Origin of the sequence: Pseudomonas sp. FH1 (genome assembly GCF_000510895.2) — a bacterium.
In the GTDB taxonomy this organism is placed as follows: Bacteria; Pseudomonadota; Gammaproteobacteria; order Pseudomonadales; family Pseudomonadaceae; genus Aquipseudomonas; species Aquipseudomonas azotoformans_A.
Genome location: NZ_AOHM01000020.1, coordinates 112996 through 161010 on the forward strand (window position 1 = coordinate 112996; position 48015 = coordinate 161010).

At 59.8% G+C, this 48015-nt stretch carries 48 protein-coding genes (1 of these 48 only partly in view); 36 read left to right on the forward strand and 12 right to left on the reverse strand.

All coding sequences use genetic code 11. The features are described 5' to 3' along the window. The 5 genes in view from H096_RS07810 to H096_RS07830 are tightly spaced (at most 28 nt apart) and all read left to right on the forward strand, a layout consistent with a single transcriptional unit that may run on beyond the window. On the forward strand, positions 1-428 hold the 3' end of the coding sequence (locus H096_RS07810) for a sulfonate ABC transporter substrate-binding protein (RefSeq protein ID WP_016978990.1). Its footprint begins 541 nt before the window's first position; only the last 428 of its 969 coding nucleotides appear in the window; its start codon lies off the left edge, out of view; it ends in the stop codon at positions 426-428. Positions 429-453: 25 nt separating this feature from the next. Further along, the gene (ssuD, locus tag H096_RS07815; RefSeq protein WP_033897561.1) at positions 454-1602 is read left to right on the forward strand and encodes an FMNH2-dependent alkanesulfonate monooxygenase; all 1149 of its coding nucleotides are present in this window, start codon (positions 454-456) and stop codon (positions 1600-1602) included. 8 nt (positions 1603-1610) lie between these two features. Then, positions 1611-2399 (forward strand): aliphatic sulfonate ABC transporter permease SsuC, encoded by a 789-nt coding sequence (gene ssuC, locus H096_RS07820; protein WP_016978992.1) that lies wholly within the window; start codon positions 1611-1613, stop codon positions 2397-2399. Continuing rightward, positions 2396-3202: an aliphatic sulfonates ABC transporter ATP-binding protein gene (ssuB, locus tag H096_RS07825; protein WP_016978995.1), complete on the forward strand. Its 807-nt coding sequence runs from the start codon at positions 2396-2398 to the stop codon at positions 3200-3202. Before ssuC ends, ssuB begins: the two co-directional genes overlap by 4 nt. A 28-nt stretch (positions 3203-3230) precedes the next feature. Beyond that, positions 3231-3446 carry a TOBE domain-containing protein gene (locus H096_RS07830; RefSeq protein WP_003213899.1) on the forward strand — a complete coding sequence of 72 codons (216 nt, stop codon included), beginning with the start codon at positions 3231-3233 and terminating at the stop codon, positions 3444-3446. Between the two features lie 36 nt (positions 3447-3482). Here H096_RS07830 and H096_RS07835 read toward each other — a convergent pair whose 3' ends face one another. Together H096_RS07835 and H096_RS07840 are read right to left on the reverse strand one after the other, a co-directional pair. Next, positions 3483-4121: a TetR/AcrR family transcriptional regulator gene (locus H096_RS07835; protein ID WP_033897562.1), complete on the reverse strand. Its 639-nt coding sequence runs from the start codon at positions 4119-4121 to the stop codon at positions 3483-3485. A 98-nt stretch (positions 4122-4219) separates the two neighbouring features. Beyond that, a complete protein-coding gene (locus H096_RS07840) occupies positions 4220-5596 on the reverse strand; it encodes a glutamine synthetase family protein (protein ID WP_003213894.1) in 1377 nt (458 codons plus the stop codon). 278 nt (positions 5597-5874) lie between these two features. Between H096_RS07840 and H096_RS07845 the strand changes: the two genes are divergently transcribed. From H096_RS07845 to H096_RS07880, 8 genes are all read left to right on the forward strand, one after another. Next, positions 5875-6114 carry a hypothetical protein gene (locus H096_RS07845; protein ID WP_033897563.1) on the forward strand — a complete coding sequence of 80 codons (240 nt, stop codon included), beginning with the start codon at positions 5875-5877 and terminating at the stop codon, positions 6112-6114. 79 nt (positions 6115-6193) lie between these two features. Next, positions 6194-7552 carry a glutamine synthetase family protein gene (locus tag H096_RS07850; RefSeq protein WP_028618371.1) on the forward strand — a complete coding sequence of 453 codons (1359 nt, stop codon included), beginning with the start codon at positions 6194-6196 and terminating at the stop codon, positions 7550-7552. A gap of 58 nt (positions 7553-7610) precedes the next feature. Further along, entirely contained in the window at positions 7611-8975 is a 1365-nt protein-coding gene (locus tag H096_RS07855) for an aspartate aminotransferase family protein (protein ID WP_016978998.1), read from the forward strand. 197 nt (positions 8976-9172) lie between these two features. Then, positions 9173-10267, forward strand: coding sequence for a polyamine ABC transporter substrate-binding protein (locus H096_RS07860; protein WP_033897598.1), 1095 nt, complete (start codon positions 9173-9175; stop codon positions 10265-10267). Positions 10268-10421: 154 nt separating this feature from the next. Next, a complete protein-coding gene (locus H096_RS07865) occupies positions 10422-11516 on the forward strand; it encodes a polyamine ABC transporter substrate-binding protein (protein ID WP_010207338.1) in 1095 nt (364 codons plus the stop codon). 71 nt (positions 11517-11587) lie between these two features. Then, positions 11588-12730 carry a polyamine ABC transporter ATP-binding protein gene (potA, locus tag H096_RS07870; protein WP_033897564.1) on the forward strand — a complete coding sequence of 381 codons (1143 nt, stop codon included), beginning with the start codon at positions 11588-11590 and terminating at the stop codon, positions 12728-12730. Then, on the forward strand, positions 12727-13647 hold the full coding sequence (locus H096_RS07875; protein WP_016979002.1) for an ABC transporter permease subunit: 921 nt from the start codon (positions 12727-12729) through the stop codon (positions 13645-13647). Before potA ends, H096_RS07875 begins: the two co-directional genes overlap by 4 nt. Then, complete coding sequence (locus tag H096_RS07880) at positions 13644-14528, forward strand: ABC transporter permease subunit (protein ID WP_033897565.1); 885 nt, start codon at positions 13644-13646, stop codon at positions 14526-14528. Before H096_RS07875 ends, H096_RS07880 begins: the two co-directional genes overlap by 4 nt. Positions 14529-14609: 81 nt before the next feature. Here the strand turns inward: H096_RS07880 and H096_RS07885 are convergent, their stop codons facing one another. After that, complete coding sequence (locus H096_RS07885; protein ID WP_033897566.1) at positions 14610-15251, reverse strand: HD domain-containing protein; 642 nt, start codon at positions 15249-15251, stop codon at positions 14610-14612. A gap of 197 nt (positions 15252-15448) precedes the next feature. Here H096_RS07885 and H096_RS07890 point away from each other — a divergent pair, with 197 nt between their 5' ends. Beyond that, complete coding sequence (locus H096_RS07890; RefSeq protein ID WP_033897567.1) at positions 15449-16414, forward strand: GlxA family transcriptional regulator; 966 nt, start codon at positions 15449-15451, stop codon at positions 16412-16414. On the opposite strand, the gene H096_RS07895 is transcribed toward H096_RS07890, so the two are convergent. After that, the gene (locus H096_RS07895) at positions 16392-16745 is read right to left on the reverse strand and encodes a carboxymuconolactone decarboxylase family protein (RefSeq protein ID WP_016973032.1); all 354 of its coding nucleotides are present in this window, start codon (positions 16743-16745) and stop codon (positions 16392-16394) included. The two genes, H096_RS07890 and H096_RS07895, sit on opposite strands and share 23 nt — an antisense overlap. Before the next feature lie 103 nt (positions 16746-16848). On the opposite strand from H096_RS07895, the gene H096_RS07900 reads away from it, so the two are divergent. Beyond that, a complete protein-coding gene (locus tag H096_RS07900) occupies positions 16849-17757 on the forward strand; it encodes an AraC family transcriptional regulator (RefSeq protein ID WP_033897568.1) in 909 nt (302 codons plus the stop codon). Here H096_RS07900 and H096_RS07905 read toward each other — a convergent pair. Both H096_RS07905 and H096_RS07910 read right to left on the reverse strand, forming a co-directional pair. Further along, on the reverse strand, positions 17743-20097 hold the full coding sequence (locus H096_RS07905; RefSeq protein ID WP_033897569.1) for a penicillin acylase family protein: 2355 nt from the start codon (positions 20095-20097) through the stop codon (positions 17743-17745). The two genes, H096_RS07900 and H096_RS07905, sit on opposite strands and share 15 nt — an antisense overlap. 31 nt (positions 20098-20128) lie before the next feature. Continuing rightward, positions 20129-20704 carry a DUF6436 domain-containing protein gene (locus H096_RS07910; RefSeq protein ID WP_033897570.1) on the reverse strand — a complete coding sequence of 192 codons (576 nt, stop codon included), beginning with the start codon at positions 20702-20704 and terminating at the stop codon, positions 20129-20131. Between the two features lie 99 nt (positions 20705-20803). Between H096_RS07910 and H096_RS07915 the strand changes: the two genes are divergently transcribed. Beyond that, positions 20804-21724 carry an alpha/beta hydrolase gene (locus H096_RS07915; RefSeq protein ID WP_033897571.1) on the forward strand — a complete coding sequence of 307 codons (921 nt, stop codon included), beginning with the start codon at positions 20804-20806 and terminating at the stop codon, positions 21722-21724. Positions 21725-21730: 6 nt separating this feature from the next. Here the strand turns inward: H096_RS07915 and H096_RS07920 are convergent, their stop codons facing one another. Beyond that, positions 21731-22483, reverse strand: a complete 753-nt coding sequence (locus H096_RS07920) for a DUF2059 domain-containing protein (protein ID WP_033897572.1) — start codon at positions 22481-22483, stop codon at positions 21731-21733. A gap of 131 nt (positions 22484-22614) precedes the next feature. On the opposite strand from H096_RS07920, the gene H096_RS07925 reads away from it, so the two are divergent. Together H096_RS07925 and H096_RS07930 are read left to right on the forward strand one after the other, a co-directional pair. Then, the gene (locus H096_RS07925; protein WP_033897573.1) at positions 22615-23247 is read left to right on the forward strand and encodes a 2OG-Fe(II) oxygenase; all 633 of its coding nucleotides are present in this window, start codon (positions 22615-22617) and stop codon (positions 23245-23247) included. 2 nt (positions 23248-23249) lie between these two features. Then, positions 23250-23738 carry a DUF523 domain-containing protein gene (locus H096_RS07930; RefSeq protein WP_033897574.1) on the forward strand — a complete coding sequence of 163 codons (489 nt, stop codon included), beginning with the start codon at positions 23250-23252 and terminating at the stop codon, positions 23736-23738. On the opposite strand, the gene H096_RS07935 is transcribed toward H096_RS07930, so the two are convergent. Beyond that, entirely contained in the window at positions 23732-24256 is a 525-nt protein-coding gene (locus tag H096_RS07935) for a transporter substrate-binding domain-containing protein (RefSeq protein ID WP_033897575.1), read from the reverse strand. The genes H096_RS07930 and H096_RS07935 overlap by 7 nt on opposite strands. A 134-nt stretch (positions 24257-24390) precedes the next feature. Between H096_RS07935 and H096_RS07940 the strand changes: the two genes are divergently transcribed. Then, complete coding sequence (locus tag H096_RS07940) at positions 24391-24831, forward strand: DUF4399 domain-containing protein (RefSeq protein WP_033897576.1); 441 nt, start codon at positions 24391-24393, stop codon at positions 24829-24831. Between the two features lie 63 nt (positions 24832-24894). Here H096_RS07940 and serA read toward each other — a convergent pair whose 3' ends face one another. Beyond that, positions 24895-26124, reverse strand: coding sequence for a phosphoglycerate dehydrogenase (gene serA, locus H096_RS07945; protein WP_003195214.1), 1230 nt, complete (start codon positions 26122-26124; stop codon positions 24895-24897). A gap of 204 nt (positions 26125-26328) precedes the next feature. Between serA and H096_RS07950 the strand changes: the two genes are divergently transcribed. From H096_RS07950 to H096_RS07965, 4 genes are all read left to right on the forward strand, one after another. Then, positions 26329-27723 (forward strand): FAD-binding oxidoreductase, encoded by a 1395-nt coding sequence (locus H096_RS07950; RefSeq protein WP_016979015.1) that lies wholly within the window; start codon positions 26329-26331, stop codon positions 27721-27723. A gap of 21 nt (positions 27724-27744) precedes the next feature. Continuing rightward, positions 27745-28410 carry a fumarylacetoacetate hydrolase family protein gene (locus H096_RS07955; protein ID WP_033897577.1) on the forward strand — a complete coding sequence of 222 codons (666 nt, stop codon included), beginning with the start codon at positions 27745-27747 and terminating at the stop codon, positions 28408-28410. A 138-nt stretch (positions 28411-28548) separates the two neighbouring features. Beyond that, a complete protein-coding gene (locus H096_RS07960; protein ID WP_033897578.1) occupies positions 28549-29475 on the forward strand; it encodes an SdiA-regulated domain-containing protein in 927 nt (308 codons plus the stop codon). A gap of 120 nt (positions 29476-29595) precedes the next feature. Next, complete coding sequence (locus H096_RS07965) at positions 29596-30504, forward strand: SdiA-regulated domain-containing protein (RefSeq protein ID WP_033897579.1); 909 nt, start codon at positions 29596-29598, stop codon at positions 30502-30504. On the opposite strand, the gene rpiA is transcribed toward H096_RS07965, so the two are convergent. Continuing rightward, a complete protein-coding gene (gene rpiA / locus H096_RS07970; protein WP_033897580.1) occupies positions 30491-31165 on the reverse strand; it encodes a ribose-5-phosphate isomerase RpiA in 675 nt (224 codons plus the stop codon). The genes H096_RS07965 and rpiA overlap by 14 nt on opposite strands. A 138-nt stretch (positions 31166-31303) precedes the next feature. Here rpiA and ilvA point away from each other — a divergent pair, with 138 nt between their 5' ends. From ilvA to H096_RS07985, 3 genes are read left to right on the forward strand one after another with little or no spacing between them, the layout of a single operon-like run. Continuing rightward, positions 31304-32818, forward strand: coding sequence for a threonine ammonia-lyase, biosynthetic (gene ilvA, locus H096_RS07975; protein ID WP_033897581.1), 1515 nt, complete (start codon positions 31304-31306; stop codon positions 32816-32818). 41 nt (positions 32819-32859) lie between these two features. Then, positions 32860-33273 (forward strand): DUF2269 family protein, encoded by a 414-nt coding sequence (locus H096_RS07980; RefSeq protein WP_016979021.1) that lies wholly within the window; start codon positions 32860-32862, stop codon positions 33271-33273. Further along, positions 33274-33741, forward strand: a complete 468-nt coding sequence (locus H096_RS07985; RefSeq protein WP_033897582.1) for a DUF2269 domain-containing protein — start codon at positions 33274-33276, stop codon at positions 33739-33741. A 20-nt stretch (positions 33742-33761) separates the two neighbouring features. On the opposite strand, the gene H096_RS07990 is transcribed toward H096_RS07985, so the two are convergent. Then, on the reverse strand, positions 33762-34418 hold the full coding sequence (locus H096_RS07990; protein WP_033897583.1) for an HAD family hydrolase: 657 nt from the start codon (positions 34416-34418) through the stop codon (positions 33762-33764). 143 nt (positions 34419-34561) lie between these two features. Here H096_RS07990 and H096_RS07995 point away from each other — a divergent pair, with 143 nt between their 5' ends. Then, positions 34562-35041 (forward strand): RNA pyrophosphohydrolase, encoded by a 480-nt coding sequence (locus H096_RS07995; protein ID WP_003176750.1) that lies wholly within the window; start codon positions 34562-34564, stop codon positions 35039-35041. Positions 35042-35063: 22 nt separating this feature from the next. Next, entirely contained in the window at positions 35064-37343 is a 2280-nt protein-coding gene (ptsP, locus tag H096_RS08000; RefSeq protein ID WP_010207299.1) for a phosphoenolpyruvate--protein phosphotransferase, read from the forward strand. A gap of 60 nt (positions 37344-37403) precedes the next feature. Here the strand turns inward: ptsP and H096_RS08005 are convergent, their stop codons facing one another. Continuing rightward, on the reverse strand, positions 37404-38150 hold the full coding sequence (locus tag H096_RS08005) for an NRDE family protein (RefSeq protein ID WP_033897584.1): 747 nt from the start codon (positions 38148-38150) through the stop codon (positions 37404-37406). A 120-nt stretch (positions 38151-38270) separates the two neighbouring features. Here H096_RS08005 and H096_RS08010 point away from each other — a divergent pair, with 120 nt between their 5' ends. The 8 genes from H096_RS08010 (at position 38271) to H096_RS08045 (ending at position 47665) form a co-directional block, all read left to right on the forward strand. Beyond that, positions 38271-39053 carry a sulfite exporter TauE/SafE family protein gene (locus H096_RS08010; protein ID WP_033897585.1) on the forward strand — a complete coding sequence of 261 codons (783 nt, stop codon included), beginning with the start codon at positions 38271-38273 and terminating at the stop codon, positions 39051-39053. A gap of 64 nt (positions 39054-39117) precedes the next feature. After that, the gene (gene lgt / locus H096_RS08015) at positions 39118-39930 is read left to right on the forward strand and encodes a prolipoprotein diacylglyceryl transferase (RefSeq protein WP_010207296.1); all 813 of its coding nucleotides are present in this window, start codon (positions 39118-39120) and stop codon (positions 39928-39930) included. Between the two features lie 54 nt (positions 39931-39984). Next, on the forward strand, positions 39985-40584 hold the full coding sequence (gene thyA / locus H096_RS08020) for a thymidylate synthase (protein ID WP_082461465.1): 600 nt from the start codon (positions 39985-39987) through the stop codon (positions 40582-40584). An 89-nt stretch (positions 40585-40673) separates the two neighbouring features. Further along, a complete protein-coding gene (locus tag H096_RS08025) occupies positions 40674-41921 on the forward strand; it encodes a tyrosine-type recombinase/integrase (RefSeq protein WP_033897586.1) in 1248 nt (415 codons plus the stop codon). Further along, the gene (locus H096_RS08030; RefSeq protein WP_033897587.1) at positions 41918-44266 is read left to right on the forward strand and encodes a site-specific integrase; all 2349 of its coding nucleotides are present in this window, start codon (positions 41918-41920) and stop codon (positions 44264-44266) included. The genes H096_RS08025 and H096_RS08030 overlap by 4 nt, the downstream gene beginning before the upstream one ends. Further along, a complete protein-coding gene (locus H096_RS08035; protein ID WP_033897588.1) occupies positions 44263-46332 on the forward strand; it encodes a tyrosine-type recombinase/integrase in 2070 nt (689 codons plus the stop codon). Before H096_RS08030 ends, H096_RS08035 begins: the two co-directional genes overlap by 4 nt. After that, the gene (locus H096_RS08040) at positions 46329-46835 is read left to right on the forward strand and encodes a hypothetical protein (RefSeq protein WP_033897589.1); all 507 of its coding nucleotides are present in this window, start codon (positions 46329-46331) and stop codon (positions 46833-46835) included. Before H096_RS08035 ends, H096_RS08040 begins: the two co-directional genes overlap by 4 nt. After that, positions 46832-47665 (forward strand): thymidylate synthase, encoded by an 834-nt coding sequence (locus H096_RS08045; RefSeq protein WP_033897590.1) that lies wholly within the window; start codon positions 46832-46834, stop codon positions 47663-47665. Before H096_RS08040 ends, H096_RS08045 begins: the two co-directional genes overlap by 4 nt. Positions 47666-48015 lie beyond the last annotated feature (350 nt).

Consider the following 48015-nt stretch of genomic DNA (forward strand, 5'->3'; position numbering starts at 1 on the left):
TGGACGCGTGGGTCATCTGGGACCCGTACCAGGCCGCCGCCGAGAAACAACTGCAAGCGCGCACCCTGCGTGACGGCACCGGTATCGCGGACAACCACCAGTTTTACCTGGCGACCAAGCCTTACGCTGAAAAACACCCTGAAGTGGTCAAGGCGCTGATCGAAGAAGTGCGCGCCGTGGGCGAATGGTCCAAGGCCAACCCGCAGGAAGTGACTGAACAAGTCGCACCTCTGCTCGGTTTGCCAGCCGACATCACCCTGACTTCGGTGAAACGCCAAGGCTACGGCGCGCTGTTCCTGACCCCAGAAGTGGTGGCCGCCCAGCAGAAAATTGCCGACAGCTTCTACCAGCTCAAATTGATCCCCAAGCCCTTGAACATCAAGGACGTGATCTGGACACCCCCCGCCGCCGTGGCCAAAGCGCCGTAATCCGATTTCTTCAGGAGACAACTCCATGAGCCTCAATATTTTCTGGTTCCTGCCTACCCACGGCGACGGCCATTACCTTGGCACCGCCGAAGGCGCTCGCGCCGTCGACCACGGTTACCTGCAGCAAGTGGCCCAGGCCGCTGACCGTCTGGGTTTCGGCGGGGTGCTGATCCCTACCGGCCGCTCCTGCGAAGACTCGTGGTTGGTGGCGGCCTCGCTGATCCCGGTGACCCAGCGTCTGAAATTCCTGGTTGCCCTGCGCCCCGGGATCATTTCCCCGACGGTGGCCGCGCGTCAGGCCGCGACCCTGGACCGACTGTCCGGCGGGCGTGCCTTGTTCAATCTGGTCACTGGGGGTGACCCGGAAGAATTGGCCGGCGACGGCTTGTTCCTCAGCCACGAAGAGCGCTATCAGGCCTCGGTGGAATTCACGCGCATCTGGCGCCGTGTGCTGGAAGGCGAAACCGTGGATTACGACGGTGAGCACATCAGCGTCAAAGGCGCCAAGCTGCTGTATCCGCCGATCCAGCAACCGCGTCCGCCGCTGTACTTCGGTGGTTCTTCCGAGGCGGCCCAGGACCTGGCGGCCGAGCAAGTGGAAATGGTGCTGACCTGGGGTGAGCCGCCTGCCGCCGTTGCGGAAAAGATCGCACAGGTGCGGGCCAAGGCCGAGAACCTCGGCCGTACCCTGCGCTTCGGCATTCGCTTGCATGTGATCGTTCGTGAAACCAACGAAGAGGCATGGAAAGCCGCCGACAAATTGATCTCCCATGTGGACGACGACACCATCGCCCGCGCCCAGGCCTCGTTGTCGCGCTTTGACTCGGTAGGCCAGCAACGCATGGCCGCGTTGCACGGCGGCAGCCGCGACAACCTGGAAGTCAGCCCCAACCTGTGGGCCGGCGTCGGCCTGGTGCGTGGCGGTGCAGGCACCGCGCTGGTGGGTGATGGCCCAACCGTGGCGGCACGCGTGAAGGAATACGCCGCCCTGGGCATCGACACCTTTATTTTCTCCGGTTATCCACACCTGGAAGAGTCGTATCGCGTCGCGGAGCTGCTGTTCCCACACCTGGATATCGAACGTCCCGAGCTGCCGAAAAGCGCCGGTTACGTCAGCCCGTTCGGCGAAATGGTCGCCAACGACATCCTTCCCAAAGCTGCGTCGGCGAGCTGAGGCAGCCCATGAACTATGAAAAATTGAGTCATCGCGTGGCGCCTTGGGTGCTGCCGATTTTGTTACTCGCGGTGTGGCAGCTGTCGGTGTCGGCGGGTTGGTTGTCGACCCGCATTCTGCCGGCACCCAGTGCCGTGATCGCCGCCGGTGTCCACTTGGTTGCCAGCGGCGAAATCTGGACTCACCTGGCCATCAGTGGCTGGCGCGCGGGCCTGGGTTTCGTGATTGGTGGCAGTATCGGCCTGGCCCTGGGCTTTATCACCGGCCTGTCGAAGTGGGGCGAACGCCTGCTGGACAGTTCGGTGCAGATGATCCGCAACGTGCCGCATTTGGCGCTGATTCCGCTGGTGATCCTGTGGTTTGGCATTGATGAGACGGCGAAGATTTTCCTGGTCGCCCTCGGCACGCTGTTCCCGATTTACCTCAACACCTACCACGGCATCCGCAACGTCGACCCGGCGCTGGTGGAAATGTCGCGCAGCTACGGCTTGTCCGGGTTCAGCCTGTTCCGGCAGGTGATCCTGCCGGGCGCGCTGCCATCGATTTTGGTGGGCGTGCGCTTTGCCCTGGGTTTCATGTGGCTGACGCTGATCGTGGCGGAAACCATCTCCGCCAGTTCCGGTATCGGTTACCTGGCGATGAACGCCCGCGAATTCCTGCAAACCGACGTGGTGGTACTGGCCATTGTCATGTACGCGATCCTCGGCAAGCTGGCCGATCTGGCGGCGCGTGGTCTGGAGCGTGTGTGGCTGCGCTGGCATCCGGCGTATCAAGTGAATAAAGGAGGTGCGGCATGACAGCTCAACAACCCCCGCGCCTGCTCAAGGGCATTCCCCTCGCGGTTCGCAAGCTGCGCAAGGCCTTTGGTGCGCGCGAAGTGCTCAAGGACATCGACCTGCATATTCCGGCCGGGCAATTCGTAGCAGTGGTCGGGCGCAGTGGTTGCGGCAAAAGTACTTTGCTGCGCCTGCTGGCCGGCCTGGATAAGGCCAGCGGCGGCGAACTGCTGGCCGGTTCCGCGCCGTTGAGCGAAGCGATTGAAGACACGCGGTTGATGTTCCAGGAGGCGCGCCTGCTGCCCTGGAAAAAGATCATCGACAACGTCGGCCTGGGCCTTAAAGGCAACTGGCGCCCCAAAGCGTTGGAAGCCCTGGAAGCGGTCGGCCTGGCCGAGCGCGCCAATGAATGGCCAGCGGCGCTGTCCGGCGGGCAGAAGCAACGCGTGGCCTTGGCCCGTGCGCTGATCCACCAGCCGCGCTTGCTGCTGCTGGATGAGCCGTTGGGTGCGCTGGATGCCTTGACCCGTATCGAGATGCAGCAACTGATCGAAAACCTCTGGCAAAAGCACGGCTTCACAGTGTTGCTGGTCACCCACGACGTCAGCGAAGCCGTGGCGATTGCCGACCGGGTGATCCTGATCGAAGACGGCGAAATCGGTTTGGACCTGATCGTCGACCTGCCACGCCCACGCGCCCGCGGCTCACATCGCCTGGCCGCACTGGAAGCTGAAGTGCTCAACCGTGTGTTGTCCCTGCCGGGCTCACCGCCGGAACCTGAACCTGTTTCACCGCTGCCTACGCAATTGCGCTGGGCTCAATAACTCACTTGTCCTACGAAGAGAGAACGACATGACTATTAAAGCGATCAACGTGCGTAACCAGTTCAAAGGCACCATCAAGGAAATCGTCGAAGGCGACGTGCTGTCGGAAATCGACGTGCAGACTGCGTCCGGCATCGTGACATCCGTGATCACTACCCGCTCGGTCAAAGAGCTGGAACTGGTGATTGGCAGTGAAGTGATTGCCTTTGTGAAATCCACCGAGGTGTCGATCGCCAAGTTGTGATCTCGCTACCTCCTGTAGGGGCCGGCAAACCGGCACCTACAGTTGTGTGCGTTTGGACAGGTAGGGCGGCAGGTACAGCCCCACATACGCATCAAACACCCGCATCCCTTCCTCCGCCATACGCGGCGTGATCAACCCATGCTGATGCACCGAGCGTGCATACACGCGGTCGCTCAACTCCAGGGCCAACGCAAACACGTCCACATCATTCGGTAGCGTCGGCACTTCAAAGTGACGGTTGAACACCGTGAGCATCAAATCGCCCAATTCCAGATCGTGCTGACGATCCGCCTGGGTCACTTCCGTCAGCCCATGCTGGGCCAGGATCAACTGGCGAGCAGCGGCATCTTGATCGTAGACCGTGAGCATGCGCTGCTCGACGATGCAGGACAGGTCGCGCCAATGCTTGAGTGAGTCATGGTCGATGGGCGCCTGGATAGCGGCCCGAAATGCGCCGTGAACGTCAGCGGTCAAGGCTTCCAACAAAGCCGGCACACTGGCGAAAAAGTGATACACCGACGACGGCGGGATCTGCGCCCGCTCGGCCACGCTATAGATCGACAAACTCGCCACGCCTTCGGCGGCCAGCAAAGTGCGGGCGGCGTCGAGGATCGCGTCGATCCGGGCCTGGCTGCGGGCGCGGGGTTTGCGAGGGGCGGCGGGGCGGGTGGTCATGGAAGTCTCCTACAAGGCAGCGGGCATTGTATTAGAGAACACCATAAAAAATGCCGCAGGCCATTCAGCCTGCGGCATTCTTTTATTGCAGCCGCCGTTTAGACGGTATGCAGGTACCAGTTGTACTCAAGGTCGGAGATGGAGTGTTCGAACTCCTCCAGCTCACTTTCCTTACAGGCGACGAAGATATCGATGTATTTAGGATCGATGTACTTGGCCATCACCTCGCTGTCATCCAACTCACGCAGGGCATCGCGCAGGTTGTTCGGCAGGCTCTGTTCGTTCTGCTCGTAGCTGTTGCCTTCCACGGGTGCGCCAGGCTCGATCTTGTTGGTCAGGCCGTGGTGCACGCCTGCCAGGACCGAAGCCATCAGCAGGTAAGGGTTGGCGTCGGCGCCGGCCACGCGGTGTTCGATACGTACGGCATCGGACGAGCCGGTCGGTACGCGGATCGCCACGGTGCGGTTATCCAGGCCCCAGCACGGCGAGTTCGGCACGTAAAACTGTGCGCCGAAACGACGGTAGGAGTTGACGTTGGGGCACAGGAACGCCATTTGGGCGGGCAGGGTCTCGAGCACACCGCCGATCGCGTGACGCAATGCGGCGTTCTGCTCGGGATCCTCGCTGGCAAAGATGTTCTTGCCGTCCTTGTCCAGAATGGAGATGTGTACGTGCAAACCGTTGCCTGCCTGGCCTGGGTAAGGCTTGGCCATGAAGGTGGTGTCCATCTCATGGTCGTAGGCGATGTTCTTGATCAGGCGCTTGAGCAGTACCGCGTAGTCGCAGGCCTTGATCGGGTCGGCGACGTGGTGCAGGTTCACTTCGAACTGCGCCGGGGCACTTTCCTTGACGATGGCGTCGGCCGGGATGCCTTGCTCTTTGGCACCTTCCAGGATGTCCTGGAGGCAGTCGACGTATTCGTCGAGGTCGTCGATCAGGTAGACCTGTGTCGAGTGCGGGCGTTTGCCGGAGATCGGCGAGCGGGGCGGTTGTGGGCGGCCGTTCACGTTCTCCTGGTCGATCAGGTAGAACTCAAGCTCGAAGGCTGCGCAGATGGTCAGACCGAGGTCGTCAAATTTGCTTACAACTTGGCGGAGCACTTCGCGCGGATCGGCGAAGAAAGGTTCACCTTCAAGTTCGTGCATGGTCATCAGCAGTTGCGCGGTAGGGCGCTTTTGCCACGGCTCATTGCACAGGGTGTCGGGGATCGGATAACAGATTCGGTCAGCATCACCGATGTCCAGGCCCAGACCGGTGCTTTCCACCGTAGAGCCGTTGATATCCAGGGCAAATAAAGAGGCAGGCAGGTTAATGCCCTTCTCGTAAACCTTGTGGAGGCTGGTGCGTTCGATGCGCTTGCCGCGCACCACACCATTCATATCCGCAATTAGAAGGTCTACGTACAGAACCTCAGGATGATCCTTAAGGAACGCGTTCGCTTCGTTAAGCTGAACGGCACGCGGGGGTACCGACATGATGCAACACCTTTGTTGTTAAAAATATCAATCATTGATCTTTTCTGGTTTCAGTCAACCCGAACGGCATGCCGAAGTCAAGCGAGGCCTTTTTTGCCCTAAAAAAGCGCTGCGATGGCTTTTTTGGGGCTTTTTGGGGCGGTTTTTCGGGTTTGAGGGACTTGGGACTAGCAGGCTTGAGCGGCCCGTGTTGTATTTTTTACGGGGGTGTTGTGTAAAAAAATGAACAAGGCTAAGCTCGATTCAAACCCATAACAGCAATAATACCGGGGTGCTTCATGTTTCACCTGCCGCCCAACGGCGTCTTGGCCTGCTTCAGCCAGGCTGTGTCATCCGTACTTTCCTCCCGCGTGAATGCCCGCGCACCGGCCAATATTCTTGACGCACGGGCCGACCTCTTTTTTGCCTCCTCATTTGCCACCGAACGGCCTGCGCCTCGCATGCTGCTCAAGATTGCGCACAACTTTGGCGTGAGGAATGCAACGCTGCAGCAAATGGCAGGTAAGCTCCTACCCTGAACGAAAAAACGACGCGGATGCTGCGTCAACCAACGCCTGGCCTTTAACGGACGCCAGGAAACCCAGCCCAGAGGCATTTATGAGTAACAACCTCGACCAGCTCACCGATTGGTTGAAAGACCACAAGATCACAGAAGTCGAATGCATGATTGGCGACCTCACCGGCATCACCCGGGGCAAGATCTCGCCGACCAACAAGTTCATCGCCGAGAAAGGCATGCGCCTGCCCGAGAGCGTTCTGTTGCAGACCGTGACCGGCGACTATGTCGAAGACGACATCTACTACGAATTGCTCGACCCTGCCGACATCGACATGATCTGCCGCCCCGACCAGAACGCGGTGTACCTGGTGCCCTGGGCCATCGAGCCTACCGCCCAGGTGATCCACGACACCTACGACAAGCAAGGCAACCCGATCGAGCTGTCGCCGCGCAACGTGCTCAAGAAAGTCCTCAAGCTCTATGCCGACCGCGGCTGGCAGCCCATCGTGGCGCCGGAGATGGAGTTCTACCTGACCAAACGCTGCGAAGACCCGGACTTCCCGCTGCAACCGCCGATTGGCCGTTCCGGTCGCCCGGAAACCGGTCGCCAGTCCTTCTCTATAGAAGCCGCCAACGAATTCGACCCATTGTTCGAAGACGTCTACGACTGGTGCGAACTGCAGGAGCTGGACCTCGACACCCTGATCCACGAAGACGGCACCGCGCAGATGGAAATCAACTTCCGTCACGGCGATGCACTGTCCCTGGCCGACCAGATCCTGGTGTTCAAGCGCACCATGCGTGAGGCCGCGCTCAAGCACAACGTGGCCGCCACCTTCATGGCCAAGCCCATGACCGGCGAGCCTGGCAGCGCGATGCACCTGCACCAGAGCATCATCGACATCGCCACCGGCAAGAACGTCTTTTCCAATGAAGACGGGACCATGAGCCAGCTGTTCCTCAACCACATTGGTGGCCTGCAGAAATTCATCCCTGAATTGCTGCCGCTGTTTGCCCCCAACGTGAACTCGTTCCGCCGCTTCCTGCCCGACACCTCGGCGCCGGTCAACGTGGAATGGGGCGAAGAAAACCGCACCGTCGGCCTGCGTGTACCGGATGCCGGCCCGCAGAACCGCCGTGTGGAAAACCGCCTGCCGGGCGCCGACGCCAACCCATACCTGGCGATTGCCGCCAGCTTGTTGTGCGGCTACATCGGCATGGTCGAAGGCCATAACCCGAGCGCGCCAGTGGTGGGTCGTGGTTACGAGCGACGCAACCTGCGCCTGCCGTTGACCATCGAAGACGCCCTGGAACGCATGGAAAACAGCAAGACCATCGAGAAATACCTGGGTCAGAAATTCATCACAGGCTACGTCGCGGTCAAGCGGGCCGAGCATGAAAACTTCAAGCGCGTGATCAGTTCGTGGGAGCGGGAATTCCTGCTCTTCGCCGTCTGATGCGCCGGGCGCGCCCTTTAAACGGCGCGCCCTTCACTGAAAAGTCTAGGAGATTGGTATGTCCAGCAACAACCCGCAAACCCGTGAATGGCAAGCCTTGAGCAGCGATCATCACCTGGCGCCGTTCAGCGACTTCAAGCAATTGAAAGAGAAAGGCCCACGGATCATCACCAAAGCCCACGGCGTCTACCTGTGGGACAGCGAAGGCAACAAGATCCTCGACGGCATGGCCGGCCTGTGGTGCGTGGCGATCGGTTACGGTCGCGATGAACTGGCTGACGCCGCCGCCAAGCAAATGAAAGAACTGCCGTACTACAACCTGTTCTTCCAGACCGCTCACCCGCCGGTGCTGGAACTGGCCAAGGCCATTTCCGACATCGCACCCGCCGGCATGAACCACGTGTTCTTCACCGGTTCCGGCTCCGAAGGCAACGACACCATGTTGCGCATGGTCCGCCACTACTGGGCGATCAAGGGCCAGCCAAACAAAAAAACCATCATCAGCCGCAAGAATGGCTACCACGGTTCCACCGTGGCCGGCGCCAGCCTGGGCGGCATGACGTATATGCATGAGCAGGGCGACTTGCCGATCCCTGGCATCACTCACATCGCCCAGCCTTACTGGTTTGGCGAAGGCGGCGACATGAGCCCCGAAGAATTCGGCGTGTGGGCTGCCAACCAGTTGGAAGAAAAGATTCTGGAACTGGGCGTGGACAACGTCGGTGCCTTCATTGCCGAGCCGATCCAGGGCGCCGGTGGCGTGATCGTACCGCCGGCCACCTACTGGCCGCGCATCAAGGAAATCCTCGCCAAGTACGACATCCTGTTCATCGCCGACGAAGTGATCTGCGGTTTCGGTCGTACCGGTGAGTGGTTCGGTAGCGACTTCTACGACCTCAAGCCGCACATGATGACCATCGCCAAGGGCCTGACCTCGGGCTACATCCCCATGGGCGGCCTGATCGTGCGCGATGAAGTGGTGGACGTGCTTAATGAAGGCGGTGATTTCAACCACGGTTTCACCTATTCCGGTCACCCGGTTGCCGCCGCGGTGGCGCTGGAAAACATCCGCATCATGCGCGATGAAAAAATCGTTAACCGTGTCCACGACGAAACGGCACCGTATTTGCAGAAACGTCTGAGGGAATTGGCGGATCATCCGCTGGTGGGCGAAGTGCGCGGTGTGGGTATGCTCGGTGCCATTGAACTGGTGCAGGACAAAGCCACCCGCAAGCGTTACGAAGGCAAGGGCGTCGGCATGATCTGCCGTACGTTCTGCTTCGAAAATGGCCTGATCATGCGCGCCGTGGGCGACACCATGATCATTTCGCCACCGCTGGTGATCAGCAAGGCAGAAATCGACGAGCTGGTGACCAAGGCTCGCCAGTGCCTGGACCTGACTTTGGCGGCATTGCAGGGCTAAGTGCTAGGCTCAGAACGCAGCGGCTTCGGGCGCTGCGTCTGAGTGGTTATAAAAATGGGGGCATTGGTTGAAAGCCGGCCCTCGAACTTGCCAGACTGTCGCCCTGTTTTGTTGCCCTTTGGCTGGGCCTCGAAACATATGAAGCTTGTGGCCCAAAAAAGAAAAAATTGGAGCATCACCAAATGAAGGCATTAGGTTTGAAGAACGCTGGCAAGACCCTCCTCGCCTTGTCCCTGATGGGCGCAATGGCGGGCGCGGCCCAGGCTGACGATAAAGTGCTGCACGTCTACAACTGGTCCGACTACATTGCACCGGACACCATCGCCAACTTTGAAAAAGAGTCCGGCATCAAAGTGGTGTACGACGTTTTTGACAGCAACGAGACCCTGGAAGCCAAGTTGCTGGCAGGCAAGTCCGGTTACGACATCGTCGTACCGTCGAACAACTTCCTCGCCAAGCAGATCAAGGCCGGTGTCTACCAGGAGCTGGACAAGTCCAAGCTGTCCAACTACGACAACCTGAACAAATCCCTGCTCAAAGCCGTGTCGGTCAGCGACCCGGACAACAAGCACGCTTTCCCGTACATGTGGGGTTCGATCGGTATCGGTTACAACCCGGAGAAGGTCAAGGCCGCGCTGGGCGTGGACAAGATCGATTCGTGGGACGTGCTGCTCAAGCCAGAGAACATCGCCAAGCTGAAAAGCTGCGGCGTGAGCTTCCTCGATTCGCCAACCGAAATGCTGCCGGTAGCGCTGCATTACCTGGGCCTGCCGACCGACACCCAGAAGAAGGCCGACCTGAAGCAGGCTGAAGACCTGTTCCTGAAAATCCGTCCTTCGATCGGCTACTTCCACTCGTCCAAGTACATCTCCGACCTGGCCAACGGCAACATCTGCGTGGCCGTGGGGTACTCGGGTGACATCGAACAGGCCAAGTCCCGCGCGGCTGAAGCCGGTGGCAAGGTCAAGGTGGCCTACGACATTCCGAAAGAAGGCGCTGGCAGCTTCTTCGACATGGTCGCCATCCCTAAAGATGCCGAGAACGTCGACGCCGCCTACAAGTTCATGAACTACCTGCTCAAACCGGAAGTCATGGCGGCGATCACCAACAGCGTGCACTTCCCGAACGGTAACGAGAAGGCCACCGCACTGGTCGACAAAGAAATCACCAGCGACCCGGGCATCTACCCGCCAGCGGACGTACAGGCCAAGCTCTATGCCATTGCTGACCTGCCGGCTGCCACCCAGCGTGAAATGACACGCAGCTGGACCAAGATCAAGTCCGGGAAATAACCGGTCTTTGTTAACCACCGCGCCTGGCGCGGTGGTTATCGAAACAATTAAATGACAGAAAGTTTTGCCGGATCGGTTTATCGAGGGTAAGTTGCGCGCCGGTTTTGTTGCCGGGCAACAACTTTAAGGCCCAACTATTTAAGAGGACCTCCACTTGCCAATTTCTTTATTTCGCAAAGCCATGCTGGTGGGTGCAGGTATCACGCTGACGTTGAGCGTGCAGGCCGCACCGACGGTGCATATTTATAACTGGTCGGATTACATCGGCACCGACACCCTGGCCAACTTTGAAAAGGCCAGCGGCATCAAGCCCGTGTATGACGTGTTTGATTCCAACGAAACCCTGGAAGGCAAGCTGCTGGCCGGGCGTACCGGCTACGACGTGGTGGTGCCGTCCAACCACTTCCTGGGCAAGCAGATCAAGGCCGGGGCGTTCCAGAAGCTCGACAAGTCATTGCTGACGAATTACGCCAACCTCGACCCGGCGCTGCTCAAGCGCCTGGAAAAGAATGACCCTGGCAACCAGTACGCCGTGCCGTACCTGTGGGGCACCAATGGCATCGGCTACAACGTCGATAAAGTGAAGGAAGTGCTGGGCGTCGACCATATCGACTCCTGGGCGGTGCTGTTCGAGCCGGAGAACATGAAGAAGCTGGCGACCTGCGGCGTGTCGTTCATGGACTCGGCGGACGAAATGCTGCCAGCGGTGCTCAACTACATGGGCCTGAACCCCAACAGCACGAACCCGGATGACTACAAGAAGGCCGAAGAGAAGCTGCTGAAAGTGCGGCCGTACGTGACCTACTTCCATTCTTCCAAATACATCTCGGACCTGGCCAACGGCAACATCTGCGTGGCGGCGGGTTTCTCCGGCGATGTGTTCCAGGCCAAGGCCCGTGCGGCCGAGGCTGGCAAAGGCGTGAACATCGCCTACACGATTCCCAAAGAAGGCGGCAACCTGTGGTTCGACGTGCTGGCCATCCCCAAGGATGCCACCAACGTCAAAGAGGCCCATGCCTTCATCAACTATTTGCTGCAACCTGAGGTGATCGCCCAGGTCAGTGATTACGTCGGTTATGCCAACCCTAACCCAGGGGCGGACAAACTGATGGAGCAATCGATACGCACGGACGAAGCGGTTTACCCACCGCAGGCGGTACTCGACAGGACCTTTGTCAACTTCGAGCTACCCCCGAAAGTGCAACGTTTGATGACCCGTAGCTGGACCAAGGTCAAAACGGGCAAATAAAGCTTTAAAGCTCAAACTATCCTGGGTTCGCCTGCATCGGGCGAACAGCAATTTTGTTGGGAGTTTCGTAAATGGCAGTTGCCTCCGGCGCCTATAAGAAAGCCCTCGAAGGGGACCAGACACCGAAGAAGGTGCTGGTCAAAATCGACCGGGTCACGAAGAAGTTCGACGAGACGATTGCCGTGGACGATGTGTCCCTGGAAATCAAGAAAGGCGAGATCTTCGCCTTGCTCGGCGGTTCGGGTTCGGGCAAGTCCACCTTGCTGCGCATGCTCGCAGGTTTCGAGCGCCCGACCGAGGGCCGCATCTACCTCGACGGCGAAGACATCACTGACATGCCGCCCTACGAGCGGCCGATCAACATGATGTTCCAGTCCTACGCCTTGTTCCCGCACATGACCGTGGCGCAGAACATCGCCTTCGGCTTGCAACAGGACAAGATCCCCAAGGCTGAAGTCGACGCCCGCGTGGCCGAGATGCTCAAGCTGGTGCAGATGAGCCAGTACGCCAAGCGCAAGCCGCACCAGTTGTCCGGTGGCCAGCGTCAGCGTGTGGCCCTGGCCCGTTCCCTGGCCAAGCGTCCGAAACTGCTGCTGCTCGATGAGCCCATGGGCGCCCTCGACAAGAAACTGCGTTCGCAGATGCAGCTGGAACTGGTGGAAATCATCGAGCGCGTCGGCGTGACCTGCGTGATGGTGACCCACGACCAGGAAGAGGCCATGACCATGGCCGAGCGCATCGCGATCATGCACCTGGGCTGGATCGCCCAGATCGGCAGCCCGATCGACATCTACGAAACGCCTACCAGCCGCCTGGTGTGCGAGTTCATCGGCAACGTCAACATCTTTGACACTCAAGTGGTGGACGACGCCGAAGGCCACGCGGTGCTCAAGTGCGCTGACCTGGACCGTGACATCTACGTGGGCTACGGCATCGCCACGTCGGTGGAAGACAAGTCGGTGACCTACGCGATCCGCCCGGAAAAACTGCTGGTCACCACCGAAATGCCGACCTGCGAACACAACTGGTCCAGCGGCAAGGTGCACGACATCGCCTACCTGGGCGGCCACTCGGTGTTCTACGTGGAGCTGCCGAGCGGCAAGCTGGTGCAGTCCTTCGTCGCCAACGCCGAGCGCCGTGGCCAGCGGCCAACCTGGGGTGACCAGGTCTACGTGTGGTGGGAAGACGACAGCGGCGTGGTACTTCGCTCATGAACATGAAGAAGCTCAAGCGCCGCCTGCAACGAATAACGCCCAGTGGTCGTCATGCGGTCATTGGCATTCCCTTCCTGTGGCTGTTCCTGTTCTTCATGCTGCCGTTCTTCATCGTCCTGAAGATCAGTTTTGCCGAAGCCGACGTTGCGATCCCGCCGTACACCGAGATCTACACCTTCGTTGAGCAGAAACTGCAGTTGGTGCTCAACCTGGGCAACTACGCGATGCTCGGCGACGACGAGTTGTACATCGCCGCGTACCTGGGCTCGCTGAAAATGGCGTTCTTCAGCACGCTGCTGTGCCTGCTGATCGGCTATCCGATGGCCTACGCCATCGCCAGCGCGCGCAAAGAGATGCAGACCGTGCTGGTGCTGCTGATCATGATGCCGACCTGGACCGCGATCCTGATCCGCGTGTATGCGTGGATGGGCATTCTCAGCAACAACGGCTTGCTCAACGGCTTCCTGATGTCCATCGGGTTGATCAACGAACCGCTGCAGATCCTCAACACCAATATTGCGGTGTATATCGGCGTGGTCTATTCGTACCTGCCGTTCATGATCCTGCCGCTGTACGCCAACCTGGTGAAACACGACCAGAGCCTGCTGGAGGCCGCATCCGACCTGGGTTCGAGCACCTTCAACAGCTTCTGGAAGATCACCGTGCCGCTGTCCAAGAACGGCATCATCGCCGGCTGCATGCTGGTGTTCATCCCTGTGGTGGGCGAGTTCGTGATCCCGGAACTGCTGGGCGGCCCGGAAACCCTGATGATCGGTAAAGTATTGTGGCAAGAATTCTTCAACAACCGTGACTGGCCGGTGGCGTCTGCCCTGGCGGTGGTGATGCTGGCGATCCTGATCGTGCCGATCATCCTGTTCAACCGCAGCCAAGCCAAAGAGATGGAGGGCAAGATATGAAGCGCTTCAGATTCTCCAGCTTTATGCTGGTGGCGGGGTTGTTGTTCATCTACCTGCCGATGCTGATCCTGGTGATCTACTCGTTCAACGAATCCAAACTGGTGACGGTATGGGGCGGTTGGTCGATCAAGTGGTACGTGGGCCTGCTGGACAACACCCAGTTGATGGGCTCGGTGGCACGCTCCCTGGAAATCGCCTGCTACACGGCGGTGGCCGCGGTGGCGCTGGGTACGCTCGCGGCCTTCGTGCTGACGCGCATCAGCCAGTTCAAGGGTCGCACGCTGTTCGGCGGCCTGGTGACTGCGCCGTTGGTGATGCCGGAAGTGATCACCGGTCTGTCGCTGTTGCTGCTGTTTGTGGCCATGGCGCAGATGATCGGCTGGCCCCAGGAGCGTGGCATCGTCACCATCTGGATCGCCCACACGACATTCTGTGCGGCGTACGTGGCGGTGGTGGTGTCGGCGCGCTTGCGTGAGCTGGACCTGTCGATCGAAGAGGCGGCAATGGATTTGGGTGCGCGGCCGTGGAAGGTGTTCTTCCTGATCACCATCCCGATGATCGCGCCGTCGTTGGCGGCGGGCGGCATGATGTCGTTCGCGCTGTCGCTGGATGACCTGGTATTGGCCAGCTTCGTGTCGGGGCCGGGTTCCACCACCTTGCCGATGGAAGTGTTCTCGGCAGTGCGCCTTGGGGTTAAACCCGAGATCAACGCCGTGGCCAGCCTGATCCTGTTGGCGGTGTCGCTGGTGACCTTCCTGGTGTGGTTCTTCAGCCGTCGTGCCGAAGAAATGCGCAAGAAGGCGATCCAGCAAGCCATCGAAGAAGCGGCGGCGGATGGCTGGCAACAGCCGGACAAGCGCCGGGCGGCTGCACCGGTCTAACACCCGTCGCCGTCGAGCGGTGCGGGCTTTTGTGGCGAGGGGGCTTGCCCCTCGCCACAGTGTTCGATTCACCTTGGGGGGTTATGCCACCCAAGGGGATTTACGAATCACCTCCACAAAATTCATCGGCTTGAACCCCGGCTCCTGATCCACCAGCACATCCGTCTTCACGTTGCCAAACGTGGTCTGCGGACGATGGCGCAAGCCGTCGGCAAACGCGCAGATGATGCACTCCTTGAACCCTTCGCCGCGTGGATGCGCATGCACCACGGCTTCGCGCTGCACGGTAGAAAACGCGGCGTAGTCCATGCCCAGCACGTCCATTTCCACACCGGCCGTCACCAGCGCCACGGTCGGACGCAGATGCTGCGGCACGCCCGGTGTGGTGTGCAGGGCGATGGACAGCCACACCTGTTCAATATCGTCATCGCTCAGCCCGTAAGGCTTGAGAAAGGCCGCCGCCGCGTTGGCGCCGTCGACTTCGAAGCGCTCGTTGTCACTGCGATGGCCTTCCACCAGGCCCAGGTCATGGAACATCGCGCCGACGTAGAGCAGCTCCGGGTTGTAGGCGAGCTGCTTGCGTTCGCCGCTCAATGCGCCGAACAGGAAGACCCGGCGGGAGTGGTGGTAGAGCAGGTCGGATTCGACGTCGCGGATGTATTCGGTGGTGGCCTTGGCCAGGGCGCTGTCCGGGATCTGGATGCCGGCGATGGTGGTGCTCATGGTCGTTCTCCTCAACAAAGCGCCGGGGGCGGCGCCGATGAGTCCAGTCTGGTCGCGTGCCCGCGAAGGGGCTATGGCGGCGAGGATGCGATCCCGGCCAATGTGCCGCTACATCGTGCCAAGTGGCATGTTGGTGGGTGATTCGCTAGGGTGAGGCGGTCGTCTACCGTCGATTCATCACAAGGTTATTTCCGACCATGGGCAAAACCGTCGCCATCCTGATCTTCCCCGGCGTCCAATCACTGGACGTGACCGGCCCCATGGACGTGTTCTGCGAAGCCAATCGCTTTCTACCGTCGCAAGACCATTACCAACTGGAAGTGATCGGCTTCGGCCACGGCAGCATGGCCGCCTCCAACGGCCTCGCGTTGCAGGCCCACCGGCATTACAGCGAAGCGCTTGAGCCCTACGACCTGCTGCTGGTCGCCGGCGGCCCGCAGTTGCCCTTCGAAGACTTCGGCGTCGAGTTCGACGACTGGCTGCGCGGCGCCACTGACCGTGCGCAACGTTTCGGCTCGATCTGTAATGGCGCCTTCATGCTGGCGCGCGCGGGGCTGTTGGACGGCAAAACCGTGACCACTCACTGGAATGACGCAGCGGACCTGGCGCGCTTGTGCCCCACGGCCCAGGTCGACGCCGACCGCCTCTATGTGCAGGACGGCAATCTCTACACCTCGGCGGGGGTCACGGCGGGCATCGATCTATCGCTGTATTTGCTGGCCCAGGATCACGGCCCGGAAGTCGCGTTGAGTGTGGCCAAGCGCCTGGTGGTGTTTACCCAGCGCTCGGGCGGGCAGTCGCAGTTCAGCCCGTTCCTTACACCCCATGCCGAAACCACCTCGGCGGTGGCGCTGGTGCAGTTGTACGTGTTGGCGAACCTGACGGGGGATTTGACCATTGCTGACCTGGCCAAGGCGGCGAATATGAGCGCGCGTAATTTCTCTCGGGTGTTTGCCCGCGAGGCGCGGATCACACCAGCGGAGTTTGTCGAGCGGGCGCGCGTAGACGCGGCGCGGGTCATGCTTGAAAGCAGCCCCGCACCGCTCAAGACGGTCGCCTATCAATGCGGCTTTCGCGACGCCCAGCACATGCGCAGTGTGTTCAACCGCAGGCTGGGCGTTACGCCACAACAGTTCCGGCTTAACTTTGCGGCGCCGGTTTGAGGGTGTCGTAGGCTTCCAGCGCACGCAGCGAGTAGATGTACGCCGCGCCCGCATTCAGCGAGATGGCGGTGGCCAGGGTTGCCGCGACTTCTTCACGGGTGGCGCCGGCCTTGATCGCCGCGTCGGCATGCACGCCGATGCAGCCATCGCAGCGGGTGGTGATGGCCACGGCGATGGAGATCAGCTCACGGGTCTTGGCGTCGAGCACGTTGTTTTCTTCGGCGGCTTCGCCCAGCGCCATGTAGGCTTTGACCATCTTCGGGTTGCTCTTGCCCAGCGCGCCAAAGGCTTTCTTCACGGTAGGCAGCAAGTCGGACCAGTTATTGAACATTGCGGTAACTCCTGAACAGGTGTGGTGGGTGTGAAGCCAGTCTCTTCCGTTCGGAGGTAGCGTTATTGTTCAATCCGCTCATCTTTTTGACCGATGCTCGCAAATGAATTCGATCGACACACTCATCGCGCTGGCCAACCTGCGCGGCAGTCTGGATCTACGCTGTCAATTCCAGGGGGACTGGGCCCTGGACCACGCGCCGGAGAGCCTCGGCGTGGCGCCTTACCACATCGTGCTCAGCGGCAACTGCCGCGCCGAGTTGTCAGGCGGGCAGCAAGTGACGCTGGAGGAGGGCGATATTCTGCTGATGCCCGGCGGCGCTACCCATTTATTACGCAGCCAGGGCGCGCGCATCCGGCCGATGCAGCCCACGGTGATCGAGGGTGGTCTGCTCCCGGTGCATCGCCTGGGCGGCGACCGGCCGGACCTCGACATGCTTTGCGGCAGCTTCCACTACAACCGCCAGTCGTTGCTGCTCGGCGCGTTGCCGGAGTACCTGGTGGTGTCCAGCCGCGAGTGGCAGGGCGACGGCCAACTGGCAGCGTTGATTGCTCTGCTGCGCAGTGAAGCGGACAGCCAGCAACTGGGCGCGCGTTCCTTCATCGATGCGTTGTCGTCGGCGCTGTTCACCCTGATCCTGCGCACCTGGCTGGCGAGCCAGGCGCCCGTGGCCGGTACTTTCGCGCTGCTTGCCGACAAGCGCCTGAGCAAGGCCTGGCAGGCGATGCTGGCCGATCCGGGGCATGAGTGGACCATCGACAGCCTGGCGGCGGCTGCGACGATGTCACGCGCCACCTTCATGCGCGCGTTCGTGAAAGTTGCGGGCGTATCGCCGTGGGTGCTGCTGACCCAGTTGCGCATGGAGCTGGCCTTCAACCTGTTGCGCCAGTCGCACCTGAGCCTGCTGGATATCGCCGCCCAGGTGGGTTACCAGTCCCAGGCGGCATTCAGCAAGAAATTCAAGGAAACCTATGGCGAGGCGCCGGGGCGCCTGCGTTCATCGGGCGGGTAGCAGCTTGAGGGTGCCACGGGTGTTGGCGGTGACTTCCTCGTCGGTGAAGTGCGCCTGTTCGTAGCCGCCTTCGATGTAGGTTTCCGCCTGGTCGCCGTAGTGCCGGTCAAACGGCACCCCGCTTTGGCCGACCGGGTTGATGGTCAACGCGTGGGCCGCGTCGGCGAAATCGATCAGACGGCGGGTCGAAGGCCCATAGGTGACGGGCCACGGTGCCGGGCCGATGTTGGCTGACTGGTTGTTCGGCACTTCGTGGGTACCCGGCGCCGGGAACGGGCCGACATTGACGATCAGGTCCAAGGGTTTCTGCGAGCCCAGCGGGTGGCCGTGGGTCAGGGTATGGGCCTTGCCCCATTGCCATTGGCTTGGGTCATCGCCGAAGGTGGCCTTGAGGTGCGCGAGGCTGTTGTCCCAGGCGAGCTTGACGGTGTCGGCGCGCTTGCCGTCCCACCACGGCGAATCCGGCGCGGCGGCCAGGCGTGGCAGGGCGGCGTCGATCACGCGGGTGCCGAGCAGGGTCTTGAACATGCCGTCGCCGAGTTTCGGGTGGAAGGCGGCGTCGGCCAGGTTGAACAGGAACTGGTTGAACAGCGTGGCGCTGGTGGAGTCCAGCGGATAGTCACCCTTCCAGCTTGCAAGCTGCTCCACCAGTTTCAACTGCGCCGGGTCCTTGACCACCTCACGCAGCACCGGCAACAGCGGCGCCAGCAGGCGCGGGCCAAAGGCGGTGCTGGTGCCGAGCTGCAAGGCCTGGCTGTTGTTCACATCCCACTTCACGCTTTTGTCGCTCAACTGCGCGTTCAACTGTTGGCCGCGATCGGCCAGGTTGTAGTAACCGGGAATCTCCATGCCAGTCGGTGAGACCGGCTGGGCATTGGCTGACACCACGTAGCCGCGCGCCGGGTTTTCTTCCTGGGGGTTGGCGCTGAAGGGATAGAAGCCCAGCTTGTCGGCCTGGGCGGTGCTGCCGTCAAGGATAAACCCGGCGTTGACCCCGGCCGGCCGGATCGGCAACTGCGCGGCCGCCCACCAGCCGATATCGCCCTTGGCATTCGCCCATACAATGTTTAGTCCCGGCGCCGACACCTTGGCCGCCGCCGCACGGGCCTTCACCAGCGTGTCGGCGCGGTTGAGCTGGTAGAAGCCCTCAAGGATCGGGTTCTGGGTATCGAGGAATGCCCACCACATGGCAATCGGCGTCTTGCCGGCGTTTTCGCCCAGCACGTCATTGATGATCGGGCCGTGGGGCGATTGGCGCAGGGTCAACGTCACCGGCGCCTGGCCCTTCACCGCGATCTGTTGCTCGGTGCTGCTCATGTCGACCCACTGGTCGTGGTACCAGACCTGGTTGGGGTTGTCCGGGTTGACCTTCTCGGCGATGAGGTCGAGGTCATCGTTCTGGAACATGGTCAGGCTCCAGCCGAAATCCAGGTTGTGCCCCAGGAACGCCACCGGCACCAGTGCATTGTGATAGCCATACAGCTCGAAACCCGGCGCCGACAACTGCGCCTCGTACCATACCGACGGCACCGAGAAACGGATGTGCGGGTCACCGGCGAGCAAAGGCTTGCCGCTCTTGGTGCGGTTGCCGCTGATGGCCCAGGCGTTGCTGCCTTCGAACTGCGGCAGGCCGTTGTCGGCCAGGGCCTGTTCGCTCAGGGAGGCGAGGGCGCCGAGGGTCTGCCAATCGCTGGCGGCGAGGTTGAGGGCGCCTTTGGGTTGCCAGTCCAGGTCAAAGACTTTCAGGTAGTCGCTGCCCAGTTGGTCGCGGATGTACGTCAGCACAGGCTCGGTACGAAACGCGGCGGCAAAGCTGTAGGCCATGTACCCGGCGACGCTGATGGTGTCCTCGGCGGTAAACGGCCGCCTGGGGATGCCCAGCACGTCGAACTCCATCGGGCTGGCGTGGCTGTCCTGATACTGGTTGATTCCGTCCAGGTAGGCTTGCAGCGCCTTCCAGTGCGCCGACTCGTGGTCGAGTTGCGCCACATAGGTGGCCGCACGGTCGCGAATGCGCAGGCTGCGGAACAGCTTATCGGTCTCCAGCACCTTGGGCCCCAGCACCTCGGCCAGTTCGCCACGGGCCAGGCGCCGCATGATCTCCATCTGGAACAGCCGGTCCTGGGCGTGCACGTAGCCCAGGGCGCGGTACAGGTCGGTTTCGTTCTCGGCTTGGATGTGTGGCACGCCACGGTCGTCGTAACGCACGGTGACCGAGCCTTGCAGGTTGGCCAGTGTGACCGTGCCCTGGCGGGTGGGCTGCTTGCTGTAAACGTACCAACCGGCGCCGAGGGCGACCAGTACGACAAGAACCGCGAGAACCCGCAAGACGCGCTTCATGAACATTCCTTACCAAGAGTGGGGTGGCGAGCTACGAGCCTTTTGGCCACGAACAATAGCAGCCCACCGCCAGGGTGTGCGTGGCATTTACCTCGCGTCCTGTTTCAAGGGCCTTCAAGATCGGCTCAATAAAACTGTTGCTGGAATTGCACGTGAGGCCTTCGCTGTAGGGCCCGAAGTACGCGAGCTTGCCGCTGCGATCCCAGATACCCACGGCCGGGCTGGCCGGCACCTGCTCGGCGCCGGGCAGGGCGGTGAGGGTTTTCATGCTGCGCAGGTTGTCGGGCAGTTGGCCGTGGCTGCCGGGCTGTTGCAGCGCGTAGAACTCGACGCCTTGGGGCGCGTACTGCTCGATCAACTCGCCCAGGTGCTGCTGGTTGCCGACGTTGCACGGGCAGGCCGGGTCCCAGAAGTGCACCAGGCGGATCGGGCCGGGCCCGGCGAGGTCGGCAGGCAGCTTCAACGGGTCGCCGGAAAACACCGCCGTGTGCTCGCTGAAGGCGCGCAGGTAGCGGCCCTGGAACCAGTCATACGCCGCCCACAGCACGCCAGCGCAGATCACCAGGATCAGGCTCGCGAACAAGGCGGTGCGGTAGGGCTGTCGCATTCAGATGTATCCTCGAAGGTCGCGTAGCTTGCCATGCTTGTCCTGACAGATGAATATCGCAGCTCGATATTCATCTTTGCCGCAAGTCTGGAAGCCTTTATGCCCGTTACCTTTGACCCTGATCATCTGCGCGAAAGCTTGCGGCCCCTGGTGGACGCGCAACCGCTTTCAGCCGAGGCGCGGGTCTACCAGCGTTTTTACGGGCTGGATCAGGCCGTGAGCCGCCTGGGGCGTTTCGAGGTGGAGGGGTTTGAGGTGGTGGCCCAGGTGTGGTGGCCGCAATCGCCGGTGGCGACGATGTTCATGTTCCATGGTTTCTACGACCACATGGGGCTGTACCGTCATGTGGTGAAGTGGGCGCTGGAGCAGGGTTTCGTGGTGATCGCCTGCGATCTGCCGGGGCATGGCCTGTCCAGCGGCGCGCGTGCCAGCATCGATGATTTTGCGGTGTATCAGCAGGTGGTAAAGGCGCTGTTTGCCCAGGCGCAAGCACTGCAACTGCCGCAACCCTGGCACCTGTTCGGGCAAAGTACTGGCGGCGCGGTGGTGGTGGATCACCTGCTCAACCATGGCGCCGACAGCCCGGCCCAGGGCAAGACTTTTCTGCTGTCACCCTTGGTGCGGCCGCGTGCCTGGGGGTGGTCGCAGGTCAGCTATTACCTGCTGCGTCCGTTCGTCAAAGGCATTGCGCGGCGATTCAGCGAAAACACCCACGACCCGGCATTCAAGCCGTTCCTGGAAGCCGACCCGCTGCAACCGCGCCAACTGCCGACCGCCTGGGTCGGCGCCTTGGCGCGCTGGATCAAACGCATCGAAGCCGCACCGCGCAGCACCCGGCGGCCGGTGATCGTTCAAGGCGAGGAAGACATGACGGTGGACTGGCAGCACAACCTGCAGGTGTTACGCGGCAAGCTCGACCAGCCCGAGGTGTTGATGCTGCCGCGTGGCAGGCATCACCTGGCCAATGAGATTCCGGAGATTCGCGAGGTGTATTTCAAGTACCTCACCGACCGTGTGTGATGGCGATCAGGGCGCCAGGCTTGAGGTGCTCTGGCCGACTGCCAGTCCGGCGCGAATGGCAGCGAGAGCCGCCTGGTAATACGCCTTACCCTCCGGTGACTCGGCAAACGTCGCGAATTCTTCCAGCTCCGGGTCGGACAAATCCCGATAGACGTACAGCAGCGTGTTGTTCAGATCCTTGTCGATCTGCTGCATCAACCGCTCACGCTGGCCGTTCAACATGCCTTGTGCTTGCCCTCCGCCCAGCAGGCCGGGAATCATCTGGCTCAAGCTATCGGCTGCGACTCCGGCAATCGCCAGGCTGACTTCCGCGCCGGCTTCTCGGGCTGGCAGGGCCTGGGCCAGGTGGCCGATGATCAGGCTGCGAGTCGCGTCGGCTTGGATTTTCGGCAGGCCCTGGGCGTTTTTCGCCAGTTGATCACGGCGCGTGGCGAGCAACTCGGCGGCGACAATCTTGCGGCCCAGGGGCGATTGGAAAAACGCCAGGGCAGGTTTGGGATCCGCCAGATTCTTGCGCAATTGCGCTTCGGCACGCTGGTCCACAGCCTGGGCGGCGAAGCGTTTATTGCTGTTGTCCACCAGCGCCTGGTACACCGCCGGTGGCAAGCTGTTGCGGTAACGCTGCTGGGCGGCACTGAGGGCATCATTGAAATGCGCACGTTGTTCGGCCCAGCCGGCGACCTTGTACAACTGGTCATGGCCGTCTGCCCAGGCGGGCAAAACGCAGAACATCAGCAAGGAAAAAAACAAACGACGCATATGGACTCCTGTCAGTCGGCCACTATTGTCCGTGTCGGGCGTAGGATTTGTCGAGAAGTCCTATCAGTCACCTGACTAAAGTGCAGTCAGACGCTCGGCGGCTCTGTCGGATTCACAGGCGTATGGATACTATGCGCGCCATGCAAATACCCCTCGATCACCCCTTGCTGCAACGTATTGTCGACGACCTGGCCGAAAAGGGCTGGTCCCGGCAGGACGGCTTCCTGCCCCAGGCTCTGACCCTGGAACTGGCGGCTGAGTGCCGTAAACGTGCGGCCGAGGGTGAACTGGCCCCGGCGGCGGTGGGGCGCGGCCCGGCCCAGGAAATTCGCGAAGGCATTCGCGGTGACCATATCCAGTGGCTGGAGGACGGTGACGCGGCGGTCTGCGACACCTACATGGCGCTGATGGACAGCCTGCGTTTGGCGATGAACCGGGGTCTGTTCCTCGGCCTGGAAGATTTCGAAAGCCATTTCGCGATGTACCCACCGGGGGCGTTCTACCTCAAGCACCTGGACCGTTTCCGCGACGATGACCGGCGCATGGTCTCGGCGGTGATCTACTTGAACGACGCCTGGCTGCCCGAACACGGCGGCCAATTGCGCATGTACCTCAAGGACGACGTCGAATACGATGTGGTGCCCACCGGCGGTTGCCTGGTGGTGTTCCTGTCGGGCGAAGTGCCCCACGAAGTCATGCCCGCCACGCGCGAACGCCTGTCCCTCACCGGCTGGTTTCGTCGGCGGGGCAACGAGCCGTTCTGAACATGGAAAAAATACTGATCAGCCGCTGCCTGCTGGGGCACAAGGTGCGCTATGACGGTGGCGCCAGCGGGCCGTTTGACCAACTGGCGGTGTGGAAGGCCGAGGGGCGTGTGGTTGCCATCTGCCCGGAGGTGTCGGGTGGTTTGCCGACGCCACGTCCACCCGCCGAGATTCCCGGCGGGCAAGGCGTGGATGTCTGGGAGGGGCGTGCCCAGGTGTTGACGGCTGAGGGCGAAGATTTCAGTGAGGCCTTCCTCGACGGTGCGCGCCAGGCCTTGGAGCTGGTGCAGCGCCACCACATCCGCATCGCCGTGCTCAAGGCCAATAGCCCGTCGTGCGGCAACCTGCTGACCTACGACGGCACCTTCACCGGTGTAAAGGTCAGCGGCGAAGGCGTGACAGCTGCGCTGCTCAAACGCCACGGCGTGCTGGTGTTCAGTGAACTGGAATTGGTGCAGGCAGCCCAGGCATTGAACACTGGCGATTATTGAGTTTGGGCGGCCGGACGATTGGAGTAATCGACAAGCCACTTCTGCAACAATTTCCTGAATCGATCGTCGGATTTGAATCGTTGCAGTGCGTTGTTCAGGCTTGACTTGAATGCCGGGTTGCCCTTCTGGAACGGCATCGCGTAGAGGGTCGACGGGCCTGTCATGCGCCCCCGGGATTCGCCGTAAGGCTCACTGAAATCGAACCGATCCTGCAATTCGGGAGTCACAGCAATATAGTTCATCGCCACGTCGTACTTGCCGCTCTCCACTCCCGGCAGCAGGTCAGCCGCATCGGTGATGATGAACGACGGGCGCACGTCCATCTCCTTGGCCAGTTGCTCGCCGAGTTCCACTTCCAAGCCGGTGAGTTTGTCACCTTCCTTGAAGCTGAATGGCGGGTTTTCGGCCACGACTGCAATGCGCAGTTCGCCCCGGTCAAATACATCATCGAGCAGTTCGGCATGCGCCAATGGGCTCAGAAGGGACAGCAAAAGTAACAGGCCAGGCGAAAAGCGCATGGTCACTCCTAGAGATTTTTAATGTGCGAGGCGCCGTTCAGCATCGCTTTGCTATGGTGTTGAGTGCCTTGGACAGCAATTTGTCGCGAAGTTGTCATAACCCTACAGATTTCACAGAAAAACTGGAGAAGCGAATGAAAGCCCTTTTGTCCCGTGCAACCCTTGCCAGCCTGTTGCTGGGTGCCTCGATGTTGGCGAATGCTGCTGATGTCCCTCGTACGCCTGCTCCCAAAGGCGCCGAGGTGTTTATCGTCTCGCCCAAAGACGGCGCAACCGTCGACAAAACCTTCACCGTCAAATTCGGCGTCAAGGGCCTGGACCTGGAACCGATCGACAAGCAAGTACCGGGCGCCGGTCATCATCACCTGCTGGTCGACCAGGACGTGACGTCGCTCAAGGCCGACGAAGCCATTCCAGCCACGGCCACGTCGATTCACTTCGGCAAGGCGCAAACCGAGACCGAGCTGACCCTCGCACCTGGCAAGCACACCTTGCAGCTGGTGGCTGGCGATAACGTGCACCGCCAGTTCGAGCCCACTGTAGCCTCGAAAGTGATCACGGTTAACGTTAAGTAAGATTTGTTCAGATGCAAAAAAGGGAGCCCCGAGGGGCTCCCTTTTTCATGCTGCGGCGAAATCTTAGAACAACACGCGGCTACGAATCGTGCCGTTGATGTGCTGCAGCTTCTCTTGCGCCAGGTCCGAGTACTCGGCGTCGACGTCGATCACCACGTAGCCAACCTTCTCGTTGGTCTGCAGGAACTGACCGGAGATGTTGATGCCGTTTTCCGCGAAGACCTTGTTGATCTCCATCATCACGCCAGGGATGTTCTGGTGGATGTGCAGCAAACGGTGCTTGCCAGGGTGAGCCGGCAGGGCCACTTCCGGGAAGTTCACCGACGACACCGACGTACCGTTGTCGCTGTACTTGACCAGCTTCTCCGACACTTCCAGGCCGATGTTGGCTTGGGCTTCGGCAGTGGAACCGCCGATGTGCGGGGTCAGGATCACGTTGTCCAGGCCACGCAGCGGGCTTTCGAAGATGTCGTCGTTGGAGCGCGGCTCCACCGGGAACACGTCGATAGCGGCGCCGATCAGGTGCTTGTCCTTGATCGCGTCGGCCAGGGCGTCCAGCTCGACCACGGTGCCACGGGCAGCGTTGATCAGGATGCCGCCTTTCTTGATGGCACGGATTTCCTTCTCGCCGATCATCCACTGGGTCTCAGCGGTTTCCGGAACGTGCAGGGTCACGATGTCGGACATGCCCAACAGCTCGGTCAGGCTGGCCACTTGCGTGGCGTTGCCCAGTGGCAGCTTGGTCAGGGTGTCGTAGAAGAACACCTGCATGCCGAGGCCTTCAGCCAGGACCGACAGTTGCGTACCGATCGAACCGTAGCCAACGATACCCAGCTTCTTGCCGCGGATTTCGAAGGAGTTGGCTGCGCTCTTGATCCAGCCGCCACGGTGGCAGGACGCGTTCTTCTCAGGAATGCCGCGCAACAACAGGATGGCCTCGGCCAGCACCAGCTCCGCAACGGAACGGGTGTTGGAGTACGGTGCGTTGAACACCGCGATGCCGCGCTCGCGCGCTGCGTTGAGGTCGACCTGGTTGGTGCCGATGCAGAAACAGCCGACCGCCACGAGTTTCTTGGCGTGATCGAAGATCTCTTCGGTCAGCTGAGTGCGGGAGCGAATGCCGATGAAGTGCGCGTCGGCGATCTTTTCCTTGAGTTGGGCTTCCGGCAGAGAACTGGTGATGTACTCAATGCTGGTGTACCCGGCGGCTTTCAGAACGTCGACAGCCGATGGGTGGACGCCTTCCAGAAGAAGGAACTTGATCTTGCTCTTATCGAGAGAAGTCTTGCTCATCTGCGTAAACCTGTATCCCGGAGAAAAATGGCAGGGAATCGAGCAGCACAAGCTGACCCGGACGGCAGGAAAGCCGTCACCGCAGAAACGCCCTTGGGCTCTGTCCTGCGGGGGCGGTATGCTAGCATACGCGCCCCGCAAACACTCATTCCTGCGACGTGAAGCGTTCTCAGGATGACCATGAATTGTTCGAGAGTTCTGTCGATGACCCATCCTGCCCTGATTGATGAGCTAAAGACCCTGGTTGAGCCCGGCAAAGTGCTGACCGATGCAGACTCCCTGGAGGCTTACGGCAAGGATTGGACCAAGCACTTCGCACCCGCGCCGACCGCCATTGTCTTCCCCAAGACCACTGAGCAGGTCCAGGCCATTGTGCGTTGGGCCAATACCCACAAGGTGGCGCTGGTGCCATCGGGCGGGCGTACCGGCTTGTCCGCCGCTGCCGTGGCGGCGAATGGCGAAGTGGTCGTGTCGTTCGACTATATGAACCAGATCCTCGACGTGAACCTCACCGACCGCACCGCTGTGTGCCAGCCGGGCGTGGTCACCAAGCAATTGCAGAACGTCGCTGAAGAAAAGGGCCTGTACTACCCGGTGGACTTCGCATCGTCCGGTTCCAGCCAGATTGGCGGCAATATCGGCACCAATGCCGGCGGGATCAAGGTGATTCGCTACGGCATGACTCGCAACTGGGTGGCCGGCATGAAGGTCGTCACCGGCAAGGGTGACGTACTGGAACTGAACCGCGACCTGATCAAGAACGCCACCGGCTACGACATGCGCCAGCTGTTCATCGGCGCTGAAGGCACCCTCGGCTTTGTGGTCGAAGCCACCATGCGTCTGGACCGTGCGCCGAAAAACCTCACCGCCATGGTACTCGGTACGACCGACTTCGATTCGATCATGCCGGTCTTGCACGCGTTCCAGAGCAAGCTGGACCTGACTGCCTTCGAATTTTTCTCCGACAAGGCCTTGGCCAAGGTCATGGGCCGTGGCGACGTGCCGGCGCCGTTCGAAACCGAGTGCCCGTTCTACGCGCTGCTGGAATTCGAAGCCACCACCGAAGAGGTCGCCAACCACGCCCTGGAAACCTTCGAGCATTGCGTGGAGCAGGGCTGGGTGCTGGACGGCGTGATGAGCCAGAGCGAAACCCAACTGCACAACCTGTGGAAACTGCGCGAGTACATCTCCGAGACCATTTCCCACTGGACCCCGTACAAAAACGATATCTCGGTGACTGTCTCCAAAGTGCCGGCGTTCTTGAAGGAAATCGACGCGATCGTCGGCGAACACTACCCCGACTTCGAAATCGTCTGGTTCGGTCACATCGGCGACGGCAACCTGCACCTGAACATCCTCAAGCCGGAAAACCTGAGCAAGGACGAGTTCTTCGCCAAGTGCGCCACCGTGAACAAGTGGGTGTTTGAAACCGTCGAGAAGTACAACGGTTCGATCTCCGCCGAACACGGCGTGGGCATGACCAAGCGTGACTATCTGACTTACAGCCGCTCGCCGGTTGAAATCGAATACATGAAGGCCGTCAAAGCCGTGTTCGACCCCAACGGGATCATGAACCCTGGCAAGATCTTCGCTGTTTAATCGCCCTGAAGGAGTCGTTCCATGAGCTACCAGCACAAGTATGTCGACGGCACCAACATCCACTTTCCGGTCGGTAAAGTGGTGTGTATCGGGCGTAACTACGCCGAACACGCCAAGGAACTGGACAACCCGGTGCCGACCGAGCCGCTGCTGTTCATCAAGCCGGGCAGTTGCGTAGTGCCGCTGGAAGGCGGTTTCAGCATCCCGACCGAGCGCGGTTCCGTGCACTTCGAGGCGGAAATCGCGGTATTGATCGGCAAACCCTTGTCGACCAAGCCCAGCCGTGAAGAAGTGCTCGACGCCATTTCCGGCTTCGCCCCGGCCCTGGACCTGACCCTGCGCGACAAACAGGCCGAGCTGAAAGCCAAGGGCCTGCCGTGGGAAATCGCCAAGTCCTTCGACGGTGCGGCGGTGATCGCGCCGTTCGTGGTGGGCAGCACCTTCCCGGACGTGACCGACATCGGCATCCGCCTGAGCATTAATGGCGAAGTGCGCCAGGATGGCAACAGCGCGCAGATGCTCAACCCGATCATCCCGATGATCCAGCACATGGCCGGCTGCTTCTCACTGCAAGCGGGCGATGTGATCCTCACCGGCACCCCGGCTGGCGTGGGCCCGCTGAATGTGGGCGATGAGCTGGTGTTGGAGCTGTCGGGTGTGAACCGCTTCGAAAGCAGCGTTCGCTAAAGCCCTGCCCCTGCAAAGGCCGGTGACCCGGCTTTTGCATTTTTTTCACACGCCATCCGGATAATCCCCAGCCTCTTGCGCGCGGGCCTGTCATTCCTGTGCTATCACCTAACGCTGACTTTCCGGAAAAAGCGCCCAATGGCCGTGTCCTTGCCCTCCGCTACACCCAAGCCGCGTTCTCGCTTTGCCTTGCGCTGGTATTCCTGGCTGTTGCTGGTGGGAGTGATCTCCTATGGCGTTGCCTGGGCCATGCACTGGGATGATCGCGGTGTGCTGTGGGTGCTGGAGCGCTTTGAAACACCGGCCGAACGCCAGGAAAGCGTCTGGCTGCCGGACTACCAGGCTGTGATCGACGGTAAGCCTTTACCGGGTATGGAGAAGGACGAAGCGTCCGACGTCTCCTACAACCCTCAGACTAAAACCCTGTTTTCCGTGATGGGCAAGAACCCCTTCCTCGCTGAGTTGAGCCTGCAAGGCGACGTGCTGCGCAAGATGCCGCTCAACGGCTGGGATAACCCGGAAGGTGTGACGGTGATGGAAAACGGCTTGATCGCCGTGGTCGATGAGCGCCAGCACACACTGACCATCGTCAAGGTCGATGCCACCACCGTGGCGTTGAACAAGGCCGATTTCCCGAGTTATGACCTGGGCCCGTCCAAGGACCAGAACAAAGCCTTTGAAGCCATCACCTGGGACAAGCGCAACCAGCAACTGGTGCTGGGCGAGGAGCGCCCGCCGGCGTTGTTCACCTGGAAAAGCGACGGCGGCCCAACCCTGTCTGGTGATAAGCAGAAACTGGCCAGCAAGGAATTGGACATGCGTAATCTCTCGGCCCTGGCCGTCGACCCGCGTACCGGGCATTTACTGGTGCTGTCGGCCGACTCCCACCTGCTGCTAGAGCTGGACGAGAAGGGCGAGCAAGTCAGCTTCATGACCCTGCTCGGCGGTTTCAATGGCCTCAAACACACCATTCCTCGGGCGGAAGGCGTGACCATGGACGAGAACGGCACGCTGTACATCGTCAGTGAACCCAACCTGTTCTATCGTTTCGAAAAACAGAAATAGCGGACAATTTACGTCGGATATTTCTCTATCAGCGGCATTCGCCAGACACCGGGGCGCGTTTAAGTTTAAATTCAGACAGGCGTGATATTCATTCGCCACTTTTGAATTTGAGCCCCCCTGATGCGACGACTAGCCCGCCCCAAACCTATGCTCTTTATGCTTGCGCTGATCGTCCTGATCGGCGCCGGGGTCGTTGCGCAGCACTTTCGGCTGTTCGAGCGCGCCTGGTTCAACTGGCAAGTGTGGCGTCAGCCGGCGGACGAACGCTCCATCGGTCTGGCGGATTATCAGGTCGCCGTGGAAGCCCGGGTCATCGAGGGGCTCAATGACGATGTGTCGGCCCTCACCTACGACCCCATCCGTAAAAGCCTGTTTACCGTCACCAATCAAAACGCCGAACTGATCGAGCTGTCTCTGGAGGGCAAGATCCTGCGGCGCATTCCTTTGGTCGGGTTTGGCGACGCCGAGGCTGTGGAGTACATCAGCGAGAACATCTACGTCATCAGCGATGAGCGTCAGCAGCGCTTGATCAAGGTGCATGTGGACGACGACACCCAATTCCTCGACGCCGCGGATGCGGAGCAGATGACCTTGGGCCTGCATGTTGGCGGCAACAAGGGCTTTGAGGGCCTGGCCTATGACTCGGTGGGCAAGCGCCTGTTCGTGGCCAAGGAGCGCGACCCGATGCTGATCTACGAGATCCATGGCTTTCCCCACTTCAAACCGGAAAAAACCTACTCGGTACACGTGGTCAACAACCCCAAGCGTGATGCCGGGTTGTTTGTGCGTGACCTGTCGAGCCTGCAATACGATGAGCGCAGCGGCCATCTGCTGGCGCTGTCGGATGAGTCGTTCCTGGTGCTGGAACTGGATATCGACGGTCGCCCGCTGAGCAGTCTGTCACTGCTGAACGGGCGCCATGGCCTGAAAAAGCGGGTGCCTCAGGCGGAAGGGATCGCGATGGACGATGACGGTAACCTCTACCTCACCAGCGAGCCGAACCTGTTTTACGTGTTCAAGAAGCCTTGAGGGTTTTCACGCCTTCGGCGGTGCCCAGCAACAGCACATCCGCTGGGCGCGCGGCGAACAGGCCGTTGGTGACCACGCCGACGATCGCGTTGATCTGAGTTTCCAGCTCCACCGGATTAGTGATCTGCATGTTGAACACGTCGAGGATGATGTTGCCGTTGTCGGTCAACACACCTTCGCGGTACACCGGGTCGCCGCCCAGTTTCACCAGCTCGCGGGCCACGTGGCTGCGGGCCATCGGGATCACTTCCACCGGCAGCGGGAACGCGCCGAGTACCGGCACCAGCTTGCTGGCGTCGGCGATGCAGATAAAGGTCTTGGCCACGGCCGCGACGATTTTCTCGCGGGTCAGGGCTGCGCCGCCGCCTTTGATCAGGTTCAGGTGTTCGTCGCTTTCATCGGCGCCGTCGACGTAGAACTCCAGGTCGCTCACGGTGTTGAGCTCGTACACCGGGATGCCATGGCCTTTCAGGCGCGCGGCGGTGGCTTCGGAGCTGGCCACGGCGCCGTCGAACGCGCCTTTGTGCTGGGCCAGTGCGTCGATGAAGCAGTTGGCAGTGGAGCCGGTGCCGACACCGACGATGCTCTTGTCGTCGAGTTTAGGAAGGATTAAATCGACAGCGGCCTGGGCCACTGCCTGTTTGAGTTGATCCTGGGTCATGCGGGCTCCGGAACGGGCGGGGAGTTAACGAGGGGCGCGAGTATAACCCAACAAAACCTCTGGATTCGTGTGGTCGCCCGGCCAAAAGCCGGGTTAGACTCCTTGGCCCTGCCAAACCGTGAAAGTAGATGCCCGCCAATGCTTGAACAGTACGTCAAAAAGATCCTCACCTCGCGCGTTTACGACGTTGCCGTAGAAACCCCGTTACAGACCGCCCGCCAGCTCTCCGAGCGGCTGGGCAACCAGGTCTGGCTCAAGCGTGAAGACTTGCAGCCGGTGTTCTCGTTCAAGATTCGCGGCGCGTACAACAAGCTGACCCAGCTGACGGCTGAGGAGCGCGCACGCGGCGTGGTCACGGCGTCTGCGGGCAACCATGCCCAGGGCCTGGCCCTGGCGGCCAAGGTGCTGGGTGTCAAGGCCACCATCGTGATGCCCAAGACCACTCCCGAGATCAAGGTCGAAGGTGTGCGCTCCCGTGGCGGCAAAGTGGTGCTGCATGGTGATTCCTTCCCGGAAGCCCTGGCCTACTCGCTGAAACTGGTCGACGAAAAAGGCTACGTCTACATTCACCCCTACGATGATCCGCACACCATTGCCGGGCAGGGCACCGTGGCGATGGAGATCCTGCGCCAGCATCCGGGGCCGCTGGACGCGATTTTCGTTCCGGTGGGCGGCGGCGGGCTGATTGCCGGGATTGCGGCGTACGTGAAGTACCTGCGCCCGGACATCAAGATCATCGGCGTCGAGCCGGACGACTCCAATTGCCTGCAAGCCGCCCTGGCGGCAGGCGAGCGCGTGGTGTTGCCGACTGTCGGTATCTTTGCCGATGGCGTGGCGGTGGCGCAGATCGGCCAGCACACGTTTGATATCTGCAAAGACTATGTCGACGAAGTGATCACCGTGAGCACCGATGAAATCTGTGCGGCGATCAAGGACATCTACGACGACACCCGTTCCATCACCGAGCCGGCAGGGGCATTGGGTGTGGCGGGTATCAAGAAGTACGTCGAGACCCGTGGCGTCACCGGGCAGACCCTGGTGGCCATCGACTCTGGCGCCAACGTCAACTTCGACCGCCTGCGCCATGTGGCCGAGCGCGCCGAGTTGGGTGAGGGCCGCGAAGCCATCATCGCCGTGACCATCCCCGAGAAACCTGGCAGCTTCAAGGCGTTCTGCGAGGCCGTGGGCAAGCGCCAGATCACCGAATTCAACTACCGCTTCCACTCCGGCAGCGAGGCGCACATCTTTGTCGGCGTGCAGACCCACCCGGAAAACGACCCGCGCAGCGCGCTGATCGCCAGTCTCACCAGCCAGGGTTTCCCGGTGCTGGACCTGACCGAGAACGAACTGGCCAAGCTGCACATCCGCCATATGGTCGGTGGCCATGCGGCCCACGTCAGCAATGAAGTGGTGTTTCGCTTCGAATTCCCGGAGCGTCCGGGGGCCTTGTTCAACTTTCTTAACAAATTGGGCGGGCGCTGGAACATCTCGATGTTCCACTATCGCAACCACGGCGCAGCCGATGGCCGTGTGGTCGCCGGCCTGCAAGTGCCGGCGGACGAGCGTCACCTGGTACCGGCGGCCCTGGAAGCCATTGGCTACCCGTACTGGGATGAAAGCGATAACCCGGCCTACAAACTGTTCCTCGGTTGAGCGACTACGCTGATGGGGGCGGCCTTTGAGAGATAAGAGACATGGAAACCCTGATCACCCTGAAAGTTATCCACATCGCGGCCACGGTATTGCTGCTGCTGAGCGGCCTGGGCCTGGCGATACTGGCTTGGCGCAAACGCAGCGCGGGCCCGGCGGTGACCGTGCAGCGCCCGTGGGCGTTCGTCTGGTTGTTGATGGGCGTGTGTGTGGTGAGCATGCCGTTTACCGGCTGGTGGCTGGTGCACCTGATCGGCTGGCCGCTGGGGCAGACCTGGATCCTGGGCTCCAGCCTCCTCTACACCGTGGCGGCGCTGGCCTGGTTCTGGCTGGTGGCGCGCCTCAATCGGCTGCGCAAGGGCGAGGGCGGTAGCCTGAACTTCACGCTGGTGCTGGCGGTGGTCAGCCTGGTGGGGTTCGTCGCAATTGCCGGGTTGATGGGTGCCAAGCCCGTCTAGATGAGCGCTTACCTGCTGCTGAAAACCCTGCATATCCTGTCGTCGACCGTCCTGTTCGGGTTGGGCGCGGGTTCGGCTTACTATGCGCTGCGCGCCTGGCGCACGGGCAATGTGGAAGTGATCGCCGCGACCTTCAAGCACCTGGTGTTCGCCGACTGGGCGTTTACCGCGACCACGGCGGTGTTGCAGCCGTTGAGCGGGATTGGCTTGATGCACCTGGCAGGGTGGTCGTTGCAGCAGAGTTGGTTGCAGTGGACGTTCGGCTTGTATGTGTTGGCGGGGATCTGCTGGCTGCCGGTGGTGTGGTTGCAGATTCGTGTGCGCAGGATGGCAGAGCAGGCGCTGCGGGACGGCACGGCGATGCCGATCAAGGCCGCGACCTATATGCGCTGGTGGTTTGGCCTGGGGTGGCCGGCGTTTTTGGCGTTTGTGGTGATTTTTTATCTGATGGTGGCCAAGCCGATGTAGGGCTTGACCACCACTGATCATCAGCTTCGCAATGTGATCACCGGCCAGCCACGCTTCTCGGCTTCAGCCCGTAGATTCGGATCCGGATCCACCGCCACCGGATGAGTCACCTGCTCCAGCAGCGGCAAGTCATTCATCGAGTCACTGTAGAAGTAGCTGTCTTCCAGGCCATACCCGGTCTCTTCCAGCCAACGGCTCAAGCGCGTCACCTTGCCCTCGCGAAAGCACGGCACATCAGTGCTGCGCCCGGTGTAGCGGCCGTTTTCCATCTCGCACTCGGTGGCGATCAAGGTTTCCACGCCCAGGCGTGCGGCAATTGGCGCGGTGACGAAACGGTTGGTGGCGGTGATGATCACCAGCTTGTCACCGGCGGCGCGGTGCTTGGCCAGCAGTTCCACGGCTTTTGGCAGCATCAGCGGTTCGATGCAGTCGCGCATGAAGTCGTTGTGCCACTCGTCTAACTGAGCCATCTCGGTACGGCCGAGGATTTCCAGGCTGAAGTTCAGGTAGGCGGCGTTGTCGAGCTTGCCGGCCAGGTAATCCTGGTAGAACTCGTCGTTGCGGGCCTTGTAGGCGATCGGGTCGAGAATCCCGCGTTCACAGAGGTAATCGCCCCAGGCGTGATCGCTGTCACCGCCGAGGAGGGTGTTGTCCAAGTCGAATAAAGCCAGGCGCATTGCAGTTACTCGCTGAAATGTCTGTAAAAAGGCGTCCAGAATACGGTCTTTTCACAAGAGTGCACATAAGGTAAGAAGCCTCGTTGCCGCTTCATCAACCTTTGTGGAACAATGCGGCGACATGCGTTTGCGAGGTTGTTGCCGTGATCGACCCCGATGGTTTCCGTCCTAATGTCGGGATTATTCTTACGAATGATGCCGGACAGGTGCTATGGGCTCGCCGAATCAACCAAGATGCCTGGCAGTTTCCTCAAGGCGGAATCAACCCCGACGAAACCCCTGAAGACGCCTTGTACCGTGAGTTGAATGAAGAAGTCGGCCTTGAGCGCGAAGATGTACAGATTCTGGCCTGTACCCGTGGCTGGTTGCGCTATCGTTTGCCGCAACGCCTGGTGCGTACCCACAGCCAACCGCTGTGCATCGGCCAGAAGCAGAAATGGTTTCTCCTGCGCCTGATCTCCAACGAGCAGCGGGTGCGGATGGATTTGACCGGTAAACCGGAGTTCGATGGTTGGCGCTGGGTCAGCTATTGGTATCCGTTGGGCCAGGTGGTGACATTCAAGCGCGAGGTTTATCGTCGCGCTCTCAAAGAGCTTGCCCCGCGCCTTTTAGCGCGCGACTGACGACGGAGTTCGACCCCGAGCCATGCTCAATACGCTGCGCAAGATCGTCCAGGAAGTTAACTCCGCCAAGGATCTCAAGGCGGCGTTGGGGATTATTGTGTTGCGCGTCAAGGAAGCCATGGGCAGCCAGGTCTGCTCGGTTTACCTGCTGGACCCCGAGACCAACCGTTTTGTGCTGATGGCCACCGAGGGCTTGAACAAGCGCTCGATCGGCAAGGTCAGCATGGCGCCCAATGAAGGTCTGGTGGGCCTGGTGGGGACGCGTGAAGAACCCCTGAACCTTGAAAACGCGGCCGATCACCCGCGTTATCGCTACTTTGCCGAAACCGGCGAAGAGCGTTACGCCTCGTTCCTCGGTGCACCGATCATTCACCACCGCCGTGTCGTCGGCGTGTTGGTCATTCAGCAAAAAGAACGCCGCCAGTTCGACGAAGGTGAAGAAGCCTTCCTCGTGACCATGAGCGCGCAACTCGCAGGCGTAATCGCCCACGCCGAAGCCACCGGCTCGATTCGCGGCCTGGGGCGTGAAGGCAAGGGCATCCAGGAAGCCAAGTTCGTCGGCGTGCCAGGTTCGCCGGGCGCGGCTGTCGGTACGGCGGTGGTCATGTTGCCGCCGGCAGACCTGGATGTGGTGCCGGACAAGACCGTCAGCGACATCGACGCTGAAATCAAACTGTTCAAGACCGCCCTCGAAGGCGTGCGCGCCGACATGCGCAACCTGTCGAACAAGCTGGCCACTCAGTTGCGCCCCGAAGAGCGCGCACTGTTCGACGTGTACCAGATGATGCTCGATGACGCGTCGCTGGGTAACGAAGTCAAGACCGTGATCAAGACCGGCCAGTGGGCCCAGGGTGCGCTGCGCCAAGTGGTCACCGATCACGTCAACCGTTTTGAAATGATGGACGACGACTACCTGCGTGAGCGGGCCTCGGATGTGCGCGACCTCGGTCGCCGCCTGCTGGCCAAGCTGCAGGAAGACCGCACCACCAACCTGGTCTACCCCGACAACACCATCCTGGTCAGTGAAGAGCTGACCGCCACCATGCTCGGCGAAGTGCCAGAGGGCAAGTTGGTGGGCCTGGTCTCGGTACTGGGTTCGGGTAACTCCCACGTCGCAATTCTGGCGCGTGCCATGGGCATCCCGACGGTGATGGGCCTGGTCGATCTGCCGTACGCCAAGGTCGACGGCATCGGCATGATCGTCGATGGCCATCGCGGTGAAGTGTTCACCAACCCCAGCGAAGTGTTGCGTAAGCAATACGCCGAAGTGGTTGAAGAAGAGAAACAACTGGCGCTGGGCCTCGATTCCTTGCGTGAGTTGCCATGCGTGACCACCGATGGTCACCGTGTGCCATTGCTGGTCAACACCGGCCTGCTGGCCGACGTGGCCCGGGCGCAACAGCGCGGCGCCGAAGGGGTGGGGCTGTACCGCACCGAAGTGCCGTTCATGATCAACCAGCGTTTTCCGAGCGAGAAGGAGCAGCTGGCGATTTATCGCGAGCAACTGCAGGCCTTCCACCCGTTGCCGGTGACCATGCGCAGCCTGGATATCGGCGGCGACAAGTCACTGTCGTATTTCCCGATCAAAGAGGACAACCCGTTCCTCGGCTGGCGCGGTATCCGTGTCACCCTCGACCACCCTGAAATTTTCCTCGTACAAACCCGCGCCATGCTCAAGGCCAGCGAAGGCCTGAACAACCTGCGCATCTTGCTGCCGATGATTTCCGGCACCCATGAGCTGGAAGAGGCGCTGCACCTGATTCACCGCGCCTGGGGCGAAGTACGCGACGAAGGCGCCGACGTACCGATGCCGCCGATTGGCGTGATGATCGAAATCCCTGCAGCGGTGTACCAAGCCAAGGAACTGGCGCGGCAGGTGGACTTCCTCTCGGTGGGTTCCAACGACCTGACCCAATACCTGCTGGCCGTGGACCGTAACAACCCACGGGTGGCCGACCTCTACGACTACCTGCACCCGGCGGTGCTGCAAGCCCTGCAACACGTAGTGCGCGACGCCCATGCCGAAGGCAAGCCGGTGAGCATCTGCGGTGAGATGGCCGGCGACCCGGCGGCGGCAGTGCTGTTGATGGCGATGGGTTTTGACAGCCTGTCGATGAACGCCACCAACTTGCCGAAAGTGAAGTGGATGTTGCGCCAGGTGGAGTTGAGCATGGCCAAGGACCTGCTGGCGGAGTTGATGACCATCGACAACCCGCAAGTTATCCACAGCTCGTTGCAGTTGGCGCTGAAGAATCTGGGGCTGACGCGGATGATCAACCCGGCGTCGGCGAAAACCTTGTAGCCGACAAAGATCAAAATGTGGGAGCGAGCAAGCCCGCTCCCACATTGGTTTTGTGGCGTACTAGATATTGAGCTCGACCTCACCCAAGCGCCCACCATGCGGCCCAAAACTGCGCTCCACCATCCGCCGTGTCCCGTCGGCATTCACAATCAATGCCGTGCTCGCCCTCGTCCCATAACTTGGACTGGCAATAAACACGCTCGATAACAAACTCTCCGTCGCTAACCCCACGCCGGTGTCCGGCAGGTCTGCAAACGGCGCCGTCTGCGGGTCGCTCAATATCTCCAGCAACGCCTCCGGCTGCGGATCATCCAGCACCGCACTCAACGCCGCCTTGGCCTTGAGCAGCTTGGGCCACGGCGTATCCAGCCCGGCGTTGGACAACCCATACACCCCAGCCTCCAATCGCGTCGGCTCAGTGTGGTTGGCGTTGTAATGCCACAGCTCATCGCGCGTGCCCACCAGCAGGTTAAACCCGGCATATTCAATCGAACGGCCGTTAACGTCGGCCAAATACTGTTCAATCGGCAGCGAACCGTTGAGAAAACGCGCCACCAACTCGCCACGGGATTTGCGCGCCGGTGGTTGATGCGGGTCACGGATATTGGTCAGGGCGGCAAAGCGGCCATCGGCATTCACTCCCAACCAGGTGCCGCCTGCCTCCTGATCGCGGCCGGCGTAGACCTCGGGCGCATCCAGCCACTGGGCCAGCGGCAGGCTGGGGCGGGCGTAGAACTCATCGCGGTTGGCCGCGACGATCAGCGGCTGGGCGTGGCCCGGCCGCCAGGCGAAAACAATCAGGCACATCAGGCGATCCCTTTTGTGTTTTTAGCCACTCTACCCACTCAAGCCGAGGCGTTCCATCGTATCCAGTTGGGTCGCATGCCTTCCATCCGTTAACATGCCGGACTTGGTTCGGGGGCTCCCATGGAATTTCTGCTGTATTTGCTGCTCGGCGCCTGTGCGGGTGTACTCGCCGGGCTGTTTGGCGTGGGCGGCGGGATCATCATCGTGCCGGTGCTGGTGTTCAGCTTCACCTTGCAGGGCTTCGATCCGCAGGTGCTGACCCACCTGGCTGTGGGCACTTCGCTGGCGACCATCATCTTTACCTCGGTGAATGCCGTGCGTGAGCACCACCGGCGGGGCGCGGTGCGTTGGCCGATCTTTGTGTGGATGACCGTGGGCATCCTGATCGGCGCAGGCTTTGGCGCACTGACCGCCGAGGCGATTTCCGGGCCGCACCTGCAAAAGATCATCGGCGTATTCGCCTTGCTGGTGGCCGTGCAACTGGCACTGGACGTCAAGCCCAAGGCCAGCCGAACGGTGCCGGGCAAGGTTGGCCTGACCGTCGCCGGTACGTTTATCGGCTGGGCCTCAGCGATTTTCGGGATTGGCGGCGGTTCGCTGACGGTGCCGTTTTTGACTTGGCGCAGTGTGCCGATGCAACAGGCAGTGGCCACTTCATCGGCCTGCGGCCTGCCGATTGCGCTGGCCAGTGCATTAAGTTTCATGATTCTGGGCTGGCATGACCCGCTGTTGCCCGCTCATAGTCTAGGGTTCGTGTATTTGCCGGCGCTGCTGGGCATTGCCCTGACCAGCATGGTGTTTGCCCGCTTCGGCGCACGCTTGGCGCACAAGCTGTCGCCGCGTTTGCTGAAACAGCTATTCGCCGGACTGCTGTTCTGTGTCGGCTTAAACTTTTTGTTGTAATGCAGGCTTAATCGCGGCCCGGCATGGTCCGGGCGCTATAACGAATGATTAACGAGGAGTCGCAATGCTGCCTTACCCGCAGATCGACCCGGTGGCCCTGGCCATCGGTCCGCTGAAAATCCACTGGTACGGGTTGATGTACCTGATCGGCATCGGCGGTGCCTGGTTCCTGGCTTCCCGCCGCCTGAACCGGTTCGACCCGACCTGGACCAAGGAGAAGCTCTCCGACCTGATTTTCTGGCTGTCGATGGGGGTGATTGTCGGCGGGCGCCTGGGGTATGTGCTGTTCTATGACCTCTCCGCGTACATCGCCAACCCGACGCTGATCTTCGAGGTGTGGAAGGGCGGCATGGCGTTTCACGGCGGCTTTATCGGCGTGATGATCGCCGCGTGGTGGTTCGGTCGCCGCAACGGCAAGTCGTTCTTCCAGTTGATGGACTTCGTTGCGCCAATGGTGCCCATTGGCCTGGGCGCCGGACGCATCGGCAACTTTATCAACGCCGAACTGTGGGGCAAGCCGACCGACGTGCCGTGGGCCATGGTGTTCCCGCCGTTCAGCGACCCGGCGCAACTGCCGCGCCATCCGTCGCAGCTTTACCAGTTCGCGTTGGAAGGCGTGGCGCTGTTCCTTATCCTGTACATCTTTTCGCGCAAACCGCGCCCGACCATGGCGGTGTCGGGCATGTTCGCGTTGTTCTACGGGATCTTCCGCTTCATCGTCGAGTTCGTGCGCGTGCCGGATGCGCAACTGGGCTACTTGGCGTTCGGTTGGGTGACCATGGGTCAGATCCTCAGCCTGCCGATGATCCTCGGTGGCCTGGGCTTGCTGTGGTGGGCGTACAATCGCCCGCAACCTTTGAAGAACACCGCGCTTTAAATTCGAATGCCGAGGCGGTTGCGCAGCCTCGGCTTCAACGATACGGGTAAAAAAATGAAGCAATATCTCGAGCTACTGAACGACGTCGTGACCAATGGATTGACCAAGGGCGATCGCACCGGCACCGGCACCAAGGCCGTGTTTGCCCGTCAGTATCGGCATAACTTGGCCGACGGCTTTCCGCTGCTGACCACCAAGAAGCTTCACTTCAAAAGCATCGCCAACGAGCTGATCTGGATGTTGAGTGGCAACACTAACATCAAGTGGCTGAATGAAAACGGCGTAAAGATCTGGGACGAATGGGCCACCGAAGACGGTGACCTGGGCCCGGTGTACGGCGAACAGTGGACCGCCTGGCCGACCAAGGACGGTGGCACGATCAACCAGATCGACTACATGGTCCACACGCTGAAGACCAACCCCAACAGCCGGCGCATCCTGTTCCACGGCTGGAACGTCGAGTACCTGCCCGACGAGACCCAGAGCCCGCAGGAAAACGCACGCAACGGCAAGCAAGCCCTGCCGCCGTGCCACCTGCTGTACCAGGCGTTTGTGCACGACGGTCACCTGTCGATGCAGTTGTATATCCGCAGCTCCGACGTGTTCCTATTATACCCCCTCGAAGAACCTGCACAGTACGCAATGGCTGCGTAGTAAGGCTTTACTTCCAAGCTCATTTATTGTGCCCCGGTACGAAATGCACATTGTGTATAGTACGGGCCGCTTTGAGGAGAACGGAAGCAGTGAAGGTCATCGCAGTTAGGGGCACCCCCCTAGATTTCAGAGAGTCCCCAACCAGGCGGGACGACCCATCTGAAGAATCCCCAATTCAGGAAGCCGTGAACGTCATAGGGACAGCCGTCTTTGATGATGATGAGCGCCTAATGCCTTTGATTTCGGGCTACCTATCCCACGCGCTCCGGGAAGCCGATATATCCCAGCAGACGGCCATCACCTATGGTCGCAACCTCGGGTACACCTGCGAGTACCTGATGAACCGCCGTGAGTTCCGTGATTGCGAGCGTGACTCAGCGTTCTTGGAAATCCGTACCCACGTGATCGAGGAGTACTTCGCTCACCTACGCGAGGCAGAAGGTCTTTCCAAGACGACGGTGCGCAACCGGGATTCGTCTTTGATGGCGTTTTTCAACGATTCTCTATGCCGGGGAGTGGACGACGTACCCGCGCCTCGTACCGCGCCTAACCCTTACACTGCCGGGTACCTATCTCCCCGTCCTAACAAGAACTTGGTGGTAGCCTGTTCCCTGAATAATCTCAGAGAACTCATCCTGGCCACGCAGAGTGAGCGTGAGCGTTGCTTGCTCCAGTTCATGTACGACGCAGGCGTGCGCCGCTCAGAAGTCCCGCGAGTGACCCTCAAAGCCATCGATGATGCCCTTCAATTCCAGGACACGTTGTTCATCTCGCCTGGTGTCTCAGAACCGGTGAACGCGGACTACTGCCCGCTGCATATTGATGGAAGCAAAGGCCCTGCGGACTCCTTCAAACCCCGTCAGACGTTGGTCAGCCGCGCCACGCTGCTGCGCATCAAGAAGTACCATGCTTCGCCGCTGTACAAAATGACTAAGCGTCAATTCAAGGGGGCTGAGAACACCCCTGCTTTCCTGAATGCGGAGGGGGGTGAGTACACCCCTCGCTCGATCTCCAAGCTCTTGGAGCGCACATCCGAGCGAGCGCTGAACCTGCTGAAAATCGACAGGATGATCTCTCCCCACAAGTTGAGGCACGGGAACGCCTATGCCCTGTTGAGGACGCCAGACATTGGTAGTGATTACCTTGACCGGCTAGTGACCGTGCAAAAGACGCTGGGTCACTCGCGCCTCAGCACGTCGGAAACCTATACCCAGATCCCATACGACCTCTACCAGAAGCTCGTACGCCCCGGAACTGAAACCAAGACGAAAGCAGGCGAGATGGCCGAGCTTTCCCAACAGACGCGCCTGAAAATTGATGCGGGAGATATGAAATGAGTCGGCTGACTAGCGCTCAGGTAGATGCTGTCATTGAATCGTTTGTGGCCCGCGTCACTGATGATCGTGAATCGTTGCTTAGGGTATGCCTCAGTAGGGGGGAGGACTTGGCCGTAGCCCCTAACTACGTCATTGAACAGACCAACCTCAGCCCAATGGCGATCTCTAAGCGCACTTCATACTTTGAGCCGATCTTCGATGCGATGCGCTCCGAAGGCATCATTGTCCCAGGTCACTCGTCGAACGCTTGCGATTGGCGCCGTAGGTTGCTTGCTTGGTATGAAGGCATGCCTATGGAGGAGAAGTTGGCCATCCCGGTGTTTGGCAATAGCATCAAGGATCGAGGCTTCTTGAGCGAGATTCCTGAGTTATCAGGCTTCAATGGCGCGAGGACGAGATATGAACTCGTGAGGATGACATTCGAGGAGATCGTCGATGACCTCCGAAAGCTCGGCGTACTTGATTCCAGCTACCAAACTGTTGAGCAACGGGTTGCCTCGAAAACAGAGAGCAAACCCACTAAATCTTTGCGAGACGTCTTCAGCGCTTTGCGCTCAGTCCACATCCATCGCCTGTCTGACCTCGCAAGCCCGGAAGCGGAGCATCCCTTCCAGCACTTGCTGCACCTATTCAGCGCTTCATCAATGAAGAGCAGTAGTACGTCTGGTCAAAACAACTTCATCGAGGCTTTTAAATACTTCCGAGCCTATCTCATGGAGGCCAACTACACAGGCCAGGAGGATATCCGGGAGCTGGTAACGCCGTACTCCCTTCCTAAGCTCAGGGGATATCTCCAGGACAAGATCCTTGAGCGTTCACTGTCGACCAGCCACAGCAGTACCCTTATGAGCTCTGCTCGGAAAATGATGGCACGCGCTATCCAGATTGAGGGCCTGGGGCTGACCAGTTTCGTCGGTGCTGCAGGGTTTGATACTGAACGTGAGACTGACCAGTACAAGCCTTATCCCCAGGCTGTGCGAAACCGAATCTCGAAAGTCATTGAGCAAGAGATTGAGGAAACCAATCGCTTGGCCCAGCCTTACGTTCCAAGCCAGGTAGGGGAAAATCCGCTGAACCCTGACGGAAAAGTACGCCGAGGCTTTAACACTCTCGATAATGCGCGGTGGATTTTTGAGAACAAACTCGACTGCAAGCCCCTGAGCTTCGAATCCGTAGATAAAAACGACCCCTATCAACGGGCGTTTATGTCGATTATTTCGACTTCGTCAATTTCTATCTTCGAGGTTTATAAAAGCTGGGGCGTGCAGTATCAGATCGATGGTCGAGTCATTGCGCCATACATCGCTCGGCTTGCCCAGGTCACCGGCATGAACGCTGACTCTTTGCTTGGACTGGAGCTGGATGATTTCATTGAACGCCATGACTTAACCGATCGGCCTTGCTTGCTGTATTGGAAAGAGCGTTCTGAAGGCGCGAAGATGCTTCATCTCGATATTTTCCATGCGGAAATTTCTTGGCTGACGACGTCTCAAGGCCGTGTGGTCAAGAAAATCTTTGACGATGTGAAGCATCTGACCCGTGAGATCCGCTTGAATGCGCCTGTCGAGGCTCAGAACAAGCTCTTCATCTACCGTTCAAGCTCTCCCAGGAAATACGGTGTTGTAGATTCCTTTGAGAACTCTGGTGGCAACCAGCTCAATAAGACCCTGGATAAGTTCTCTCAGGATCACGGGCTGCTTGACGAAGATGGCAATCCTCTCAAACTATCACCGTCACGTTTCCGACCAAGTTTCGTGAGCGAGCTGATCGAGCGCGGCGTCTCTCCGCGTGAGATTCAGGTGCTCCTGGGACATAAGAGCCTCAGCACCACCATGGCCTATCTGGATCAGATGGATTTCAACCCCATGGCGCGCCGGATGCTGAACAAGGTTCTCCATGAAATGCAGCAAGACACGCTGGAGGAGGCCCCGAAGCTCATCCCGACCACGACTATCGAGTCCGCGCCTGAAGCTATGCCGCTGCGTTCTGGCCTGGCGACCTGCATGAACGTCTTTGATCCACCAGCATTCATCAAGGCTTTGGCAAGCTACGACCCCAGCAAGCCCTGCACGCTGTTTAACAAGTGCCTTTCATGCAGCAACAGCATCATCACGGTATCGCACCTGCCGGAGCTCTTCGCCATGCGGCGCGACTACCAAAGAATGATTGAGGTCAACCGGGTGCTCGATACGCCTTACGGAGCCGTCATCCTGGACAACCTTGATGTGCTGAACAACCTTCTAGATCCTGAGACATCGGACTTTTCCGTAGAAGAGTTGACCAAGGCTGAGCGCCTCTCTGAAAACCTGCAGGTCAGTATTTTGACCGAGGGGGTAACGCTGTGAACCATGCTCTGATCCCTGAACTCGCTGCGTACAAACAGTGGCGTACAGCTGCTCACACCCTGCTGCTTGAGTTGCGCAGAAACATCGCCGATCCGACTCCTGTGTCGCTGGAAGCACTCTCTTGGTACCAGGCGCTTATGGCGTTGCCTGTCAGTAAGACGTCCGTCTTGGGCGACGCCGTATGGGACTTCAATGACGATCATCCGAACGCAGCCAGGAACGTCCAAGGAGCCAAGCTACGGCTCAATTTTGAATCGTATCCATTGCTCAATCAGTCGGCGGTCTTGGAGGTCAAGGTGGCCCTGTATTGCTGGCTGAAGATGCCGGCGGCAACCCGATCGTTTGCCTCGCCAAGGAACATCAAGGCCAACACCGCCATTTCATGCATGAAGGCTGGATTGAGCTTCCTGGATACGATGTCGGGGCAGGCGCGTCAGCTGATGACGGATGAGTTCTTCGAGGTTGCACACCATGGTCTGACGTACTTTGACACGGGTATGTACCGGGAGGCAGCGCTCATTCATCCCTACGCCTTTGGCCCTGATCTCAAGAAGTTCTTTACCTTGGTCAGGTCGCCATTTTTCGAGGAGCAGATTTTCGAAGAGCCACTGCCGTACGTTCAGCTGGAGTCGCTGGCCTGGGCCAAGGTACTCAAGCACGTCCCTGATTCCGAGCGCACATACCGTATTCTGCCGAACGATGTGTTCGAGAAGGCTTCCCGCGAGGCGTCGTTCGCAGTCGTCGATTTCCTAAGCACTCTAGGGGAGCCTGTAGATGATCTGGTTGCCCTGACCCGCCAAAATGCCAGTGGCTATTCGTTGGCAAGGGCCCAGGAGCTGTCGCGGTATAACTTCGATCTCTACGTGGCTCTGCGGCTCCGCAGGAAAGGCTACGAGTCCGACGCGATGGCTGAAGCATTGGATGAGGTTCGACCTGAGTACCTGTCGCAAATCGGTCAGCATGATTTCAAGGCACCTGAAACCCTGGTCAAGCTCACCAGTGCGAGATTGGACGATGAGTTTCGTCGGTACATCAATTTCGTCTCGTACAGTGCCTGCTATCTTGTGGCGCAGTACACCGGCATGCGGCCTTCAGAGCTTTCAGAGATCCTGGTTGAGTCGTGCATGGAGGAGGAGAGCGATTACTGGTTGCTGATCAGCAACGTGATCAAACATCGCCAAGGCTTGGCCAAGCTGTTCGACGACAAATGGATCGCGATTCCGATCGTGCGTGACGCGATTCGTGCTGCTTGCTTCATCGCTAAGGTGAAGCAAAACCCTTACCTGTTCTCCAGTGTGGACACCGTCGATCAGGAGGCTGAACCGAACTCGATGTCCTCCGTCGGCATCACTCGCCAGTTCAGCACGTTTTTTGAGGAGATTCTGACGGACGAGGAGTTCGAGAGCCTGGAGTTCTCACCTTACACGTTGCGGCACACCCTGGCCTATCAGATGGCCAGGGCAGAGCTTGGTCTTCCGTTTATCTCTCACCAGCTGAAGCATTTCGGTGACCTCATCGGTAGTGCTGGCCAGAACAAGGCGTTCAGTGCGGTGACGCTTGGGTACGGAGCAATCGCTGAGATCTTGTCCAAGGGTGGGCGTTCTTCTAGTAAGGCGCCGACACAAATGGCGGAGGAGGAGTACATCCTGAGCTACTGCGATCCTGACGGTAACTACGCCGGCCCCAATGCAGAGAGCCACAAGGCGCGGATGAAGAAGGTGTTCAGCGGGTACATGGCGGCTGGCTACACCAAAGAGCAAATCATCGCCCAGATGGCCAAGAAGCGCATGGCGATCATCAATGTGGGACAAGGCTTCTGCTATGGCGGTCAGCGCGAGCTATTTGACGAGTCTCTTCCCTGCATCGGATCGCTGCGTTGCAATCCGAATCGGTGCAAAAACGCCGTTGTCACAAAGGCTCATGCCCCTAAATGGCGGGAGATCTATGTGCAGAACAGCTTGGCCTTGAGCTCTCCGAACTCAGCAGGCGCGGAGGAGGAATTGCGAGCGGCGATGGAGGAAGCCAAGGGTGTGTTGGAACATCTGGGTGAGGAGGTTGAGGTATGACAGTCCAGGCCTTTGATGCCAAGAATAAGCTCGACTACGACCGGAACACTGAGCTGCTGGCTCAGGGGCTTATGCAGATTGCCTCTGATCCGAAACTGAAGCCGACGATGGCGGAGCTGAGCCGCATCACAGGCATTCATCGCAACACTATCCGGCAACGTGACTTCCCGGCGCAGCGGCTTGAGGCGATCAAGGACAACCGTCGCATTGCAGTGCTTGCTCAGAGGGTCAAGGCTGAGAAGAAGCAGGATCCTAAGACGATTCTGATGCAACGCCTTGAAAAGAGTCGATTGGAAGTGCTTTATTGGTTCAATAGGTATCAGGAATCTGAGAACTCTTGTGCCACGTTCAAGAAGAGATTGGACACTGTCCGCGAGTCTAGGGACTATTTCAATCAGGTCGCAGATGAGCTGCGCCGGAAGATCAAAGAGCAAGATGCCGAAATTCTGAAATTACGTGACGCGCTGGATTTGGTCAGCGCGAACCTTGAGGAACCGAAATGAAGATGTACCACGATTTGCTGGCCGACGTGCTAGAGAATGGCGTCGAGAAAGGCGATCGCACCGGCACCGGCACGCTGAGTGTCTTTGGTCGCCAATTCCGCCACAACCTGGAGGATGGCTTCCCGCTCCTCACCACCAAGAAGCTGCATTTCAAGAGCATCATCAACGAGATGATCTGGTTCCTGAATGGTGACACGAATACCAAATGGCTGAAGGAGCATGGTGTCAGCATCTGGGATGAGTGGGCAACTGAAGACGGTGACCTCGGCCCGATCTACGGCAAGCAGTGGACGGCCTGGCCTACCCAGGACGGCAAGACCATCAATCAGATTGACTACGTCATCAACACGCTCAAGACGAACCCGAACAGCCGTCGCATCCTCTTCCACGGATGGAACGTCGAGTACCTTCCCGATGAGTCTGTGAGCCCTCAGGAGAATGCCCGGAACGGGAAGATGGCTTTGCCACCGTGCCATCTGCTCTATCAATTCTATGTGGCAAATAATAAGTTGTCCGCGCACTTATATATTCGGTCTAGTGACCTATTGCTTGGCAATCCCTACAATTTGGCTGGAGTTAGTTTTCTAACTCATATGCTCGCACAGCAGTGCGATTTGGGAGTTGGCGAAGTTGTAGTTACCATGGGTGATGCGCATATTTACTTGAACCATATTGAGCAAGTTAAGCTGCAACTGACTCGTGATCCGCGCCCTCTTCCAAAATTGGTGTTCAAGCGTAAGCCAGAGAGCATCTACGACTACAAATTTGAAGACTTTGAGGTTGTGGGCTATGACCCACATCCTCATATCCCCGCTCCTGTATCGATCTAACTGAGTCGATGCCTGGCTAGCCAATCTTGGTTGGCCAGGATGCGGGTGTCGAATGGCAAGTCTAGGCCTAGCCTCATCGTTTTAGACGTCTCTCCTGCAAGCGTCTGCCCAACACATCTTGCACCAGCCCGCTTGGTGTAGACGGACGCTCGAAACACCCTGTCGAGACTATCGCGCTATTCGGTTTCGATGGCAGCTTGCTCCCCCTATGCTCTTGACTCGTCTAGGAGCAGCAACCAGAGCGAGCCCCAGCAGCGGGTTCGAACAGTGACTCAACAATCGTACAGTCTGGAGTGTTCGAGCCTAGGGATGGTCTGAAGTAGGCCGCTATTTTTCGACTGCTGAGCCAT

Excerpts from the sequence above, each read along its gene's own strand:
- ssuD (WP_033897561.1), top strand. The coding sequence starts at position 454 with ATGAGCCTCAATATTTTCTGGTTCCTGCCTACCCACGGCGACGGCCAT.
- ssuC (WP_016978992.1), top strand. The coding sequence starts at position 1,611 with ATGAACTATGAAAAATTGAGTCATCGCGTGGCGCCTTGGGTGCTGCCG.
- ssuB (WP_016978995.1), top strand. The coding sequence starts at position 2,396 with ATGACAGCTCAACAACCCCCGCGCCTGCTCAAGGGCATTCCCCTCGCG.
- H096_RS07830 (WP_003213899.1), top strand. The coding sequence starts at position 3,231 with ATGACTATTAAAGCGATCAACGTGCGTAACCAGTTCAAAGGCACCATC.
- H096_RS07835 (WP_033897562.1), bottom strand. The coding sequence starts at position 4,121 with ATGACCACCCGCCCCGCCGCCCCTCGCAAACCCCGCGCCCGCAGCCAG.
- H096_RS07840 (WP_003213894.1), bottom strand. The coding sequence starts at position 5,596 with ATGTCGGTACCCCCGCGTGCCGTTCAGCTTAACGAAGCGAACGCGTTC.
- H096_RS07845 (WP_033897563.1), top strand. The coding sequence starts at position 5,875 with ATGTTTCACCTGCCGCCCAACGGCGTCTTGGCCTGCTTCAGCCAGGCT.
- H096_RS07850 (WP_028618371.1), top strand. The coding sequence starts at position 6,194 with ATGAGTAACAACCTCGACCAGCTCACCGATTGGTTGAAAGACCACAAG.
- H096_RS07855 (WP_016978998.1), top strand. The coding sequence starts at position 7,611 with ATGTCCAGCAACAACCCGCAAACCCGTGAATGGCAAGCCTTGAGCAGC.
- potA (WP_033897564.1), top strand. The coding sequence starts at position 11,588 with ATGGCAGTTGCCTCCGGCGCCTATAAGAAAGCCCTCGAAGGGGACCAG.
- H096_RS07875 (WP_016979002.1), top strand. The coding sequence starts at position 12,727 with ATGAACATGAAGAAGCTCAAGCGCCGCCTGCAACGAATAACGCCCAGT.
- H096_RS07880 (WP_033897565.1), top strand. The coding sequence starts at position 13,644 with ATGAAGCGCTTCAGATTCTCCAGCTTTATGCTGGTGGCGGGGTTGTTG.
- H096_RS07885 (WP_033897566.1), bottom strand. The coding sequence starts at position 15,251 with ATGAGCACCACCATCGCCGGCATCCAGATCCCGGACAGCGCCCTGGCC.
- H096_RS07890 (WP_033897567.1), top strand. The coding sequence starts at position 15,449 with ATGGGCAAAACCGTCGCCATCCTGATCTTCCCCGGCGTCCAATCACTG.
- H096_RS07895 (WP_016973032.1), bottom strand. The coding sequence starts at position 16,745 with ATGTTCAATAACTGGTCCGACTTGCTGCCTACCGTGAAGAAAGCCTTT.
- H096_RS07900 (WP_033897568.1), top strand. The coding sequence starts at position 16,849 with ATGAATTCGATCGACACACTCATCGCGCTGGCCAACCTGCGCGGCAGT.
- H096_RS07905 (WP_033897569.1), bottom strand. The coding sequence starts at position 20,097 with ATGAAGCGCGTCTTGCGGGTTCTCGCGGTTCTTGTCGTACTGGTCGCC.
- H096_RS07910 (WP_033897570.1), bottom strand. The coding sequence starts at position 20,704 with ATGCGACAGCCCTACCGCACCGCCTTGTTCGCGAGCCTGATCCTGGTG.
- H096_RS07915 (WP_033897571.1), top strand. The coding sequence starts at position 20,804 with ATGCCCGTTACCTTTGACCCTGATCATCTGCGCGAAAGCTTGCGGCCC.
- H096_RS07920 (WP_033897572.1), bottom strand. The coding sequence starts at position 22,483 with ATGCGTCGTTTGTTTTTTTCCTTGCTGATGTTCTGCGTTTTGCCCGCC.
- H096_RS07925 (WP_033897573.1), top strand. The coding sequence starts at position 22,615 with ATGCGCGCCATGCAAATACCCCTCGATCACCCCTTGCTGCAACGTATT.
- H096_RS07930 (WP_033897574.1), top strand. The coding sequence starts at position 23,250 with ATGGAAAAAATACTGATCAGCCGCTGCCTGCTGGGGCACAAGGTGCGC.
- H096_RS07935 (WP_033897575.1), bottom strand. The coding sequence starts at position 24,256 with ATGCGCTTTTCGCCTGGCCTGTTACTTTTGCTGTCCCTTCTGAGCCCA.
- H096_RS07940 (WP_033897576.1), top strand. The coding sequence starts at position 24,391 with ATGAAAGCCCTTTTGTCCCGTGCAACCCTTGCCAGCCTGTTGCTGGGT.
- serA (WP_003195214.1), bottom strand. The coding sequence starts at position 26,124 with ATGAGCAAGACTTCTCTCGATAAGAGCAAGATCAAGTTCCTTCTTCTG.
- H096_RS07950 (WP_016979015.1), top strand. The coding sequence starts at position 26,329 with ATGACCCATCCTGCCCTGATTGATGAGCTAAAGACCCTGGTTGAGCCC.
- H096_RS07955 (WP_033897577.1), top strand. The coding sequence starts at position 27,745 with ATGAGCTACCAGCACAAGTATGTCGACGGCACCAACATCCACTTTCCG.
- H096_RS07960 (WP_033897578.1), top strand. The coding sequence starts at position 28,549 with ATGGCCGTGTCCTTGCCCTCCGCTACACCCAAGCCGCGTTCTCGCTTT.
- H096_RS07965 (WP_033897579.1), top strand. The coding sequence starts at position 29,596 with ATGCGACGACTAGCCCGCCCCAAACCTATGCTCTTTATGCTTGCGCTG.
- rpiA (WP_033897580.1), bottom strand. The coding sequence starts at position 31,165 with ATGACCCAGGATCAACTCAAACAGGCAGTGGCCCAGGCCGCTGTCGAT.
- ilvA (WP_033897581.1), top strand. The coding sequence starts at position 31,304 with ATGCTTGAACAGTACGTCAAAAAGATCCTCACCTCGCGCGTTTACGAC.
- H096_RS07980 (WP_016979021.1), top strand. The coding sequence starts at position 32,860 with ATGGAAACCCTGATCACCCTGAAAGTTATCCACATCGCGGCCACGGTA.
- H096_RS07985 (WP_033897582.1), top strand. The coding sequence starts at position 33,274 with ATGAGCGCTTACCTGCTGCTGAAAACCCTGCATATCCTGTCGTCGACC.
- H096_RS07990 (WP_033897583.1), bottom strand. The coding sequence starts at position 34,418 with ATGCGCCTGGCTTTATTCGACTTGGACAACACCCTCCTCGGCGGTGAC.
- ptsP (WP_010207299.1), top strand. The coding sequence starts at position 35,064 with ATGCTCAATACGCTGCGCAAGATCGTCCAGGAAGTTAACTCCGCCAAG.
- H096_RS08005 (WP_033897584.1), bottom strand. The coding sequence starts at position 38,150 with ATGTGCCTGATTGTTTTCGCCTGGCGGCCGGGCCACGCCCAGCCGCTG.
- H096_RS08010 (WP_033897585.1), top strand. The coding sequence starts at position 38,271 with ATGGAATTTCTGCTGTATTTGCTGCTCGGCGCCTGTGCGGGTGTACTC.
- lgt (WP_010207296.1), top strand. The coding sequence starts at position 39,118 with ATGCTGCCTTACCCGCAGATCGACCCGGTGGCCCTGGCCATCGGTCCG.
- thyA (WP_082461465.1), top strand. The coding sequence starts at position 39,985 with ATGAAGCAATATCTCGAGCTACTGAACGACGTCGTGACCAATGGATTG.
- H096_RS08030 (WP_033897587.1), top strand. The coding sequence starts at position 41,918 with ATGAGTCGGCTGACTAGCGCTCAGGTAGATGCTGTCATTGAATCGTTT.
- H096_RS08040 (WP_033897589.1), top strand. The coding sequence starts at position 46,329 with ATGACAGTCCAGGCCTTTGATGCCAAGAATAAGCTCGACTACGACCGG.
- H096_RS08045 (WP_033897590.1), top strand. The coding sequence starts at position 46,832 with ATGAAGATGTACCACGATTTGCTGGCCGACGTGCTAGAGAATGGCGTC.